The organism is Virgibacillus sp. DJP39, assembly GCF_049310925.1.
Classification (GTDB): domain Bacteria; phylum Bacillota; class Bacilli; order Bacillales; family Amphibacillaceae; genus Virgibacillus_F.
The window spans coordinates 1-49,234 of record NZ_JBMERP010000024.1; the positions used below are offsets into that span (position 1 = coordinate 1).

The following is a 49,234-nucleotide window of genomic DNA, read 5'->3' on the forward strand; positions in this document are numbered from 1 at the left end:
GCGTTCCCCATGGAAAGCGAGTGTTTTTCCGCAGCGCTGGACCAGCAATAATTTAGTAAAGTTTGGTAGAAAATTGTTAAAGCAGTAACGTCACAGTTTTAATTAACTGCGAAGATAAAAGAAAGAACTGAAGAAAAAGCCTTTTACAATTAGCTTTTTAACACATAATTCTCAAGCTTTTAACAAATACTAACTCTTTTACAATAAAATTTTGTATAACATGTATATAATTTCCTTTTTCTGATCAGAATGGTTGTTGAGGTGATGATCATATGAAAGAGGAAAAAAATGGCGGTTCAAAAAATAATTGGAGTCGCATTTTTCGCAAGAAGTGGTTTTTCCCGGCAGTTTACCTAACGATTGCTGCTTTGCTCTTAACGTTTGTGGTGTGGTATCAGAATCTGGAAAATCAAATTCCTGAAACACAAGATCAGGAATCAACTGAGGACACTGCAACGGACCCATACGGTGAGGATTCAATTGCTGTAATGGACCAACAAGAGGCTGTCAAAATGCCTGTGAGTGATCAAGATAAAGCAGAAATCGTAACTAAATTCTATGACTACAACGCAGACCAAGAGGATCAAGAAGCAGCGCTTGTTCTATACAATAGCAGATACTACCAGAGTACAGGTATAGATATTGCGTCTGCAAATGGTGAAACTTTTGATGTAACAGCGTCATTGAGTGGTACTGTTGAGGAAGTAACAGAAGATCCATTACTAGGTAATATAGTAGCAATATCTCATGAGAATGATATTTTGACATACTATACTAGTCTTGGAGAAGTAATGGTTAAGAATGGCGAACGAGTCAAACAAGGAGACGTAATTGGGACAGCTGGTGAAAACCTATTCGGAAAAGAAGATGGCATCCATGTCAACTTCGAAATTCGAAAAAATGGTGAATCAGTAAATCCAGAAACGTACTTCAACAAACCGGTTAGTTCTATTTCGGTGGATGAGGAAAAAGTTTCAGAAGATGTAGAAGAAGAAAGTGACGCTACACCGGATGAAAATGGCGAACAATCTCCTGCACCTGAAGAAGATACTGAGACAGATGACAGTGGATCACAGGATGATCCCACAAATGAAGAAGATGGGGCATCTACTGATGGCGCGCAATCTTCTGCATCGAGTGCACGAGCATAAAAATTACAGCAGAAAATAGCCCTTGATAGCTAAGGGCTGTTTTTTTATGTGAATAGTGCGAATTCTGTCGAAAGATTAGTGTATTAATTGACGAATAATGTGGTACTATGGTAATAACTTATAAAAAATTTTTAGTTAGGAGGAGATAACAATAAAATGAATACCCAGGTAGTAGGAAATCCAATGCCTTCCATTGCTAATGAAGGTAAGTTATCACTAGAGCAGGTTATTTCAACGTTATCTATACAATATGATGACCAAACGGTACTAGAGTTAATTAGAAAATTTTGCTTGCAAAGTAAGAAAAAAGAGATTATGAAATTTGGTATGGAATTTTTGTACATGAACGGCTTCTATGAAGATTTACAAACACTAGTCTACAAAAATCAAAAGATGCCTGAAGAGTCAAATAATCAATGGGCAATCGCCTATCAATTAATGTTAGATCAAAGGTTTAATCGTGTACCGCCTCAGAAAATAATACACCACTTATCGTCACTTCATACTAATGAACCAGAATTAATTTGCTTAATAGAGTTTACGAAAAACAAAGCATATAACGACATGAACGATTTTACGAAATCTGGTAACTTCTTAGAAAAACTACAGTATTTGAATGGGTCTATAGTAGATTCACAGTTAAGATTTTTTTATAATATACGAATGTATGAGGCATATTTCATCTACTTGTGGCATCGTAATGAGCTCATTCTAGCAAGGAAGTTTGCATTCAGAGTTTTAAATTTAACACAAAGCCCTAAAAAGAAAGCAGCTATACATACCTGTTTAGCACTCACCTATACATTTGATACCTACCAACAGGGAATCCATCATTTAAACGAAGCCAAAAAAATAGCGTTGGAAAATGGGTTAACGGAAATACTTAACATTATAGAAAACCACAATTTTCCATTTTTTTCTGCATACCATAAGAAGGTCAAAGGAGTAACAACAAGCGATAAAAGCGAACAGGCTCATGTAGAAATTGCCAAGGGGAATTTTAAAAAAGCAGAAAATATTTTAAGAAAGGTCTCCTCTGATTCACCATTTTATTTTTATTATTTAGGACTTGCTACAAGTGACAAAGATCTTCTGCACCATTCTTATAATGGTTTTATTGAGAAACGCAGTGATCATTTCTTTTGCAGGTTACCATTAGTAGCTTTACGAAACATGGGTTCTGATCTACATTAATCGGCGAAAGGTTAATGGACAATTAAAAAGAATAGCAGATAGTAATCAAAACGTTCAGTTAAAATCTGGGCGGTTTTTTTTTGTTGGAATTTTGTATGGGTATTAACTGATTTCTAGCATAGTATTACTAACAGGCCTTAGTACGGACTTTTTTAATTAGAGAAAGTTAATGTTAAATTCAAAAAAATAATAACGCTATCGAGTTGGTTACAGAAACAGTCTTGTTTTAAGCTCTCCAGTATGTTAATACCGACATATTTGGTTAAGTCATTTTAAAATCACTCTATAAGTAAAAGAAAAACAATGTTTATAACTTTATGGCCTATTTGAATTCAATAAAATCTCCACAACATCATTCAAATCCATGAATTAATTCATCGTATATTTCCTCCTTTGTATCACTTTTCAAAAAATACTTCTTGTCCCTTGTGGAAAAGAGGGAAATTTAATCATAAACAGTTCTTTCAAGTAATAAAATGTTACAAACCAAGCATTCAGTAATATCTGAGGTGAGAGCTTGTGTGGTATGTAGATAATTGTAGCAACGAACCTCCTATACATATACTTTGCGAAAATAAACATTCATACAAAAATGTACTGGTTTTTTTCGTAAAGTTAAGAAATTCAAAAGTGATCGATAACTTTATTCAGTACATCAGAAAATTATCGAAATATTCGCAACCACAATAATAGAATCACCTTGTCTCATTTCACACCTCGGAATTATCAACTTAGGGAGGCGAATGGTGTGCACGACTACATCAAAGATAGGACGATCAGGATAGGGAATCATATCGTGGAGACGAGGAAAACCGTCCGAGTGATAGCAAAGGAATTTGGTGTATCCAAAAGTACGGTCCACAAAGACTTGACAGAGCGCTTACCAGAAATAAATCCAAAACTCGCAAATCAAGTCAAAGATATTCTAGAATATCACAAAGCAATCAGACATTTACGCGGGGGAGAAGCAACTAGAAAAAAATACAAAATAAAGCCAGCAAGCGCAGCACAAATAAAAATCGACACCACAACCGCAACAACAGCCAAACCAGTAGGATAACAATGGAACACTGACCACAAACTCAGCTTAATTGCTGAGTTTTTTGGTTGATTCACAGGCCTGGAGCGGGAATCGACCCGTCGCGGGCTATCGAATCAACCGTTATGTAAAAATATCGCCCGTCGTGGCCAGAGAATCCCCCGTTATATGAAAATATCGTCCGTCGTGGCCATTGAATCCCCCGTTATATGAAAATATCGCCCGTCGAGGCCAGAGAATCCCCCGTTATATGAAGATATCGACCGTCGTGGCCAGAGAATCCCCCGTTATATAAAAATATCGCCCGCCGAGGCCAGAGAATCAACCGTTATCCGAAAATATCGCCCGTCGTGGCGCAGGAATCAGCCGTTATCCGAAAATATCGCCCGTCGAGGCCAGAGAATCCCCCGTTATATGAAAATATCGCCCGTCGAGGCCAGAGAATCCCCCGTTATATGAAAATATCGCCCGTCACAGTCAGTGAATCAACCATCGCAGTCAAAGCCCCTAACACCTCTTATTAAAATAAGCAGTTTAATTTAATAAAAGCCATTTTTGTTTAGGCTTGGAACAAATGAATTTTGTGGGAATGCCGCCTGATTGGGAGACAAATAAACCCGTCCCCTGTTATCACCAAAACGTTCAAGATTCATCGATGTCAATAGATTGTAGGCAATCTTGTCTGAGTCAATCATTAGAATCTCTCTGCACTTTTTGTTTGTAATTTTTTTATCATACAGTAGAAAGTAGTCTAGAATTGTCTGCTTGTGTGCATCTTTATGGGTGTTTAAACATTTTTCACATAACCATGTTCTCCGGGATCTTTTCATCGGAAAGCTTTGACAAGTGGGGCAGATGATACCTTTTATTAGTTGCTGGTCATTTAAACGGTGTTGTTTTATTAATTGTGGCAGATGAGGAGTTTGGTTATTTAACAAAAAGTCATTTGCCTTTTTTAAGGTGGCTTTTGTTAAAACTTCTTTGTTATATTGAGGAATCAATTTGTCCAAGTGGTTGGCCAGGCTTTCGGCATGAATCATTTTATCAAATACCTCTTGGTCCTGTTGCCTGCATTTAAGTATTGTTCTGGGGTTACTTATTACTACCAGGTAGTCAATAGGAATATTGAAAATTTGCATATCCTGTAATAAAGATTCCAAATTTCTCTTTTGTGCTTCTGCCTGATAAATTGGATTTTTAATACCCTTCATTTCGTTACCGACTTTTTGTGTGAGTTGCTTAAAATCAGAATCATATTCTAATTCGCCTTTGATATTTTTAATTTCTAGGATACAGAAAAAATTCCTAGTTAGAATTAATGTATCAATTTGAAAGTAATGGGGTCCACTTTTTAATCGAAGGCCTTGAAGCACGTAGGAATTCTTAAGTGGGTATTGGGAAAGTTTATAATCAACATCTCTTTCACCACGGTAGCCAGCTAATGAAGTCAAATAGCCACTGTTGATAAAATCGCTGTTCCCTAAATTAGGGTTTAAACGCCTGAATAGTGCCTCATAGGTTAATAACGAGTATGGCTTTTCCCTGTGTTTTACATTCAATAAAATTCACTCCTTTTTAAGATTAAAATATATAATTCTACATAAATTGCTAAAATCCTCTTTTTTTTAAAAAAATTAATGAAAAGCAAGCCATTATTTATCACCCGTCCCGGCCGGGGAATCAGCCGTTATGCAAAAATATCGCCCGTCTCGGCCAGGGAATCATCCGTTATCCGAAAATATCACCCATCAAGGCTCTCCATCAAAAGTCACAGCCCATTTTCCGGAAAAACATGTGTAATTTTTGTTTTTTTGCATTATTTTTAAACATATTGTGGTAAAATATAATATTAGTAGCATTGTGTTCGTTTGCAAATGTGAGAAAGTAATTGTAACAGGGAGGATCTTATTAATGTTTTCTCGTGATATTGGAATTGACCTTGGAACTGCCAATGTTTTAATTCATGTAAAAGGTAAAGGAATTGTTTTGAATGAACCATCAGTTGTGGCTATGGATCGTACTACTGGAAGGGTTTTGGAAGTAGGAGAATCAGCTCGGCGCATGGTGGGACGTACACCAGGAAACATTGAAGCGATCAGACCTTTAAAAGACGGGGTTATTGCAGACTTTGATGTAACAGAAGCAATGTTAAAACATTTTATAAATAAAATTAATGTTCGTGGTTTTTTATCAAAGCCTAGAATGTTGATTTGCTGTCCGACTAACATTACAAAAGTTGAACAAAAAGCAATCAGAGAAGCCGCTGAAAAATCAGGTGGCAAAAAGATTTACCTTGAGGAAGAACCAAAAGTTGCAGCGATCGGTGCTGGCATGGAAATTTTTCAACCGAGCGGTAATATGATAGTAGATATTGGCGGTGGAACGACAGATATAGCTGTTCTTTCAATGGGTGATATCGTAACTGCTGAGTCAATTAAAATGGCCGGTGATAAATTTGATTCAGAAATTCTAATGTATATAAAGAAAAAGTATAAATTATTAATCGGTGAACGCACTGCTGAAGATATTAAAATTAATGTAGCTACAGTGTTCGCTAATTCCCGTAAAGAAGAGATGGATATTCGTGGCCGGGACATGGTAACTGGATTACCGCGTACGATCACGGTATATTCTGATGAAATCGCTGGTGCACTTCAGGAGTCAGTTAATTTAATTACGCAAGGCGCAAGACGAGTACTTGAAAAGACACCACCTGAATTATCAGCAGATATAATTGATCGTGGGGTAATTTTGACTGGTGGTGGAGCAATGATCCACGGCATTGATCAATTACTAGCTGAAGAATTGAAGGTACCAGTATTTTTATCAGAGGAGCCTATGAACTGTGTTGCTAAAGGAACAGGGATTATGCTCGAAAATATCGATAAAATTGAACGAAAAAAGATAATTTAATTCTTTGGGCTAGTGCCTAAAAGGGGTTGAGTATATTGTTACGAGGATTTTATACCGCAGCGAGTGGTATGATTGCGCAGCAACGTTTTCAGGAAGCATTAGCTAACAACATTGCCAATGTGAATACACCAGGTTATAAGGCAGATCAGCCGACATTACGTGCGTTTCCTGAATTACTTCTCAGACAAATGGGTGGTGGTAATGAGCTCCCAACTGAACGTGGCTTTAAGATACCAGGAAATCACCCGGTTGGGTCACTGAACACAGGAGTCTATGTTCAGGAAAATGTACCGAAGTTTGTTCAGGGCGATATACGTGAAACAGGAATATCAACTGATATGGCTTTAATTAATGGCGTTCTTCCAGATGAAGATGGGGGACTGTTCTTTACTGTGCAAAACGATGCAGGTGAACAGCGCTACACACGTAACGGTAACTTTACCGTAGATGGGCAAGGGTTTTTAGTTGCAAGCCAAGGATATTATGTCCTGGACCAATCTGGAAATCGAATCCAAACAAACGGACTTGATTTTAATGTAAACCAGGACGGAATCGTTCAACTTGATGGACAAAATGTACCTCTGGGCATTGCATATACTGCAGACGCGACCCAGATGGCAAAAGAGGGAAATGGATTGTTCAATGGTGAGGCAGGAGCGGTTCCTGCTGGTGCAACGTATACAATTCAGCAAGGATTTTTGGAGTCGTCAAATGTTGACTCACTTCAAGCGATGACGCAAATGATGGAATCATACAGGATGTTTGAGACGAATCAACGCGTTTTAAAAGCATATGATGAGAGTATGGGTAAAGCAGTTAATGAGGTAGGACGACTACGCTAGGAGGGTTTTCATGTCACGAACAATGATACAAGCAGCAGTAACGATGAATCAGTTGCAGAGTAAGCTCGACTTAATTGGAAATAATTTAGCCAACAGCCAAACAACTGGTTACAAAAGTCGTAATGCAGATTTCGCATCATTATTATTTCAACAAATCAATAACATGAGTGACCCTGCAAATGCGGAAGGTCGTTTAACTCCTGATGGTATAAGAATTGGAACAGGTGCTAAACTTGGAGCAATCAGCACAAATTTAGCAGTAGGTCCGATTAAAGAAACTGGTCGGGGGCTGGACGCTGCACTCCTTGAAAAAAACCACCTATTTCAAATTCAGGTTACGGAAAATGGAGTTGAAGAAACCCGTTATACACGTGCAGGTGCCTTTTATCTCTCCCCCGTGAACAATAATCAGGATGTTATGCTAACAACAAGTGATGGAAATCCTGTCCTTGGAGAAACTGGTCCTATCGTAATTTCGGCAGGTTTTGACTCGATTTCGATAGAAGAATCGGGGCAAATCGTGGTAAGTCGTGGTGGTGATACGCAAGAGGCTGGAAGGCTTTCTATTGTAGAAGCAGTTCGCCCACGAGTACTTGAATCAACCGGAAATAATTCATTTCGTTTACCAGATCTTCAAGAATTAGGTTATAATCAGAATGAGATTATTCAAGCAGCGAATCCCAATGCACAATTAGTGAAAAGTAATGCATTAGAGCAATCCAATGTTGATATTTCAAAAGAAATGACAGACCTTATTACAACACAGCGTTCCTATCAATTTAATTCTAGAACCATTTCAATGAGTGATCAAATGATGGGACTAGTTAATCAATTGAGGTAATTATTACAAAGAACTTTTGCAAGTGAGTAAGGAGAACCAACCATGTCAAACAGCCAACCTGAATTAAAAACTGAAAAGAAACAAAAGCAAGAGACTAAACTGACAGATAAGTTAAAGTCTAAAGCGCAATGGGGGAAATTGGTCAATAAAGTGAAGAGTTTTGGACCAAAGATTAAAGTTGCTTTGAAAAAGTTAACCCCTAAAAAGAGAGAGAAAAACACATCTGATGACACGCCACCGCAAAAACGCTATAGATCCAGAAAACAGGAAGAAGCTTCAACAGAGCAAGCAAGACTCAAGCGCCAAAAAGAAAGTCAACAGGAAGAATTGTCTTCAGAAAAGTTAACCCGGAAGCAGCAAAAGAAAAAACAAAAGGCTGAAAAGAAAAAAAATAAAAAGCCTAAACGTCGTGTTTTTCCTATTTGGCTGCGTATTATTGTTGTTCTCCTTTTATGTTCTCTAGCTGTTGTTGCAGGGGCAGTAGTTGGTTATGGAATAATTGGAAGTGGTAAACCAAGTGATGCACTAGACATGGAAACCTGGCGCCATATTTTCGATATTGTCACAGAAAAGAAATAGATAAAAAGTATGGCTATTTTCCAGTCATGCTTTTTTGGCAGTTAAGAAAGTATAAATCCTTTCTTACTGCATAAGTAAACTAGGGCTTTCGCCATTAGGCTTGGCGATAAGCCGAGTTTTCTAAAGTTCCAGGGTCATTAACTCCCTTCGGCTGAGAAAGTCATCATCATTTTTGCTATACTGGAAGTACATATTTAACTTATAAATAAAAGGAGCCATTAAACCATGGATATACAAGAAATTAAAGCAACTATTCCACATCGTTACCCATTCCTTTTAGTTGACAAAGTTACCGAGGTTGAAGAAGGGAAACGCGTTACAGGAGTAAAAAATGTAACAATCAACGAGCCATTTTTTCAAGGCCATTTCCCTGATTATCCAGTAATGCCAGGTGTTTTGATTCTTGAAGCACTTGCACAGGTTGGCGCAATTGCTGTCCTTGGAATTGAAGAAAATAAAGGTAAAATCGGTTTCTTAGCTGGTATTGATAATTGTCGTTTCAAACGTCAGGTTAAACCTGGAGATCAGCTGAAGCTGGAAGTAGAAATTATTCGGATAAAAGGACCAATTGGAAAAGGAAAAGCTCTTGCCACTGTTGACGGCGAAGTAGCATGTGAAGCAGAAATCATGTTTGCAATAAGATAACTTTAGGGGAGTGGCTGATTTAGTCGCTCTTTTTTTGTACAAAAAAACTCTTAGAATTAATTAAAGGTTAAGTGGTGAAATTTAATAAACAAAATTAGTATTACATTTGGGTAAATGGTTAAGCTAATGGCGAAAGTGACATTAAAGGAGGAAATTAAAGATGAAAAAGAACTTTTTAATAAAGTTTGGTGCACCAGTTTTAGCGTTAACTCTTTTAACAGCCTGTGGTGGAGGGGATGAAGATCCCGCAAACGAAGAGGCGCCTTTAAATGAAGAAAACCAAGAGAATAACAATGGCGGTGAAATGAACACCGACAATATGCAACAGGATGTAGAGGATCAGATCCAGGAAGATATGAATCAAAATGGTAATAACGGTATGAATGGTGAAAACCAAAACGGAACCAATGGTAATAATGGAAATGGTAAAGGCAATGGAAAAAATGGTGGAACAGATACTGATGGTGGCTTAATGGAAGATGGAACGAATGAAGACACCTTGGATAATGGAAATAACAAGTAAGAAGAAATAACCTCTTTTACATGTTAATCAAAAAGACAGGACTCCTAATAGAATGTCCTGTCTTTTTGTATTGCTATTAAGCCTGAAAATCCACCAGTTTTCCAAGAGAAGGATGGGGAGCTTCTGGGCCACTTGTTTTTAGCATGTCCATTAATTGCTGACTTTGCTGTTCCATGACACCCATTGATTTGTTCATGATCGCAAGGCCAGCACTCTCACGAACTTGGTGGTTCGACATCGCTACTGATAATGCGGCAACATTCACAGCATTCACCTCCAAAACTCTTTCATTTTAGATAGTATACCACATTAACAGTCTGAACTTATCGAAAAAAAGATATTCACTCATCATCTTGCTTGTATTTTTCTTCCGATTTCTTCTCAAAGGAATTCTTTTCCGATTCCTTTCCCTGTGCTTCTTCCATTTCGTCTGAATGCATTTCAGAATGGTTATTATTTTTTTGATCATGATTAGTAGTCATCATACATTCCTCCTTTATAATCAGCTTTACCCTCTTTTACTGATAAATAAAAGAATAGATAGATAATTTACCATTACCGTAGTATAATAGGCATATATTGTAAATTATGAGGTGTGGATTAGAGATGACAAATACATCTGTTTATATTATTACACAAGCAACAAAGGCAATTTATCCAGCAGACTCTTCATACTATCGTTCAATTATTTTAGAGGGTTCTGATCAACGTAAATCCGTACAAAGGCCCGAGCAAATTATTGATAACAGTTGTTTGCTATATGGCGCGGCACTTTCCGGAAGACGAACTGCAGTTAAGGATATTTTAAAAGTAACCTCTAAACTACCAATTCCTGTAATTCCTGAAAATGGCGTATATATGTTTCCAACTTCTGCGGCAAAGAGTAAGGATTGTGTATGGCTATCTTTTCACCATATAAAATCTATTGATAAACGTGAGGGTAAAACATATGTAGCATTTAGAGATGGAAGTGGTTTGTACGTGAACGCTTCTGAAAGTACGATGAACTTTCAAAAATTAAAGACCTGTGAACTGATTGTGCATCTTAACCGCTCGATATTATTTGGACGAAGATCCAATCCGTTTAACCAGGGTTTCTAAAATTTCACAATAAAAAGGGCTATCCCTCTTATTTAGAGGAACAGCCCAAAATATAGCTATTATTTAATCCATTGGTCAACTAGGTCCTGATTCTCTTTAACCCATTTTCTAGCGCCTTCAATTGGCTTTTCTGCATTATTTACAGAGGTCATCAATGTTCCAATTGCATCATCATCCATCTTCCAGTTTTTAAACCATCCACTAACTTCTTCATAATCATCCGAAAATCCTTGTCGCGTTACATAATGGATTTTTTCAACTCCACCAAACACTTTTTTAGGATCTTCCAAATATTTTAATTCAACCTCAGAAAAAATTCGGTGAGGGCTCCATAACGGTGCAACAATTGGCTCTTCATTTTTTACAGCTTGCTTAATCTCTTCCAGCATAGCTGGTTCAGAACTTGGCAGTAATTCATAATCAAGTCCGTATTCCTTAATCATTTCCTCAGTAACTGTCATTGTGCCTGCGCCTGGGTCAAACCCTGTGATTTCACCCTCAAACAATTTTTTGTTTGCATTTAAGTCTTCAATGCTGTTGATATCTTCCATATAAGTTGGTACTACTAATCCGACTTTTGCGTTTTCATACCAAACTGATTCAGAAAAGTTAACCTTGTCTTTGTATTGTTTGTAATAATGCTGGTCTTGAACAGGCAACCAAACTTCAAGGGCAATATCAAGTTCGTCACCTGCTAAAGCTGCCATGGTTGTTCCCATGTCAAGTAGATTGAAATTAACATTGTAGCCTTTTTCTTCAAGGATTACCTTCCACATATTAGTGACAGCAATATTCTCAGCCCAGTTAATTTGTCCCATTTCAATTGTTTTGTTTTCTGTTGCTTCTTCCTTGTCCGCACTTTTTGTAGTCTCTTCCCCACATGCAGCAAGTAGGATCATTAAAACGGATCCTATAATAATTATGTTTAGTTTTGTTAAATTCATATTTTTACTCCTCTTGGTTGAAAATTATTTTTTATTTGGTGGATTTTTTGGTAGGAATTCAAAGATTTTTTCGTTCCTAATACTTCTTGTTAGGCTATCGAGCCATTGGTAATAAACCTTTGAATTTTCAAGCATATCAAAATGTGCTTTTGCTTCATCACGAATTTTTTCTGAAACAGCATCATCTTCCACGATTTGGGCTAGATTAACCTCTGCCTGTTTAATCGCTTCCATATTCATTTTCACTTCACGATCCCACATTTGACAGTAAAAAGACATAAATGAATGGAAAAAATCTTTCTCAGCTGCATAGGTATGTTTCCTTGATCCACGCTGAAAGGTTTTTTTCACCATATCTATTTCCTGGAGTTTTCTTACACTAGTACTCATACTTGGCTTACTCATCCCAAGCTCTTCACGCATTTCATCAAGATTCATTTGATCTTTGAAATACATTGTTGCATACAGGTTTCCAGCTGAAGGTGTTACACCATATAAGTCCATAGTTTCAGAAATAGCCCCGATTACCTGATCTTTAGCTATTTCCATTTTCTCACGGGCGGCTTGATCTCCAGTAGTAGCCATTTGTTCACCTCACTTCACCTTGTTAAGTTTATTAAAAATTATCTTTACAAACTTAATGTTATCAACTTTAAAAAAAATGTCAAATCCAATTAGATGTCAATTTCATTATAACCATCATGACGTTCAGCAATTAATAGAATAAAAATAGTTCTTTTTGACAAAAATAATTTGGCGTGATACATTTAATGTATTCAAAACGTTAAATTATTTCTTAATAAAATTAACATACGGAATTAACATAAAATCAGGAGGGATTTCGTTGATCATCAAAAAACAATATATCGATGGTGAGTGGGTTGATTCCATATCAAATAAGACTAGAGAAATTATAAACCCTTTTAATCAGGAAGTTATTGCTACTGTTCCAGAAAGCGATGAATCTGATACTCAAAAAGCGATTGCAGCAGCAAGAAATGCTTTTGACAATGGCACCTGGGCAACAACACCAGCAACAGAGCGAGGACAAATCGTAAGCAAAATCGCTGATTTGATTGAAAGAGATAAAGAAGAACTAGCAGAATTGGAATCACTGGATACTGGTAAAACAGTAGAGGAAAGCCGCGGAGATATGGACGACATCGCAGGCGTTTTCCGTTATTATGCACAAATAGCTGATAAGGATGGCGGAGAGATTATTGATTCTCCTATTCCAAATTCAATCAGTAAAGTGGTAAAGGAGCCAGTTGGAGTTTGTGGGCAAATCACCCCATGGAATTATCCACTGCTTCAGGCGTCATGGAAACTGGCACCTGCCTTGGTAACTGGAAACACGCTAATCATGAAGCCAAGTGAGATCACGCCATTAACATCAGTGAAAGTATTTGAATTAATGGAAGAAGCAGGCGTGCCAGCAGGGGTTGTTAACCTTGTACTAGGTGCAGGAAACACAGTTGGTGCTGAGCTTTCAACTAATTTAGATGTAGATTTAATTTCATTTACTGGTGGAATTGAAACTGGCAAAAAAATTATGCAGGCAGCAAGCGTAAACGTGAAGAAGATTGCTTTAGAGCTAGGTGGGAAGAATCCGAACGTAGTATTTGCAGATGCAGACTTTGAAATAGCAGTAGACCAGGCAATGAACGCTGTATTCTTCCATGCAGGACAAATTTGTTCAGCAGGTACAAGATTAATAGTAGAAGAAAGCATACATGATGAGTTTGTAAGTGCACTTGTAAAGCGTGTAAACAATATAAAAATGGGCAGTGGCTTTGATGAAGATACACAAATGGGCCCATTAATTTCACAAGAACACTTAACCAAAGTAGCAAACTATGTAGAAGCTGGAATCAAAGAGGGTGCAACTGTTGCAACTGGAGCAAAGCGTCCTGAAGCAGCAGAACTGCAAAAAGGTTTTTTCTACTCACCAACAGTCCTAACAAATTGCACAACAGATATGAAAGTTGTTCAAAATGAAGGATTCGGACCAGTCATTACAGTAGAAAAATTCCAAACAGAAGAAGAAGCAATGAAACTAGCTAACGATTCAATTTACGGACTAGCTGGCGGAGTTTGGAGTAAAGATATCGCAAAAGCAGAACGCTGTGTAGCAAAAATGCGCATGGGAACAGTATGGATCAATGACTTCAACTTGTATTTCCCACATGCACCATGGGGTGGATTCAAACAATCAGGAATCGGCCGTGAACTAGGGAAATTAGGCCTGGAAGAATACCAGGAAACAAAACACGTATTCCACAACCTAAAACCAGAAGCCATTAATTGGTTTTAGGAATGTAGGTTTTTCAGGTCGATTCCCGGGCCTGCGACGATCGATATTTTCGTGTAACGTTTCAACCTAACATCAAAAATAGTTTAATTAATTTAGCGGAGTCTTATTCAATAAGGCTTCTTTTTTTTGATCCTACAAAGTACAATTAAATAGTACCATTGCAACTGAATTTTGTGAGGTATACTCACGTATACAATTTCCAGACTGGAATTAGAAGAACGAGAAAATTAGTGAACGTAAAAGGATAATCCTTGTCTTATTCGAATAGGATTAAATAGGTGATTAAAAATTGGGGGGAATGTAAAATGAAAAAGAAAGTTTTAATTCTTGCTGGAGATGCTGTAGAATCCTTAGAAATATATTACCCTTATTTTCGGTGTTTAGAGGAAGGTTATGAGACCACAATAGCTGCCGCAACTGCTAAAACATTGCATACTGTCGTTCATGATTTCATTGGATGGGAAACGTATTCAGAAAAAGCGGGTTATCTAATCGAAGCGAATTGCAGCTTTGACAATGTAGATCCCGCAGATTTTGATGCACTAATTATCCCAGGAGGACGCGCACCTGAACATATTCGTTTAAACGACCATGTGCCAGGAATTGTAAGCCACTTCTTCGATGCAAATAAGCCAATAGCAGCTGTCTGCCATGCGAGTCTGGTTTTGACAACAGTTAAAGAGCATATTAGAAACCGGGAAATGACAGCATATATAGCATGTAAACCCGAAGTCGAAGCGGCTGGAGCAACTTATGTTAATGAACCGCTGCATACAGATGGCAATCTCGTTTCTGGACACGCATGGCCTGACTTGCCGGGACTTATGAAAGAATTTATCAAACAGGTCAACGAAGCAACCATAGAAGTATAGATGCATGTAACTTAATGTTGGTCATAGTTGAAGAGAGTCTAATCTGCAGACTCTCTTTTGTCGTTGTAGAGATTCTAGTCTGCATTACTCAGACAGGTACGGATTTGAACTGGAGATGGTACGATTAGATTCTAATCTTTCGAGTCAATTTGAATTTCGAGTAGGGATGACGGCTTAACTTTTTTTGGACTGGATTGGTTTTTGTCGAGCACCCATGTTCCACCAATCTTTTTACATTGAACTTGATCATTAGCACAAAGGTTTTTAATATAACCAGGGGATAAATCCCACAATGATGAGGCTTCTTCTACACCTATAATATCCTTTAATGGTTCCATCTTTCACCATTTCCTTTCACCTTTTTATAAATTCTCAAATGCTGTTCGACGTAGTATGCTAAAGGTATACCAAGAGGATTAACTGTGGAAAAACGGTATGTATTTCAGACTGACCTATTTTTACTTTGACTAATTGTATTGTTCTTCAATGAAGTCTCCTGAAGATGCTTTTTTTCAAGCCATTTAAGAAATTCCTTCTCCTGATTAGTTAGTGCCCGATTAAGCTTAGTTTCAAATTCATCACCAAGTGAATTCTCCAGATTAGTCAACCTATATCCCCCCTAAAATAGATTATAGAGATCATCGATCCTTTAGCAGTTTTCCAACTTTTTCCTGAATCTCATTTAATGCACGCATAAGGGTTTTTTCTTGTTTTTCCAAGCGGTCAATCAATGTCTTATTATAGGCCTCGTGTCGATTTTTGAATTCCTGAATTTCTTTATGTAACTCGTTATAGCTTGCGTTATGACGGGTGTACGATGATATATTATCATATATCATCGTCTTCTGACAAATCATCTCCGTTTATCCAGGACATTACTGCTGATGCCGAACGCTTTAGTGTCATTTCAGGAAACTCCTTGATTTCCAATAGCTTTTTAAGAGAAATTACATCGTTTTCATAGTACCCCCGGTGACCTAATTCATTCTTATGGTATTTGTATCCCTCATCCTCAAGCAGTAAAACATATTTTCTCAAAGTAGATTCTTTAATATTTAATAAGGCCGCAGATTCGCGGCTATTATAAACCTTGTCCGGGTTCCCTGATTCTTTGTTCATCTAGCCCCACTCCTCGTATATTATTCTTACGCTCCAACATTCTCTATATTTATAGAAATTGAAAAACACTTATTCAATCTTACTATGTGCGATAGCGCATTTCAATACACTGAGGGTTAATAATTAGGATACTAATATTATCACCTATTGTATCCATTACACGCATTTATATAATCGGCACCGCTCGAATTTTATAAAATGATAAGGACTGGTGTAACGTGAAACCTTTTCAATATATAATCGTATGGAATTTAGCTATACTAGTGTATAGATACTTAAGACCGAGAGGAGTTTTGGCATATGAGAAAGCTGCGAATCACGCTGGTGGTACTATTCTTACTACTAGTGCTTGCTGCCTGTAATAATGATGATAATGAAAATACAAATAAGGAAGAGACGGTAACACCTGTTAAAACAACTTCGGTTACGCAAGGTGATCTGGTTATAGATAGGTCTGTTTATGGACGTACATCGCCGTCCAGCATAACACCCGTTATGATTCAAACCCCTGGTGAAATCATAACATTAAAAGTTGAAAATGGTGATCAGGTGGAAGAAGATGATGTAATTGCAACCATTCAAACGCCTCAGGGAAAGCAAACTATTTATGCTGAAACGTCAGGGGAAATTGCTCAGCTTCAGGGTACGGAGGGTACAATCGCTACGAATCAGAAACCACTGGCTGTCATTACTGATTTAGATGAATTAACGTTAAACCTTACCGTAACTGCAGAAGCAACATCCTTATTTGAAGTCGGTGAAAAATACCCAATTCTTATTGATGAAATGAAAGTTGACGCAGAAATTAAATCGATCGGAACGCTTCCTAATGATGCAGGATTATATCCAATTGAAGCAGTAATCCAAAATAAAAATAATAAACTGCTGTCAGGGATGGTTGCAGAAATGACTGTTCCGGAAAATACGATTAACGACACATTGATCGTACCAACAGAAGCGGTTAATCAAGCAGGTGGAAAAACCTTTGTTTATGTTATTGAAGATAAAAAGGCTATAAGGAAAGAAGTTAATGTGATAGAAACGCATTCAGATAATACTGCACTTGAAGGCGATGTGAAAAAGGGCGATATGGTCGTAACAAGTGGTAGTCTCACACTGACAGACGGCAGCAAAGTCAATGTGGTGAAAGAGGGGTAATGCATTTTGAAGTTAGTACATACATCCGTTAAACGTCCTGTTGGGGTAATCATGATTGTGCTTGCCATCATCGCACTTGGGATTGTCTCACTGAGAAGTTTAACGATCGATCTTTTTCCGGAAATAGAATTACCAATAGCCGTTGTCGCTACAAACTATGAGGATGCAGCACCACAGGAGATAGAGAAATTAATAAGCCGGCCAATTGAATCAGCGGTGAGCTCTGTTGAGGGAATTGAAACAATCCAGTCCCAGTCACAGGCGGGGTCATCACTCGTAATTATGATGTTCAGTAATGGCGTCGATTTAGATCAGTCCCTCATTGATGTCAGGGAAAAAATAGATCAAGTCAAAAGCTTTCTGCCAGAAGGAGCTGGAGACCCAAGTGTGTTACGATTCAGTCCAGATCAGCTACCCGTTATGTGGGTTGGTCTTACTGGTGACGACCCAGCGGCTTTAACAGCTATTGCTGAAGATGAAATTGTGCCATACCTGGAACGTCAGGGTGGTGTCGCTTCTGTCACTGTCGAAGGTGGAAAAGAAAGGCAAATTCAGTTAATCCTTGATCAGGCAAAAATGCTGCAATACGGTGTATCAGCCCAAGCCCTGGTCCAGGCTCTGAATAGTACGAATCAATCGGCATCGGCTGGTGTCGTTGACAAAGGTAATCAAGACCTGCAAATACGAATAACAGGCGAACTAGAGTCTGTAGAAGATATCGGGGACACAATCGTTCAAACAGAAGCGGGTACAACCATTCATATTGATGACGTAGCAGCGGTAAAGGATACGTTTAAAGAATCCAACTCACTCACGCTTGTAAATGGAGAACCTTCGATTGTACTGTCTGTTTTAAAAAAATCGGATGCTAATACAGTAGAAGTGGCAACAAATATTAAGACAGGCATGAGTGAATTGGAAGAAAAATTGCCGTCAGACGTAAACTTAGATACCATCATTGATACATCTGAATTTATTAAACTTTCGATTAGTTCTGTTGTACAAAATATAATCATCGGAGGAATCATTTCCTTCTTCGTACTGCTCTTATTTTTAAAGAGCTTGCGGGCAACATTTGTCATCGGCTTATCCATTCCAATTGCTGTAATCGCTACGTTTACGCTGATGTATTTTACCGGTGAGACACTGAACGTACTGACGCTTGGTGGTCTAGCACTTGGAATTGGAATGATGGTCGATAGCTCAATCGTTATTTTGGAAAATATATATGCTTACAGGCAAAAAGGATACAGCATTTATGAATCAGCAACAAAAGGTGCGTCAGAGCTGGCTCCGGCAGTAATTGCTTCCACAACGACTACATTGGTCGTATTTTTGCCAATTGTCTATGTGGAAGGAATTGCATCAGACTTATTCACACCATTAGCCCTGGCTGTATCGTTCTCCTTAATTGCATCACTCGTTGTCGCTGTTACGCTTGTGCCAATGCTTTCGTCAAAATTGCTCACGAAGGCAATGGAAGACAAAGGACGTCGCTACTGGTTTGACCGATTCATGGATCGTGTCTATACAGGCTACCGCAGTGTTTTAAAATGGGTACTTAACCATCGAAAAACAACTGTTATTGGTACAGCAATTGCAATCGCAGCAAGCATAGGACTGTATCCATTAATCGGAGCGGAATTTATCCCATCATCAGACCAGGGGCAAATCGAAATTCGCGTCGAAACAGAAGCCGGGAGTTCCTTAGAGCACACGAGTGAGGTTGTAAAAGAAACAAATGAACAACTTCAAAAATACGATGATGTTATCGAAACAAGTTATGTAAGTGTTGGCGGGGGAGGATTCGACCCAACAAGCACAAGTGTCAACAGAGGAACGTACACGATTCAATTAATCCCTTCCACTGAACGGGAAAAATCAACCACTGCTATCGTCCAGGACATCGATGATGATCTACAGTCAGTTACAGGTGCTGAAATTACTGTTAGTGCTGTCGGAAGCGGACTTAGTACTGGAGATGCTATTCAGATTCAGTTAAACGGACCTGAGCACGAGGTACTTGCCGATTTATCAGAGCAAGTGGTGAGCGTCATAGCCGAGGTGGACGGTGTTTATAACCCAGAATCATCTGCGTCAAATGGCGTACCGCAAATGAACTTGATAGTTAATGAGGATAAAGCGGCGGCATATGGACTGACCGAACAACAAATTATTCAACAGGTACAGCTGCATTTTACTGGTCAGGTGGCAACACAATTCCGTGAAAATGGAAACGAAATGAATGTTGTACTCATGTATCCAGAAGATGCAAGAAGCACAATAGATGACCTAAAGGATATGAAAGTTAAGTCACCAGCAGGAGGGGCGATTCCTCTTGAAACGGTGGCACAACTAAAAGAAGTCCAGGGACCAGTAACATTGGTTCGTGAAAATCAACAAGCACAAATGAACGTATCAAGTGAGGTGGTTGACCGGGATTTAGCGAGCGTTGTAGCTGACATTAAGGAAAAACTAAATGGGCTTTCTTTACCAGAGGGTTACAACTATCAAATGGGTGGGCAAGCGGAGGATATGGCGGAATCTTTCCGTGACTTATCCATCGCGCTAATCTTTTCGATATTCTTAGTTTACGCTGTAATGGCGGTACAATTTGAGAACTTCCTATTCCCACTAATTATTATGTTCTCAATGCCAGCAACGGTAATTGGTGTTATGGTTGGCCTATTCATAACAGGCTTACCATTAAGCATTCCAGCGTTCATAGGCGTTATCATGCTCGCCGGAATCGTCGTAAATAATTCGATTGTGTTAGTCGACTATATCAATATATTGCGGCGTAAAGGTGTAGATCGATACGAAGCGATTTTAGAAGCGGGCCCAAGCCGACTCCGCCCAATCCTAATGACGACATTAACAACCATTCTAGCCATGGTGCCACTGGCATTAGCACTAGGAGAAGGAGCGGAAACACAGCAGCCGCTTGCTGTAACAATCATATTCGGACTCGGAATCTCAAGCATCTTCACTCTATTATTAATTCCAGTCGTGTATACATTGCTTGACGATCTGACGGCTAAAATAGTTAGGCGAAAAGGGTAATTAAAAAAGGTTTCTGCCTAGGCGGAAACCTTTTTTTAATGTGGTAAAGTTTGATGTGGTCGGTGCGAGGGGGAGTTGAGCGGCATTGCTTGGAAGTTGATCCGGTTGCACCGGAAGTTGAGCGGCGCAGGCCAAAAGTTGAGCGACATCGAAAGAAAGTTAATCCAAGAGCCAGCAAAGTTGAGTGACGCCCCCCGGAGTTGAGCGGAAAGACCGAAGAGTTGAGCGCCCCCAAGGGAAAGTTAATCCAAGAGCCAGCAAAGTTGAGCGACGCACCCTCGGAGTTGAGCTGAAAGACCTGAAAGTTGAGCGTCCTCCCAAGGGAAAGTTGAGCGTTCTCCCAAGGGAAAGTTGACGAAGAGCCAGCAAAGTTGAGCGACGCACCCCCGGAGTTGAGCGGAAAGACCGAAGAGTTGAGCGTCCCCCAAAGAAAGTTGATCCAAGAGCCAGCAAAGTAGAGCGACGCACCCCCGAAGTTGAGCGGGAAAAATGAAAAGTTGAGCGTCCTCACAAGAAAGTTGACCGAAGTGCCAGCAAAGTAGAGAACGCAAACGCATTAACGCCATCGTGCCCAGAAGCATTCTAACCAGGCTTTTTTTCATGTTTCAAAACGAATAGAGGTTTATTCGGCAGGTGCTCAGCATAAAGCACATCTTCATAACTCATAATGTTTTGGTTTGCCAATTGGCTCTTAATCCATTCCTCATCCATTCCTGCTTCAGCCAGGTTACCGTATAGAACTTCACCATCCAGAATCAGGGTAATTGGTAAGTCAGGCGGTTGTGAAACTACATTTAAATCAGAGTTTGTTGGTGTGTTATATTCCTGCTTCGGGAGTACGCTTACCATGCCGTTTGTCTCAATAATAGCGTATGCAACCTCCTGAATTGAAAAATAACCTTGTTGCCTAATCAAGCTTTGTAATTGGTTAATGTCAATTTTAGCTCTTTTTAAGGCCTCAAATTTAATTTCCCCTTGGTGGATAGCGATATTGGGTTCACCTTCCAGTAATTTTCTTGACCCCTTAAATTTTTGTGTTATGCGCTCAATTATAAATATTAGAATACCCCATACAGACGTTGCGAAGATTATCTCTAGTATATTAACCTCATGGTCGTAAACAGCATTTCCAAGCAATTCACCCAGTATCAGAGCCGATATAAAATCAAATGGTGTAATTTGTGAAAATTGCGTTTTACCTAGGGATTTGGCAATGATAAATAATAGGACAAGCCCGATAATTAATTCAACTGTTATGGATAAATAGTGGTTCATACGCACACCTCCTGTTCACAATCATTATAGGAGAATCATGGGAGTTCTAAACACAAAATTTTCACCGGAGAAAGGTCATGTCACTATTCATAACCTTCTAAGTTTTACACGCTGTCACTTTGGGAATATAATTAAATTAGGAATAATCAAGAACGGGGGAAAAAACGATGTCTTCAGCACGAATTATGAGGTTGGTAACAGGGGGATTTGAAGCTTTTCTGGCCATCCCATTTATCGGTGGAATGTTTATCATGGCCCAGGGGTATGCCCCATTGGTATTCATGTTCATTCTTCACATTATCACGTATATTTTGTCAAAAAATAACAATGGTCCAACAGTAGGAAGCATACTTGGAATCGTCACTTCACTTATTGCCTGGATTCCAATTGTAGGCTTTATCATGCACACTGTTTCCGCAATTACGCTATTAATTACTGGTGCAATGGCAGATAAGGAAGACAGTAAAAGTAAAACCGACTAGCTGCACAGGCCAAGTCGGTTTTTTATGATTTAATTCGTTTTATTACCTGTCTGCGGATTACCTGATTTGCAACTTCGGAAAACATTAGCCCAATCGCGATCCCGCCTGATAACAGCATGACTTTGGCCGACAATTGTACGGCTGTAAAATAATCATCCTGTACAAAATTTCGCATGGCATCATACGCCAATCCTCCTGGTACAAGAGGGATAATCCCGGATACGATAAACACAATGATCGGTGTCTTAAATATGCGGGCACAAATTTGGCTTAGCACAGCGACTAACATAGAAGCAAAAATAGTTGCTGGCACAACATCAAGACCCTCGCCAACAAGCCCGTAGTACAAGATCCATCCGAACATTCCCACCAGGCCACACTGAATCAGTGATTTCCTCGGTGCATTAAATAACACACCAAACCCTGCTGAAGCAACGAAGCTAGTTGCAAGCTGTGCAATAATCATGAGCCACACTCCTTCCTAGAAAAAATTAAATAAAAGCAATTACAACCGCAACTCCAGCCCCAATCGCAAATGCAGTTAACAAGGCTTCGACACCTTTAGATAGACCCGCAACTAAATGACCTGCCATTAAATCACGTACTGCATTCGTTATGTGTAACCCTGGCACTAGAGGCATTACCGCGCCGATTATAATCTTGTCCATCCCAACGCCCGACCCATTTTGAATAAAAAGAATTGCTAATAAACCAATAACGAAGGACGCAAAGAATTCTGCAATGAAGCGGATCTCTACAAAGCGTTCAAACCACAGCATCGCAGCATACCCAGCCCCACCTGCAACTAAAGAAGGAATGAAATCAGCCCATTCACCACCAAACATAATCGTAAAACAGCCAGCAATTAAAGCAGCAGAGACAATCTGAATCCAACCAACATAAGAAACTTTGGCCAAATTCAATTCCTCAAGCAGCAATAATGCCTCCGACAGCACTAACTCGTCTCCCGTAAGTTTTCTGGAAATACTATTCACTTCCGCAATTTTATGTAAGTCTGTTGACCGTTTGGATATCCGAACAAAATTTGTCTTCTCAACCCGATCCACAGAAAAAATAATTCCAGTTGGCGTCGCATAGCTTTGTGCATTTGACAATCCATATGACACAGCAATACGGTTCATCGTATCCTCCACGCGGTATGTCTCAGCGCCACTCTCAAGCATAATCTTCCCAGCCAACATACAGACGTTCGCGATAGACACATCAATATTCATGCAACACACCCACTTCCCCTGAGCATTTAACTATACCATATTATAAAGGCAACATTACACGAAGGAAAGCACAATGGGTGGGGGACCATCACAAGTTGATAAAATTAAATAACGGTTGACCAATCCAACAAAATAAAAAGTGCTCCTACACTTGTAGAAGCACCAATCGCCTATTGTTCATATAAAATGGTCTGGGCAATCCCAATAAAATATTCGGATTCATCAATAATATGATTTATAACAGTTTTGGCCATCGGATTATCCTTTACAACCTTGCTTTCCAACTTAATTTTGCGGCAAAATTGAATAAAGGCAACGCTTTCTTGTAAACAAAATGAAGACAATTCCCGCACTTGCTGCTCCAATTGCGCTGGGACCTGGCCATTGCTCCGAATTACCGATTCTATAAATCTTTTCACATGTTGCTTTGTGGTAATCAACACATCTTCCCAACGCTTCAGCCCGTCTACATAGTTCTCTTCCAAATTCGGCAACAGCTCCCGGATCACGACTGTGTGCTCAGATTCTTGTTCTTTCCAAAACTCCGCCTCGTCAAGCACTCGCAATGGCCACTGGTTTCCATAATAATATTGCACACTGCCCAACCCCTTATATGAAAAAATTCACATCTATCTATAAATGTATGAAGGAGAAGGATTTTTATGTTTATAAAAATCCAATTAGAAAAACCATACCTACAGCTCTCATATCAGAGTGATCTGATCGATGCCAAATAAAATCGAGCACCAACACAGCAGAATCGGGCACCAAATGAAGTTAACGAGCATCAGCACCGCAAAAACGTGCACCAAATTAAATTATCGAGCGCCACCCGTTTGGCGCTCGATATTCCACAAGTGGTGCTCGAAAAGGGGAGGTCAGTGCTCGGTTTTCGTCCTTCAGCGCTCGATTTCTGGATATCACTTCACATCGTATACAAAACCCATCACATAAACTAAAATAAAAATGAGTAATCACTCATACAAAAGGAGGATACACATGTCTGCCTTTATTGAAATCACCAATATCAAGCACAATTACAATAAGGAAGTTGTTTTAAAAGAAGTCAACCTCACTATTCCGCGTGGCCAGCTGTTTGGCTTACTGGGTCCATCAGGGTCTGGTAAAACGACCTTAGTGAAAATTATCATTGGACTGCTCAATCCGACAAATGGAACTGTTACGATCAACAACGATAAAATGCCCTCATTAAAGTTAATGAAAAACATCGGCTACATGGCTCAATCAGACGCTCTTTACACCGAATTGACTGCCAAGGAAAATCTTGAATTTTTTGCAAGCATTTATGGGATACCAAAAAAATCTCAAAAACAGCATATTGCAGAAGCGGCAAGGGTGGTTAACCTAACCGATCAATTACAAAAACCATTGGAGCAGTATTCTGGCGGTATGATGCGGCGCATGTCTCTCGCAGTAGCACTGCTTCATAAACCCTCATTACTCATCCTGGATGAACCAACTGTTGGCATCGATCCTGTTCTTCGTGCGTCAATTTGGGAGGACCTAAAGAAGCTGAAGGAGCAGGGGACTACTATCATTATCACGACACATGTAATGGATGAAGCGGCAAAATGTGACAGTCTTGCATTGCTTCGAGACGGTTATGTGATTGCACAGGGAAGCCCTGATGAACTAATGCAAAATAGTGAATCCAAAACGCTTGAGGAGGATGCATTTTTATATTATGGAAAAAATGTGGAGGTGTAAGAATGCGAATTAGAGCCATTATAAAAAGGATTATCCAACAATTTCTGCGCGACAAACGAAGTATCGCACTCATGATGATTGCACCATTATTTGTTTTAACCTTGTTATGGCTAGTCCTGGATATGGATAACTATGAGCCAACCATCGCAATAGCAGGTGTACCAGCGCAAATGCAAAGCACTTTAGAGAAACAGGATGCGACAATTAAGGAAATGACTGAGCAGCAGGCCGAAGTAGCTTTACGTGAAAAACATATCGATGCCTTTGTACATTGGAATCAAAGTAAAATAGAAGTAACGATGGAAGGCAGCAGCCCAAATGCAACTGCAGCTGTCCAGCAGGTTTTAAATCAGGCATCTAAACAAGTTAACCCAAATGCCCTAAACTTCGACATCAATTTTTTACACGGATCAAAAGACTTAAGTCTGTTTGATAACATTGGTCCAGTCCTAATAGGCTTCTTCATCTTTTTCTTTGTCTTTTTAATAGGAGGAGTCACATTTCTTCGAGAGCGAACACAAGGCACCTTAGAACGCCTCCTAGCAACACCGTTAAAAAGGTGGGAGATTGTCATTGGGTACCTGTGTGGATTCGGCATTTTTATCATCATCCAATCTGTCATCATCGTCACCTACTCAGTATACGTGTTAAACATTTATATGGAGGGCTCATTCCTTGCTGTTCTAATCATTACATTATTATTAGCCTTCACAGCCCTAAGCCTTGGAACATTACTCTCTGCATTTGCAAAAAACGAATTCCAAATGATTCAATTCATTCCAATTGTGATCATTCCACAGGTTTTCTTTTCAGGTCTGTTTCATATTGAGGAAGGAAGCTGGATGGACATTCTTGGTAACCTGATGCCACTGACCTATGGGGCCCATGCGCTACGTGAAATCATGATACGTGGACAGTCCCTAAGTAGCATGCCAGTAGATATTATAGTTATTCTAGGGTTTTCAGTTACATTTATTATCCTAAATATCGTTGCATTGAAAAAACATCGGAAGCTGTAGTGGGGGAGATAGGATAGTAATGACACTAAAGTAAGAAAAAATTATCGAAGCAGCAATTAATATAATAGCGGAAAAGGGATACCACAACACCTCTACAAGCGAAATCGCTAAAGAAGCGGGGGTCGCAGAAGGTACAATTTTCCGTCATTACAAAACAAAAAAAGATCTGCTGGTAGCTATTGTTGGTCCAGTCATCATGAATTTAGCTGCACCGGTGTTCGCCGATAAATTCGTAAACAAGGTGTTTGAGCAGGAACATGAACACCTAGAACAATTTCTATATAATTTTATAAAAAATCGATTCGAATTTGCTAAGTCTAATGTAGCCCTAATTAAAATTTTAATCCAAGAACTCGCATTTCATTCAGACATTCAAGCAATATTTCAAAAGCAATTTAATGAAAAGATAAAGCCAGCCATCAACAAATCACTGGATTATTATAAGGAAAAAGGAGAACTAATAAACATACCCGAACGAGACCATTATCCGTATGATAATCCCAACAATTATCGGATTTCTCGTAACAAGATTTATTGTTCAACCCAACAAAGAATGGGATGACGAAGCGGAGATTAAACAAACAGTCAGCTACATTATCGGCAGAAGTTGAGCGACTCGGCCAGAAAGTTGAGCGTCAACCAAGCAAAGTCAAGCGACACGGCCCGAAAGTTGAGCGTCACAGCCAATAAGTTGAGCGGATTCGCACGAAAGTTGAGCGACAACCAAGCGTCACCACCAACAAGCTAAAATCCAAGTTTAACCTTCACACCACCAATTTATTTAGCTATAATCAAAGGTAATCAATTTTATCAAGGAGAATCCTATGTTCAATTATGTCGATTTATCCATTGCATTTTTAATTGCACTTATTTCAGCTTATTTATTAACGTTTCCAATTAAAAAATTGGCAATCAAATTCAAAATAATGGATTTCCCAAATCACCGTAAAATTCATAAATCGATCACACCAAAGACAGGTGGGTTTGCGATTTTCCTGGGTGTTATTTTGGCTGGCCTTTATATTCAACCGCAGCACGAACATCTGGCAGAAATCTTTCTGGGAGCGTTGGTCATAATCGTTACTGGCGCAATAGATGATAAATATACAGTTAGGCCAATCGTTAAACTCTCAGGGCAATTAATAGCGACATCCTTTCTTATTTCATCTGGGCTTATCATCGACAAAATAACGATTCCGTTCTTTGGTCTTATTGATTTAGGCTTTGTAAGCGTGATTATAACAGTTCTATGGGTCATCGGAATTACGAACGCGATTAATTTAATTGATGGTCTTGATGGTCTGGCCTCGGGGGTATCAACGATTGCACTGATAAGCATGTTTATCATGGCAATCATTGACACTCAAGTTGTAGCAGCATCTCTATGTATAATCTTGATAGGAGCTAATATTGGTTTCCTGTTTCACAATTCATATCCGGCAAAAATCTATATGGGCGATACCGGTTCCAACTTTCTCGGCTATTCAATCGCGGTGGTTTCAATGCTGGGTTTATTTAAAAATATAACCCTGTTCAGTTTTATTATCCCTATCATTGTACTGGCTGTTCCAATTTTTGACACGCTATTTGCTATCGTCAGGCGCGCATACAATAAAGAAAATATAATGCTTGCCGATAATAAACATATACATTATCGATTGCTGGAAGCAGGGTTTAGCCATCGGAAAACAGTACTAATTATTTATGGTTTTAGTGCATTGTTCGGATGCCTTGCAATTCTCTTCTCCAATGCTAGAATTTCGATTACGTTGACGGTAGCATTTCTAATCCTTCTCATCATCCATATTTTCGCTGAATATGCAGGACTCCTACAGAACGGTAAGAAGCCGGTTGTAGACAATGTAAACAAATTAATTAACCGAAGAAAAAGAGGGTAGTATTAAACAACTTAGAAATTAAACCTTGGAGGTGCAAATTTATGGACAAACAATCCAACTGGAAAAAAATTATGATTATAGCCAATATTATTAGCGTAGTAGCAATTATTTCCATTATCCTACTAAATAATTATAGTTCACAAAAAATAACGGGTGACGATCCTAAAGAAGAAATAAAAGAAGAATTAAAGCCCAAACCAAACGAGAAAAACGAGAAAAAATCTGCTGGAAAAGTTAATATCGATAAATATAAATACCCCTCCAGAAAAAACAGTGCTAGTGAAAAAATGGAACTGAATGAATTAGAAGCAGATGAGGAAGAAACAGACGATTTGACTGAAAGCCAAGATAATCAGACCGTTACAGAATCATTTAGCAATAATACAAACACGTCAAATGACGACGAAACAACAACTAGTAAAACCACTGCACCTAAAGAACAATCAACAAGTACTACACCAAAAAGCAAGCAGGATATAGAGGAACCTACTGAATCAACAAACAATCAGGAAACTGACGAAACCGACAGTGAAGAAGTAGCAGAGCCAAAGCCAACAAAACCTAAAGCCGAACCTGAAACAGAGCCACATACTGAACCTAAACCGGAACCTGAAACAGAACCACAGCCCGAACCGGATACCGATGTAGTCCCAGAAGAGGATACGGTTGAAGAACCAACACCACCAACAAAACCGATAGAACCTGAAGAACCAATCTCGACTACAAAAGACGATGCAAAGGGATAACGGAAACAAAATAACAAATACAACCATTACCAAGGCCTCACAGCGATTTGCTCGTAAATCTAAGGAAATTCGGCGAATAAACCATCAAGAGCCAAATTGCAATTAAACATGAATTTTGTTACAAAAAGGAGGCACTATAAAGAGAAGATCCAATAAAGGAGACTCAACATGGAAGAAAGAACGCGACTCAAAAAGACATTAAAGCCACACTGGGTATGGGCAATTGCCCTCGGATCATCAATCGGTTGGGGTGCATTTGTGCAGCCAACAGTCTGGATGGAAGGTGGAGGACCACTCGGTGTAATCATCGGTTTCCTAATCGGTGCAGCGTTGATGATGTTAATCGCTGTAAGCTATGGATTTCTAATTAAAAGCTTTCCAGTATCAGGTGGAGAATTTGCCTACGCATTTGTCAGCCTTGGCAGAACGCATGCATTTATTTGCGGATGGTTCCTAACACTTGGGTACATATGTATTGTAGCTCTAAACGCCTCGGCTTTTGCGTTAATGTTTAAATTTATCTTTCCAACAGTAATTGAAAATTTGCATCTGTATCAAATAGCGGGTTGGGATGTTTACGGCCTGGAAGTACTGATCGCAACTATAGCATTAGCATTGTTTGGATATTTGAATATCCGTGGCACTGGCCTCTCTGGCAAAATGCAGTTTGTATTTTGTGTCATCATGTTAGTAGGAGTCGGCTTGATTACAGTATTAATTGGTGGGAACGCTGGAACATCTCTTGCAGATATTAAGCCATACTTTCCAAGTGATACGACTACATTTGCAGCAATTATATCAATTGTGGCTATCGCACCTTGGGCATATGTAGGGTTTGACAATGTCCCACAAGCAGCAGAAGAATTTAACTTCTCATCAAAAAAAGCATTTTCACTAATCATTTTAGCTATTTTGTTCTCGGCGTTATTATATAGTCTTATGATTCTTGCGACAGCAATGGCTAGCCCATGGCAGGCAATGGCAGAAGCAGGAAATATATGGGGGACAGCGGTAGCAATTCAAGAAGTACTTGGTACGTTTGGATTAATCGTGCTGGCAATTGCCTTAAGTATGGGGATTTTCACTGGGCTAAACGGATTTACTATTTCAGCCAGCCGCCTGCTATTCGCAATGTCACGTGCGAAAATATTACCAGGAATTTTTTCAAAACTACATCCAACATATAAAACACCATATGTGGGTATCATTTTCACAGTAGTCCTTGCAATGGTAGCCCCATGGTTTGGCCGACAAGCATTACTATGGGTAGTGGACATGTCATCAATTGGCGTATCAATCGCTTATTTCTATACATGTTTTACAGCATTCAGTATCTTTAAATGGTCGATGCGTGATGATTTCAATTCAAACAAGCACGTTATCGCACCAACAAAAAAAGGCATAGCAATTATTGGTATGCTAGCAAGTTTAACCTTCATCGGATTATTATTAATTCCAGGATCACCAGCATTTCTTGGAATAGAATCACGAATAGCCTTATTCGCTTGGTTAGTTCTGGGAGTTGTGTTCTACCTAGTTAAACGTAAGGAATTCAACAAAATTCCTAAGGAAGAGCTGAACTACTTAATTTTGGGTAACAAAAAAATCAACGTGGAAGAAAAGTAAATAAAAGCCTCCGCTCTATTTTAATAGAGCGGAGGCTTTTTTAAAATCCAACACTTTCACGCTGATCACAAATATTATCTATGTCCTTCTCTGTTAAAGGAGTTCCCTCATTTACCACGGGATCCGGATAGACTACCATCGTTGTTACTCCAATTACAGCTAACGTATAAACAAAAAGAGAAATTCCCATTATAGTGTATTTAACTTTGTTCATGTTAGATCCTCCATTATTTATTTTCTACTTAAAATTTATCATTTGAAAGGTATCAAGACAAGCAACTATCACTAAATAAAAAAAGTTCCCACCTCAGCTGTCACTGAAACAACACATTTTTTTATAGGATTGTAATCAAAGTAACAACTTTGTAAATGAAATAAGGTTGTATTTTTTTTGTATTTAATTATAATTAGATAGAATGCTTGAATTGAATTATGTTTATAATGATTAATAGAATGGAAGTTTACTAATATAGACTATAAATAATAAAAGTAACGAATGTGTAGGAGGATTTTAATGGAATATTTGGCTCTAATAGTTTGCTTTGTTGCAGCTATCGTAATAACACCTTTCGTAAAAAAACTAGCAATTACTATTGGTGCTGTAGATCAACCGAATGATAGAAAAGTTCACAAAAAGATAATGCCGAGATTAGGCGGATTAGCTATAATTGGAAGTTTTCTGTTTGGATTTATGTTATTTCTACCGACTACAATTGAGGCATGGCCAATATTAGTTGGAGGATTAATTATAACGGTTACAGGGATTATCGATGATTTAAAAGAACTTTCAGCAAAAACAAAGTTGGCTGGGCAACTTTTAGCAGCTGGTGTAACCGTAGCTGGTGGAGTTCAAATTGAATTTATTACACTACCATACGGACAAATAATAGAGTTTGGATATTTCGCAGTTCCATTAACGATACTTTGGATCGTCGGAGTTACAAATGCAATAAACTTAATTGACGGACTTGATGGATTAGCGGCAGGTGTTTCATCAATTGCCTTACTGACTATCTCCGGAATGGCAGTAGTAATGGGAAGTCCTTTAATTGCGTTACTAGGATTTATCTTACTGGGAAGCACATTAGGCTTCTTATTATATAATTTTTATCCGGCAAAAATATTTATGGGTGATACGGGTGCACTGTTTTTAGGTTATATGATCAGTGTGCTGTCGGTAATGGGCTCGTTCAAGAACGTTGCGCTATTCTCGTTAATAGTTCCAATCATTATCTTAGGAATACCATTGCTTGACACACTATTTGCGATAATTCGTAGAGTGATTCAAAAGAAACCATTGTCATCACCGGATAAATTGCACTTGCACCATTGTTTAATCAACCTGGGATTTTCACACCGCCAAACGGTTATGTTAATTTATGCGTTAAGTGGATATTTCAGTATGGCAGCAATTATATTTACCAGGGCTACCCTTTGGGGCTCGTCACTCGTAATCATTACATTATTGATTACAATCGAATTGATTGTAGAGGTTACTGGATTGATTGGAGACAATTACCGGCCAATTTTAAAATTGATTGACAATAATAAAGCTAAGAAATAATAAAAGATCAGACCGCCATACTAATGGTGTCTGATCTTTTTGATTTTCTACTTCAAAAGTAATGCCAATATTTTACAAAAAACTACATACTTATGGTAAAATTTAATTTATTAAGTTAAAGAGAAGAGGATTTAAATGAAGAAGACATTACTGTCAGTACTAATGGTCCTACTTTTATCGGTATCTGCATTCCTGTCTCCAAGTGGAGTCCACGCATCAACAGAGGTAGACAGCTGGGAAGAATCATTAGAGAGTTCAATTAAAAGAAAAAGCTGGACGAATGCTGCAATATATACTAAAAAACTAGCTGTATATTACGATGAACATAAGCAATATGAAAAAGCAGTTGTATATTACAATGATTCAGCTAAATATTGGGGCATGGCAGGGCATGCTGATTGGGGAATTGTAAATAAGATTCGAGCTAATCATATTGGTACCGAACTGGAATTATACGTAGAAAAACCAGTAACTTTGAACAAAGAACTAGGGAAATTTGAACCTAAGAGTGGTACATATTTAGGGTTGTTTTTAGCAGGCCAAAGAGAGCATGCTAATCCAGATCTTGTTGAAGGTATTTATGGAAAAAATCATGCAATATACTTAACATATACCACATGGGGGAAAAAATATGAAAATACAGATTCTTATTTCCCAATGGATTTTGCACGTGAAGCGAAGGAAAATGGATCAGGCATCCAAATTGGATTTGAACCAATGAATGGACTAGATGAGGTTGTAGATAGTGAATATATAAGGCAGTTTGCAAAAGAAGCTAAACAATCCGGAGTTCCAGTTTTCTTACGTTTTGCAGGAGAGATGAATGGTGACTGGATTCCTTGGGGTGGAGATCCTGAAAAGTATATTGAAAAATTCAGGTTAGTTCATGACATTATGGAAGAAGAGGCACCTAATGTTGCGATGGTCTGGTCTCCAAACTTTCTGCCACGTGACAATATAGATCAATTCTATCCTGGAGATGCGTATGTTGATTGGGTAGGCTTATCTTTATATACAATTCCATTTTCACATGGTAAAGAGGTATTAGGAGGAAATCCGATTGACTACCTTAAACCAATTTATGAAAAGTACAAGCACAAGCCAATAATGATTTCTGAGGGAGCTGTATCTCACTATAGTTATGAAACAGATAAAGACTATTCAGAGTGGGCAGCAGGTCAAATTGGTAATATGTATGGATTTTTACCAAAAATGTTTCCACAGGTAAAAGCAATAACGTATTTTAATCTTGACAAAAAAACAACAAGTTATGACAACCAAAATAATAATTACGATTTGGGTGCTAGTAAAATAGTTGATGAAAGATACCAGCGTATAATTACGAGCCCATACTTTTATGACAATTTAAACCTAAACCCTCTAGAAAGCCCGGTGGAAACTAATTATGTACCGGTTAAGGAGTTAACTGAAGCGGAAGATACGCACAACGCATTTGTATATGCCAAGCTTCCTTTAGGTAAACAACCTTATTATGTCGCAGTCTATCAAGGTGACAAGAAGCTTGGACAATCATATACACAGCCATGGGACATGAAAATAGATTTTAAAAATATTGATCCAGCCAAGCCACTAACAATCATTGCTTATGACAAAAACTTTGAAAGATTGGCTACAAGGAAAGCAGATGTGTCGTTTAAACATGTAGACAAGATTGGCAAGTTTACCGATGTGAAAGACACCCATTGGGCATTTTCTGAGATAGAACAAGCTGAGGAACACGGAATAGTTACAGGCTATCCTGATGGTAGTTTTCATCCTAGTCAACCTGTCACTGTAGCCGAGTTTGTTACAATTCTAGCTAGGGATTTTGGCTATGGAGATGAGTTAGAAGAGGCAGGTTATCCGAAAGGCACTTTGAGTTTTATGGAAATGAAAAATTATCCCTATCATGACAATGCAGGAAAACCAATAACAAGAATGGAAGCTGCAGAAATTGTGAGTGGAACGCAAGGAGTTAATTTCTCAGGATCCGATGCAATTAAATATTTATTGGTGAAAGGTCTATCTAATGGGAAGGATCCAGATAATATATCTGTAGAAGGATACATGGGCAGTGACACAGTAACAAGAGCAGAGGCAGTATTATTTAGTGCTAATATCAAGAGTCAGGTAGAAAAGGCACAAGAAAGACCAATCTTGCCTTCTGACCCTGCAGCAATCAGGAAAGCGTACAGTACAAAATTCGAATAAAACAAGTACACAAAGGGACAGTCCCCCATCACGCTATAGTAGTAACGTGATGGGGGACTGTCCCCTATTTTTATTTTTCTATTTCTTGCATCAACTTGCCAGCAATATAGTACCCTTCTGCTCCTGTTAATACTCTATTTTGAGTTATTCTTTCAACTATTGTTTCATCGATTAGTCCGATCTCTTTGGCATGGGCCCATGGATTAGTACCGTCATCTTTAATTCCATATAGTGTTAAAATCAACTCTGCGGCCCGATTTCTTGTTAATTCAGTTTCTTTATTGATAGCTGCCCGAAAAGCATCAAGATTATTCTCCAATTGAGTTGCTTTTGTGCTGGTTATTCGCTGGACACCATTACTGAGAATATTTGCAAAGGATAATTCTGATATCGGTTTTTCGACCGGTAATTTGTTATCATAGCCACCTAATATCAATCCATAATTTAATAATGTACTTGCAGCAGGATAAAACCACTCACCCTCATACGGGAAGGGAATATCAAAAGAGTAAAGTTTAACACCTTGTTTTTTTAATCTCGTTTGCATTTTTTCAATTGCCTTTTCCGAGTTTGTCATTTCCCTAAAGCTTATATCATTATTTATTGAAATAGCTGCAGCAATACCGGCTGCCTGTCCTGCTGTCATACCTGTTGGGATAACTCTGGTACTGGCAGCTGCAAGTGAACTGTAACCAGAAGCTTTACTAGCCACTAACAATCCATCAACTTTCAGTGGAACAAGCGAGCGGAAAGGGATCGTGTACTGGACAGGATTTGTATAAACGTAGCCATAATCATTAACTGAAGTAGCTTGCACATCCACTGGATAAGCTCCAAATCCAATAGCATCCCAGTGGTATTTGTTCTCCCAAATGTCACTTAGAGGAAACTGATACTCCGCTTTTATATGTCTGGTTTCTCTTACGTAAAGTTCCTCGGGGTGACTGGCAATTTCCGCGTCTTCAAATCCAGGAAAGTTTTCTTGTAAGAACTTTAGAACATGCTTGGTTTCCTTCTTACCTTTTTCGAGAGCCTTTTCCCTTGATTCTTCGTCTAGACCATCAACACCAAAAATCTGTAAGGCATTTATAACCACTGTTCCATCCTTTTGACGAACAATGTTTAGACCTCTTAATCTAGTAGTTTCCGCGTAATAGGGTTCGTAAGCGTAATGCAGTTTGCTAAATCCCCACGCTACATTTCCGTTTACTTTTCCTCCACCAAAAACCTCTTCTTTTGCGGCTTGCTTAATTTCTTCCCAATCAACATTGTCTAAATGAATCATCGGCGTAACGGCCATCTTTCGGTCAAGCCCTATATCCTCACCACCTACAAAAAAGGGAGCTCCAGCTTTTACAGCAAGGTCTGCATCCTGGGTAGAATCAATAAAGCGTTTCGCCTGAATAGATTGTTCTTTCCCAGCTGAATCAATTATTTTTATGCCCGTTAAACGGTCCCCTTGCATGATAACTGATTTAAGAGTAGCCTCTGTAATTAATGTTAAATTTTCTTCTTCTTTTACTAGTTCTAGAAAAGCATCTTGTGCGTCTGCTATATCGAAACCAACTTTGCCACCAACAAGTTGATGCCACTCTTTAAAGATTCCTGTATTTGCAAGATTTCCTTCTTTGTCATAACTTATATCCAGAAAGTTAAGCATCCCATACGTCATAACGCCGCCTAGACCATCTCTTTTTGCAATTAATAATGTATGATTGCCATTTCTAGCAGATGAGACCGCTGCAGCAACCCCTTCTGGCTCGCCACCAAATACGATCACTCCATAGCTTCCAACTAATTTTTTTGTTTGTCCATTACCCTCAACTGAAAGACTCAGGATTGGTAAACAGGCATAAATCGCGATAAATACCCAAACTATAATTTTTTTCATTTTTTCCTCCAATAACGAATTCATTATTACTTACACAATATTAACAAATTGTTCGACATCTTTCTACAGGAACTTTAATATGCACTTGACTTATGGATTGATTTAATGAAGAATATACGTTAGGTTAAAAAACTTTTATAATAGGAGAACAGTATAAATGAAAAGCAACTACATTACAGAATTTCTTAAAAGTCATCTGTTTATTATAACGTTAATTTTAGTTATAAAAACTATGCTCTTAAGGTTTCTTTTATTTGAAGAATTAAATATCACTAAAACATTATTTTTGGAATTGGGCTATATAGTAGCATTTGCTTCATTAATAGAGTTAATAGCGGTGAAAGGAAAGCCATTCTTCTATCTATTGCTAAATGCAGTGTTTTCAACTTTACTATTGGCTGTAATTCTCTATTATTCTTTCTTTGGAAGAATTGTAACCTACTTTGCTTTATTTCAATTAGGTCAGGTAGATACTATAAATGAAAGTGTTACGGCATTAATAGAACCTGTTTATGGATTGTTTTTCGTTGATATTGCTATATTTATAGTACTATTAGTAATAAGGAAATATCCAATTAAAAATAGGTCTTTAAATAAAAAGCTTTTCGTAATTCCATTGTTAGTAGTAGCTTTAGGAATATCCTTTGCGACCTTTATGATTCATAAGAATGAGGTAATCTCAAACAATGTAATTGCCGCACAGGAAAAAGGTATTCTTAATTACGAAGCCTTAGAGGTTTATTATGGTTCTGAAAGTCAAATTCTTGTTGATATTGATGTGTCTGTAGACAATGTACCTAAGTTAAAACAGGAAATTAGGGAAGTAAAAGGGATTGAACAGATTCCACAAGAGGAAAGAAATTATTTTAATACTGCAGAAAAAAGAAATCTAATTGTGATCCAGGTTGAATCGATGCAGAATTTTCCAATCGGGTTAAAGGTTGGTGGGGAAGAGGTAACGCCACACATTAACAAGATGCTGGATAATAGTTTTTATTTTCCAAACACAGTTCAACAAACTGGTCCTGGTAATACTTCTGATGCAGAGTTTATTTTTAATACTTCGCTTTATCCGCTTGCTTTCAATCCGACTTCCCAGACATATGGGAATAAAAAGTTTCCAAGCCTGCCCCGTTTACTGAAGGCAGAAGGGTATGCGACAATGACGTTCCATGCAGATGATATAGAGTTTTGGAACAGAGATGAACTTTATCCTGCACTTGGCTTTGAACATTATTACGATGGAAAGTTTTTTGGTAATAAGGATGTAATTGGTATAGGGCCATCTGATGAAGTTTTATTTGATAAAGCTTTACCAGTGTTAAAAGGATATCATCTTAAAGACCAACCGTTTTATGCACAGTTAATTGGCCTGACAAGTCATCATCCATTTAAATTGCCCGCGGATGAAGCCGAGTTAGAGCTGCCGGATAAATTTAAAGGTTCTTTAACTGGTGACTATTTACAATCTATTAATTATATGGATCGAAAGATAAATAACTTTATAGAAAAATTAAAACAGGCTGGAATTTATGAAGAAAGTGTTATTGTCATATATGGTGACCACTTTGGTCTGCAGCAAAGCGCAATGGATCAGGAAGACGTTGATTTAGTAAGTGATTTACTTGGAAATGAGTACAAATTAATAGATCGTTTAAATATACCTTTTATTATTCACGCTCCAGGTATAACTGATCAAGGTAAAACGTTAGAGAAGACTAGCGGTCAGTTAGATATGATGCCAACAGTTGCAAATCTATTAGGTATCTCACTGGAGGATCAGGTTGTCTTTGGACAAGATTTATTAAATTATGATAAAAACCTGTTAGGAGTTAGATATTACTTACCAATTGGTTCGTTCTTTAATAATGAAATACTATTCGTACCGAAAAAAGGTTTCGAAGATGGAACTGCCTATGACCTTCAAACAGAAGAAGTTATTGAGGACTATGAAAAATACAAAGAAGATTATAACCGTGTATTAAAGTTGGAAAAGCTATCTGACACTTATTTAAAAAGCTTACCTGAAAGAAAATAGAAAGCGGCCCATCACCGAGCGCTGAAAGCGTAAAGTGATAGGCCGTTTTCTATTTAGTAAACAGTTCAAGTGCCATTTTTGGTGTTTTCAGTGCCTCTTTCTGATGATTCTTCACTTTATTTTCAAGTGAACTTTGAACAAGAGTCTCGTTTGATAAAGTTTCAAGTACTGCGTCAAAAAGTGATTCACCGCTCCAGTTATTGTTTTCAACGTGTCCGATAACTGGCTGATTACAGATAGCAGCAAATGCGTCTATCTTAGGGTCATAGGAAAGAGCAACAAATGGTGTGTAGGTAACAGCCGAAAAGATTAGGGCATGAAGTCTCATTCCTATTAATAACTGAGATTCTCCTATAATTGAAATCCTTTCTTCGATTGAAGAATCAGCAGGTGCTGTAAAGCTTTTTTCTGTCATTATTCCTGCTGTTTCCATAGAGGTAACCTCGTCAATCTTGCCGTGCATTGGAATAAAAACAATTGAGTTGCCTTTTTGTACAAGCTTATCTAGGCAATGCGCAATTTTTTCCTTATAGGGATTATCAGTTGGCCAATCTCTGACGCTTACCGTAATTATCGGTTTATCAATAGCCTGGGATTTAATCCAGTTGTTTGAAAAACTATTTCTGTCAAGTGCAAGTACCGGATCGGGAACTACAACGGACTGTTTTTTGACACCTATTTTTTGGAGAAGGGTTTTTGAACCTTCATCCCTTACTGTAATTTTACCAACCTTATTTAAAGCGTTTCTCACAATCCACTTGCTTAGTCGTCGCTTTATCGGGCCCATTCCCTGTGCATAAACGAAAACAGGTTTTTTATACCATTTTGCTATTTTTATAATACCTGCATAGTATGGAATTGATTTGATTCCTGTCTCATCCTGTAACAGGCTTCCACCACCACTTATCAAACCATCCGCTTGCTTAAGTACGTTTCTGATCTCTTTTAATTTCCAGCGGTTCACTGCATCTACATGATAGGTTTGTTTCGTAGCTTCCGGATTATTTGATAAAACCGTAATCCTTACTTCTGGATTCTCATTTTTCAGCGATTTAATGATGGAAAATAAAATGGCCTCATCTCCGACATTATCGAAGCCATAATATCCAGACAGCACAATCCGCATTAGAACCACCCCTTATTGCGGCCCATTGCGAAGAGGTATAAACCAAGTCTATAAAGGTAAATGAATAATATACCGATTATAAAGCCAAACACGATGCTGTAGAAAGTACGTAATAAAGAAATACTCATTGGTATATGAAAATGAGTAAACGTATTTACAATCGATAAAAACCCAATAACACCGGGAACAAGTAAAATCTTCCCCCAAATCTTGTGTGAATACATGACGTACAATGCTAATACGAAGACTGGGAATCCGATTAGAAACTCTTTTGTTCGAGGACGTACATAAAGAAGTTCCTCAAGTCCATAACGAATACTCTTTTCAAGATCACTTACGGTCCCCGTATTACCAGAACGTATTACATAGTAGAATCCAGCCAAGCCAATTATTGTGATTACGAGCAAATGCCAATATTTCACTTGAGTGTTTAAAATTACAATATACTTACCCCAAAAAGAATATAAAAGGATAAATAAAATTGGAACGATATAAACTAATTTAACACCACGGAATAATTCAAAACCAGTTACAAATGCAGTGGTGTTTAGTATTCCAAGCACAATTATGATTCCTGTAAAACTAATGCCTAGAGCTTTTATATATTTTATAGCAATCTCACGAAACTTATTTGAGCCCTCTCTGGAATTAGCTAGCACTGCATAGATAGGAGTTATGACCGCTACCATCAATGCAAGACCTTGTAAAAACAGAAGTCTTTGCGTTAACGCGTACACCAATAAAACTAAAATAGTAAAAGCGCTAGCGAGTAATCCAACTCTAGGCTTAAAAATATTGCTTGCCGCTAAATAGATGAACGAAACACTGGTCAGCAATACAGCAATTTTTGCCCATAATGGAGAATCAATTGTCTCAAAAGGCAATGGCGTTCCAACTTTGAAGCTGTCAGGCATTTCAGCTTGTACATCCTTAATGAAGCTTAGTGTACTTGTAAAATCATCCATTGGAACATCTGCTTTAGTAGGCATATGAAAGAAAACGGACCGGATGTTACGTTCCTTGACTGCTCTAACTGCTCGATCAACGTTTTTTTCGTGCTCTCCAGTGATTTTCATGCTGTGCAGACGAATCACATCATCAAAGCTAGTAGTTCTGGCAAACAATTCCAAGCCACGTTGGCGCGTGAATTCGATTGTATAAAAGTTAAAATCAGCTTCATTTATCTGGGTAGCAAATTTTTTCACCTGTTCTAAATCGGGATAACCAATGACGTCTTGCCCTGAAAATAAAATATTAGAAAAATCATCGCCCTGCATTTGAATCACCTGTTCAACAGTGTTCGCATTTATCACTTCTTTTTCTTCGGTTTCTGCATTATCAACCCGTAGGATATAGTTTAAGCCGTGTTTCTTAACTGTATTAATTGCCTCTTTGTTATATCCTATATTTGCGTTGACTTCTTTCCCATCTTCGGTCGGAATGACAAATATTTTTTTATCACCGATTGTAACCTTTTGAGGGTTCAGGTTTTCCTCAATAAATGTTTGCAGGTACCGATCCTCTGGAATTGTAAAATAAAGATGATCCGTGTCTTCAGGGAAATCATATTTTGTTTCACTGAACATTAGTGTTTCTTCTAATTCATCCTGCGGAAAAATTTGAATAGCATCCTGATCCTCCAAACTGTCTAATGAAATTGGACTAACACTAACTGTGGTAAGACCGGCTTCCTCAAGCCTTGTTAGGGCGCTATCCAATGTAAGTGCATCGTCTTCTTCACTGTCTGTTAATTCGAGTATTTCTGAGTAAGGAGCAACCAATTCATATGTGTCATTTTCAGAAACTGATTGAAAGCGATCATATAATCCAGGTAAGGAAATTAATAATAAGAGAATTGTTATACCCCATAACCAAAGTCGTTTGTTCAAAATGTGACTTCCTTTCTACTTTAAAAATTTATTTATAACAGGTAAGTTACCAATCATTTGTTTATCAATAGCTTTAAATAAGAATAATTGAATAAGGTAAATAATAGAACCAGCTACTATGGCTGCCAAAACATATAAAAGTGCTTCAGTCCTTGTCCAATTAATAATTGAAAAGAAGAGGGTGGGTAATCCAACAATTGCCCCCATCACGAGTGATGCGAAAATCATCTTCCACGTATTCACTGTGAATAGTTTTGACGAAAGGTGTCTATTTATAAGCAGGCTATTAACACTAAACAGCAAAACGTAAACCAGTAAAGTTGATAACGCAGCACCAGTTAATCCAAATAGATGAATAAACAGTATATTTGTAAATATCTTGATAATAACTCCGGCAATAATAATGTAGGCAGCATATTTCGCTAAATTCATCCCTTGTAATACGCCTGTTCCTAAAACAGTCAGGGAGGTAAACACGGCGCTAAAGCCTATTATTGCTAAAACCATACTTCCTTCTAAGTTAGTAAACAATGCTAAATTAAGAGGCAATGTTAAAGCTAACAATCCTAACGCTGATGGCCAGGAAATTAAATGGGTTATATAGTGAGTTTTTTCAATTATAGTTCTGGTACCCTTCGTATCATTATTGGCAAGGTTCTTTGATATGAGTGGAATTAATGGAAGAACGATAGAAGTAGCAAATACCGTAGCAATTTGTACCAATGATAGTCCACGTCCATATATGCCATATAAATAATTGATTTCACTTGTTTCATTTCCCAATGATTTTAAGCCGTAAGACACAGTGAAGGAATCAACTACATTTAAAAGAGCCATTGTTATAGTACCAATCGCAATTGGAATTGAAGTTCTTAATACTAGCTTACTCCATTTCGTGAAAATTGGTAGCGAATATCTGACATTAGATGAAACCTTAAGACTGGACGAATTGTACTTCAGTCGCAAATATATGAGAGAAGCAAGTGCGCCAATGACAGACCCAGCCATTACACCACCAGCAACAATCTCATTAGAATAGTTATTAACCACAAGATAGTAAGCTACACCTAAGATTATCGCAACTCGAATAAATTGCTCCAGCACCTGGGAGATTGCGGTAGGCTGCATATCATCAAATCCCTGAAAAAATCCACGGTAAACCGCCATATATGGTGCAACTAACAAGGTGCCAGCCACAACGATTAACGCTAACCGTGTACTTTGCCCACCTAGAGCAGCAGCGATAGGGACGGAAAAGCTGTAAATTAATGTAAAACTCAGTACTCCAAAAATTATTGCCAGTATACTTGCGGTAAGGTAGATATCACGAATAGAATGTGATTCATTTTTAGCCTTCGCTTCAGCAATTAATTTAGAGATAGCAATAGGTATTCCGGCTACAGATAAAATTAGAGCTACCATATAGACAGGGAATACTAGACTGAAAATACCCAGGACTTCATCTCCTGCGATATTTTGCAGAGGAATGCGAAACACACTTCCGAGTATTTTAGAAAGCAAAGTTGCAACAGACAGGATTAATGTACCTTTAACGAAATTAGACTGGCTCATCGTGATCCCTTAATTTTCTGCTTGATGATTTCGCCAGCAAAAATCGGCAATGCCAACATACGACGCCACCTGCTGGGCTGACGAAGAAGACGATACAACCACTCGAGGTTCATCTTTTGCCATATGACAGGTGCTCTTTGAACAGTTCCAGCAAGAACGTCTAAGCTACCACCAACTCCTATAAAAACCCCTTGTGAAAAACGATTAATATTCTCATAGATCCATTTCTCTTGTCTCGGTACGCCTAGCGCTACAAAAGTGATATCCGGCTTTAGTTGTTCTATCTGTTCTGCAATAGTGTTTTCTTCCCAATTAAAGTAACCATCTTCAGAACCTACAATATCAATATTTGGAAATTGGGCATTGATAGTTGATTTAGCTTTATTTAACGTTTCTTTTTTTCCGCCCAGCAAAAATATTTTATATTTCTTTTTATTTGCTGACTCAAGTAGCGCCATCATAGTGTCATAACCAGTTACTCTACCTGGAAGCGGATCACCTAGTAGTTGTGCAGCTTTTACGACACCAATACCATCAGCTGTCACAAAGTTTGCCTGTTTTATGATTGTCATAAAATCACTTTCGTTTTTAGCTTTCATTACAACTTCTGGGTTTGCCGTAATGACAAACGTTCGTTGCATCTGTTCAATACGTTCTTCTAATAAACGTACAAAGCCTAATTGATCAATATGTATAAATGGTACACCCATAATATGGACGAATTTCATAATGAAAATGACTCCTTTAAAAGTAATTGTTACGCTATTAAATATAACATAAAATTATTCGACAAGTCCTGTAGACTACCAAATAATATGTAGTTTAATAAAAAAGAGGAAGAATCATAACTGATTCATCCCCATAAAATAGTATCAAGTTTTTTAGTTTCCTATAACATCAATGTAATCTCCAGACACCCAGCCTGTCTGGGCTTCGCCTGTCTCGCTAGTAGTTTCTAGTTTAATTTGATACCAGCCATCTTTTTTGATAAGATTTTTTTCTTCATCAAGTACACCATATATAAATTTGCCTTTAGGCAAGGAACCTATAATTGGATCACTTGTAGTAGTACCACTTCGCACATTCAATGTAGAAGGTGTATTTACAACCTGCAGTAAACCGTTAAAGTTCAAATAATCACCTGATACCCAACCTGTTTTACCATTTGTTGTTACTTTATACCAACCACCATTCTCTCCAATAATAGGAACATTAGTAGCTTGTGGTATTAGATAAAGCACATCATAACCTGTTATTGGTGCAGCACGTAAATTCAGATTATTAGTAGTTGTAGCGACTTGTCCACTTAGGTTTGTATCAACTGCATACTGATCGTCACCTGTAGGATAGGGTGAAGAACTTGGTTGGTTGTTATACTCTGGTACGTCAAAAACCATAACGTAACTGTCTAATATATTATAGATGTTTTGAATACGGTTGGTTTGATTAACTGCCCAGCTAACATGTGTTGCATATTGATGGTAACCAGTATTCAAAGGATTCCAACGCATTTCATATAAGGTGTTTTGCCCTTTGGCAATGTAGCCCTCAGCTATGAATTTTGCGCCCTCAATTATTGCGGTTTCTGGTGTGAACCACCCTTGTTTATAAGCATGCTCAGAACCATCCTTTAACGCTGTGTCATCGTACGCGCGGATACCAAACATATTATAAGTTTTTTTGGTTGTAACTGGTTCACCATCTACTGAAGATACTGGGTAACCAGAAGCGAGTTTCGAAAAACCATTTCCGGTTTCATGTAATGCATGAGCAATTAAGTAAACTTCATTAATATCGTACTTCTTCCCTGCAGCAATAAATGCTTCAGCAGTGCCTTCCAAAGTTCCTTTACCCTTTAATACTTTTTCATTAATTTCATCAGGGCTAAGGCCTGCATTCTGAGACAATAATAAAAATTGCAGGAATTCCTGTGAGCCTTGTTCGAAGTTATGTGAGTTAGCGTAATAAGCGACTAACTCCTTACTAGCAACAAATTGCCCTTGGCCATCAACTTTTGGAGTACGATTGGATTGAATTTCTATTACATTTGAAAAGCTATTTTCATATGGTGTTGTTCCTACCTTTTCCACTTTCTCGGTTTGCTCTGAGATGACCCCAAGCATTCGATTAAGCATGGCAGCTGTCTCACCACGTGATGTGTTTGCTTTTGGAGCGAAAAATAGTGTTCCACTTGCATCTATTTTACCGTTAATTATGTCTAAAAACAGTAATCTTTTAATAGAAGGTTGAAAAATTGAATTAATTTCATTTGTATCTTTAAAATTCAATGGCTCTTCTACTGCTTTAATGTTTATTTGTTCTAATGCTCTCCAGATCATCGCGGCCATTTCTTCTCTTGAAATTTTATTATTAGGTTTAAACGTTCCATCTGGATACCCACCAACTAGTTGTTGAGATGCGGCTGTCATTACAGCAGAGTAAAACCATTCCCCCGAATCTACATCTGGAAAACCGTTGTTCGCTGTAGACAGTTCGGCACTTGATACCGTGCTAACAGCTAACGATCTGATTAAAAGTGAAGCAAACTCTGCCCGAGTAACCTGACGGTCGGGTAAATACTCACCACCAGGATATCCACCTAAGATACCTTTTTCAATCAAAATCCTCATATCTGGTTCAAAATATTCCCCAGTGAGATCATCGTTTGCACTTGCAATAGTAGGCAAAAACAATGACAATGACAAAACCAAAGCCACAGAAACTTTATAAAAACGCTTCATTATCTACTTAACCCCTCCAATTCGTAATTCTATGTATCTATTATAATTTACCAAAATTATTGATAAAAATATAGTCGAATTTTGATAAAAAAAATAAATCAAACTATATAACTACATATATCGGCTTAAATCTAGTAAATATAATAGAAAAAAGTGATTATGTGTGATTTTACCTATTGGGAATTAACGGTTATTATGGTATATTTTGAAGAATCAGAGCTATATTCGACGTAATTAAACAAAGAATCCATTTAAATTTTCCTGAATTAATGACGATAAACTACTATAAGATGCCATATTACTAGCATGATTAAAACATAGAAAAGGAGATTTTGATAAATGAATAGGGATAAATACGGTTTTATACTTTCTTTTTTGTTGGTTGTTTTTGTTCTTTCAACAGCTGGCGAGGTTTCAGCGGAAACCCTGCCAGACATTCGCGATAAGTATACTCAAGAAATTAATTACTTAATAGATGAGGGAATTATAAATGGCTATCCTGATGGAACTTTTGGGCCAGATAACAATGTAACACGTGAAGAGGCGGTTACGATGATTGGACGTGCTTTATCTTTAAGTGAAATCAAAGGTGAATCATCATTTGGTGACGTTGATCCCAATTCATTTGGTGCAGGATTTATTGAATCAACCTACCAGCAAAAAATAATAACGGGTTATCCAAATAACGAATTTCGTCCTGCCAACTCTGTAACTCGTGGTGAGATGGCCGTAATAATTGCAAGAGGATTTGATTTGTCAGCCACAGGGAACTACCAGTTTACTGATGTAAAAGCTGAAGACTTTTTTGCTGAAGCTGTCAATAAGCTAACAACTGCCGGCATTGCCGGGGGAACAGGAGATGGGTATTATAAACCAGGCGATTCAATTACACGTGAACATTTTTCTCTATTATTAGCCCGTGCTCTTAATCCGGTATTCGTAATTGATGAGCAGAAAATAACTCCAATAAAACAAGTTGTAAGTGCTACTGTTTTAAATGTACGTTCAGAGCCGAGCAGTGCAACCAGCACAACTGTAATAGGCCAATTGCGCAAGAATGACGTGGTCACAGCTACAAAGAAATCAGGAGAATGGTATTACGTTGAACACGGAAGTATATCAGGTTATGTTCATGGTTACTACATAGAAAACCGTGCTGTTGCAATTGATGCAGGGCATGGTGGGACTGATCCAGGCGCATCCGCAAATGGATTAGTTGAAAAAGAACTAAATCTCGACGTTGCGAAACGCGTGAAAAATTATCTGACGAATACAGGAATTCGAGTCGAAATGACAAGAACGACAGATACCACACTTGGTTTAAATGAACGTGTTGATTACGCAGTTGGAAAAGATGTTGATACATTTGTGAGTATTCATGGAAATGCCAATAGTAGTCCATATCCAGACGGCTCGGAGACCTTTTTTTCAAACGCTTCATATAATGATTGTACAAGTAGTGTAGATGGAATATTCAATGCACGCACTGTTGATAGCTGTAATTTGTCTGACTTTATTCAAAAGCGTTTAGTTGTTGCACTCGGAACAGATGACCGTGGAATTAATGAAAAAGATTTTCGGGTTATTTACAGAACTCCATTGGTTTCATCACTAGTTGAACTTGCCTTTTTAACGAACGAGGAAGATGCAAGTAAATTAGCATCTGACAACTATAGACAACTGGCTGCTGAAGCAATTTACCAGGGAATTATGGATTACTATAAATGGCAGGAAAAGTAATTTGATTAGGTAAGTTAAACCTTTGTAAAAGCGGACATTCTATGTTCGCTTTTTTAGTAGTAAGGAAAGTATAAAAACTTTTCTTACTACATAAGTGCAACTAAGGCTTTCGTCGTTTGGCTTGGCGATAAGCCAAGTTTTCTAACTAATTACAGTAGAGGAGTTAAGGCATGAAAGGGAAAATAGTGATTTGTATTTCTTGTGTATGGGTAGTACTACTTGGACTAACCATAAATCTATCAGCTGAAGAAGTGGAAGAACAAAGGATCATAGTAGGTTTTGAAAAAGAAGTAGAATTGCAGGAGTTAACTGGAATTCCATATGAATTACACCATAAGATGAACTCGATTAATGCAGCATCGATAACTGTTCAAACAGAAGCTATTAAGTCAATTGAAGAATTACCATCAGTCAAATGGGTGGAAAGAGATTATATAGTCACTACCGATGCACAGGTGGTTGACTGGGGATACTCTGAAACAATTGTGTCAGGCACGATGGAACTTGGGCTAACAGGGGCTGGCGTTAAGATTGGTATTATAGATACTGGGATAAATAGTAATCATCCAGATCTACAGGTTGCAGGTGGACAAAGTTTTGTAGCCGAAGAATCGGGGTTTCAAGATTTAAATGGGCATGGAACCCATGTTGCAGGCATTATAGGCGCACAAAACAATTTGATAGGGATGGTTGGGGTAGCGCCAAATGCTCAGATTTATGCTATAAAATCATTAGATCAATCCGGACAGGGCAGGCAAACCGACATTATTGCAGGAATTGAATGGGCGATAAAACAACAACTCGACATAGTCAATTTAAGCATAACTACATCAAATTCCTCTATTGCATTACAGAAAGCAATAGAAGCAGCAGATCAAGCTGGCCTCCTTATAGTGGCCGCATCAGGAAATGACGAAACAGGCACCGGACAAATCGGAACAGATATCATGTATCCTGCGCGTTACCCTGAGGTGATTGGTGTCGGTTCTATTAACAAAGAGCTTACAAAATCAGTATTTTCATATGCTGGCTCTTCACTTTCATTTGCAGCTCCGGGAGAAGCGGTCTATAGTACCTATGAAAATAACTATACAAGATTAAGTGGTACTTCGATGGCAACACCTTATGTAAGCGGAGTAATAGCTTTATATAAAGAAGCATATCCATATATGAACACAGATCAGATTAAGTCAGTATTAGCTAAGCAAGCAACTGATTTGGGGGTCCCCGGTAGAGATACTCAATATGGCTATGGGTTAGTTCAATCACCAGATAACTACTATAGAGACTTACAGACAGACACATGGTATACGAGCTATGTTCACTATCTAATTAGACATAACTTAATTAATGGATTTCCAGACGGTACTTTTCGTCCAGGTAAAACCATTACTCGTGAAGAAGCTACTACCTTAATAGGAAGAGTATTAGATCTAAATGGAACAAAACGAAAATCAGGCTTCATAGATGTAAACTTGGATTCTTTTGGTTCTGGCTATATTGTCTCGGCAACAACTGAAGGAATTATTACTGGATATCCTGACAATACATTTAAACCAAATGAAAGTATAACCAGAGGAGAAGTTGCCGTAGTTATACAAAGGGCGTTTGATCTTCCAATGTCGGAAACTAAAGCCTTTTCAGATGTTAGTTCTAATTCATTTTTCTTTAAGGAAATAAACGCTTTATATGAAGCAGAAATAATTGAAGGTTATCCAAACTATGAATTTTTACCAAATAAAGAGATTAGTAGAGCAGAGTTTTCTATTATTTTAGCTAAAGTGTTAAATAAGGACTACAGGTAGGTAATAAATCCCCGCGAATGTAATAAATATCATGATTATTTTTACCTAGCAGAAAAAAAGACTTTAATGATATCAATAACCTGCCGATATAGTAAATGGAAAGGTATTCCAAGGATATTACAGGCTGTTACAAGTCTGTTAGAAAAGTTTTACAAAGTTGTTGAATTTTGCTAATTTTAGTGTTATAGTCTTGTAGTAAGTAATTAAACCAAGTGTAAAGCAGTAATCAAGCAACTTTGGAACTAATAATCTTAACGTTTTTTTGCTTGGTTTATGTATTATTCAAAGATTCTATTATACATAGTTTGGTAGTGTAGGAAATAGTTTCCTAGAATAATACAAGTTTATAA

48 protein-coding genes and 1 pseudogene are annotated in these 49,234 nt (G+C 38.1%); 29 read left to right on the top strand and 20 right to left on the bottom strand.

Annotated elements, in window-relative coordinates:
• Window positions 1-272 precede the first annotated feature (272 nt).
• From ACOI1D_RS09840 to spoIIID, 3 genes are all read left to right on the top strand, one after another.
• Complete coding sequence (locus tag ACOI1D_RS09840) at window positions 273-1,151, top strand: peptidoglycan DD-metalloendopeptidase family protein (protein ID WP_422501107.1); 879 nt, start codon at window positions 273-275, stop codon at window positions 1,149-1,151.
• 156 nt (window positions 1,152-1,307) lie between these two features.
• Window positions 1,308-2,345 carry an AimR family lysis-lysogeny pheromone receptor gene (locus tag ACOI1D_RS09845; RefSeq protein ID WP_422501108.1) on the top strand — a complete coding sequence of 346 codons (1,038 nt, stop codon included), beginning with the start codon at window positions 1,308-1,310 and terminating at the stop codon, window positions 2,343-2,345.
• A gap of 748 nt (window positions 2,346-3,093) precedes the next feature.
• Window positions 3,094-3,405, top strand: a complete 312-nt coding sequence (gene spoIIID, locus ACOI1D_RS09850) for a sporulation transcriptional regulator SpoIIID (RefSeq protein WP_422501109.1) — start codon at window positions 3,094-3,096, stop codon at window positions 3,403-3,405.
• 518 nt (window positions 3,406-3,923) lie between these two features.
• Here spoIIID and ACOI1D_RS09855 read toward each other — a convergent pair.
• Window positions 3,924-4,943, bottom strand: coding sequence for a nuclease-related domain-containing protein (locus ACOI1D_RS09855; RefSeq protein WP_422501110.1), 1,020 nt, complete (start codon window positions 4,941-4,943; stop codon window positions 3,924-3,926).
• A 352-nt stretch (window positions 4,944-5,295) separates the two neighbouring features.
• On the opposite strand from ACOI1D_RS09855, the gene ACOI1D_RS09860 reads away from it, so the two are divergent.
• The 6 genes from ACOI1D_RS09860 (at window position 5,296) to ACOI1D_RS09885 (ending at window position 9,727) form a co-directional block, all read left to right on the top strand.
• The gene (locus tag ACOI1D_RS09860; protein ID WP_422501111.1) at window positions 5,296-6,297 is read left to right on the top strand and encodes a rod shape-determining protein; all 1,002 of its coding nucleotides are present in this window, start codon (window positions 5,296-5,298) and stop codon (window positions 6,295-6,297) included.
• A 35-nt stretch (window positions 6,298-6,332) separates the two neighbouring features.
• Entirely contained in the window at window positions 6,333-7,139 is an 807-nt protein-coding gene (locus ACOI1D_RS09865; RefSeq protein WP_422501112.1) for a flagellar hook-basal body protein, read from the top strand.
• Window positions 7,140-7,149: 10 nt separating this feature from the next.
• Window positions 7,150-7,980: a flagellar hook-basal body protein gene (locus tag ACOI1D_RS09870; protein ID WP_422501113.1), complete on the top strand. Its 831-nt coding sequence runs from the start codon at window positions 7,150-7,152 to the stop codon at window positions 7,978-7,980.
• A gap of 42 nt (window positions 7,981-8,022) precedes the next feature.
• Window positions 8,023-8,559 (top strand): DNA-directed RNA polymerase subunit beta, encoded by a 537-nt coding sequence (locus tag ACOI1D_RS09875; RefSeq protein WP_422501114.1) that lies wholly within the window; start codon window positions 8,023-8,025, stop codon window positions 8,557-8,559.
• Window positions 8,560-8,784: 225 nt separating this feature from the next.
• Entirely contained in the window at window positions 8,785-9,204 is a 420-nt protein-coding gene (gene fabZ, locus ACOI1D_RS09880) for a 3-hydroxyacyl-ACP dehydratase FabZ (protein WP_422501115.1), read from the top strand.
• Window positions 9,205-9,364: 160 nt separating this feature from the next.
• Window positions 9,365-9,727: a hypothetical protein gene (locus tag ACOI1D_RS09885; protein WP_422501116.1), complete on the top strand. Its 363-nt coding sequence runs from the start codon at window positions 9,365-9,367 to the stop codon at window positions 9,725-9,727.
• 76 nt (window positions 9,728-9,803) lie between these two features.
• Here the strand turns inward: ACOI1D_RS09885 and ACOI1D_RS09890 are convergent, their stop codons facing one another.
• Window positions 9,804-10,001, bottom strand: coding sequence for a YjfB family protein (locus ACOI1D_RS09890; RefSeq protein WP_422501117.1), 198 nt, complete (start codon window positions 9,999-10,001; stop codon window positions 9,804-9,806).
• A gap of 67 nt (window positions 10,002-10,068) precedes the next feature.
• Window positions 10,069-10,209 (bottom strand): hypothetical protein, encoded by a 141-nt coding sequence (locus tag ACOI1D_RS09895; protein ID WP_422501118.1) that lies wholly within the window; start codon window positions 10,207-10,209, stop codon window positions 10,069-10,071.
• Window positions 10,210-10,333: 124 nt separating this feature from the next.
• On the opposite strand from ACOI1D_RS09895, the gene ACOI1D_RS09900 reads away from it, so the two are divergent.
• Window positions 10,334-10,828 carry a competence protein ComK gene (locus tag ACOI1D_RS09900; RefSeq protein ID WP_422501119.1) on the top strand — a complete coding sequence of 165 codons (495 nt, stop codon included), beginning with the start codon at window positions 10,334-10,336 and terminating at the stop codon, window positions 10,826-10,828.
• A 59-nt stretch (window positions 10,829-10,887) separates the two neighbouring features.
• On the opposite strand, the gene ACOI1D_RS09905 is transcribed toward ACOI1D_RS09900, so the two are convergent.
• Together ACOI1D_RS09905 and cudC are read right to left on the bottom strand one after the other, a co-directional pair.
• On the bottom strand, window positions 10,888-11,772 hold the full coding sequence (locus tag ACOI1D_RS09905) for a glycine betaine ABC transporter substrate-binding protein (RefSeq protein ID WP_422501120.1): 885 nt from the start codon (window positions 11,770-11,772) through the stop codon (window positions 10,888-10,890).
• Between the two features lie 24 nt (window positions 11,773-11,796).
• Window positions 11,797-12,357, bottom strand: a complete 561-nt coding sequence (gene cudC, locus ACOI1D_RS09910; protein ID WP_422501121.1) for a choline uptake/conversion transcriptional regulator CudC — start codon at window positions 12,355-12,357, stop codon at window positions 11,797-11,799.
• Between the two features lie 259 nt (window positions 12,358-12,616).
• Here cudC and betB point away from each other — a divergent pair, with 259 nt between their 5' ends.
• Window positions 12,617-14,086: a betaine-aldehyde dehydrogenase gene (gene betB, locus ACOI1D_RS09915; protein ID WP_422501122.1), complete on the top strand. Its 1,470-nt coding sequence runs from the start codon at window positions 12,617-12,619 to the stop codon at window positions 14,084-14,086.
• Between the two features lie 305 nt (window positions 14,087-14,391).
• Window positions 14,392-14,958 (top strand): DJ-1/PfpI family protein, encoded by a 567-nt coding sequence (locus ACOI1D_RS09920; protein ID WP_422501123.1) that lies wholly within the window; start codon window positions 14,392-14,394, stop codon window positions 14,956-14,958.
• A 131-nt stretch (window positions 14,959-15,089) separates the two neighbouring features.
• Here ACOI1D_RS09920 and ACOI1D_RS09925 read toward each other — a convergent pair whose 3' ends face one another.
• The 4 genes from ACOI1D_RS09925 to ACOI1D_RS09940 form a co-directional block, all read right to left on the bottom strand.
• Entirely contained in the window at window positions 15,090-15,296 is a 207-nt protein-coding gene (locus ACOI1D_RS09925; RefSeq protein WP_422501124.1) for a hypothetical protein, read from the bottom strand.
• Window positions 15,297-15,400: 104 nt separating this feature from the next.
• Window positions 15,401-15,565: a hypothetical protein gene (locus ACOI1D_RS09930; RefSeq protein ID WP_422501125.1), complete on the bottom strand. Its 165-nt coding sequence runs from the start codon at window positions 15,563-15,565 to the stop codon at window positions 15,401-15,403.
• A 31-nt stretch (window positions 15,566-15,596) separates the two neighbouring features.
• Window positions 15,597-15,797 (bottom strand): hypothetical protein, encoded by a 201-nt coding sequence (locus ACOI1D_RS09935; protein WP_422501126.1) that lies wholly within the window; start codon window positions 15,795-15,797, stop codon window positions 15,597-15,599.
• A complete protein-coding gene (locus ACOI1D_RS09940) occupies window positions 15,787-16,077 on the bottom strand; it encodes a hypothetical protein (protein ID WP_422501127.1) in 291 nt (96 codons plus the stop codon). Before ACOI1D_RS09940 ends, ACOI1D_RS09935 begins: the two co-directional genes overlap by 11 nt.
• A 300-nt stretch (window positions 16,078-16,377) precedes the next feature.
• Here ACOI1D_RS09940 and ACOI1D_RS09945 point away from each other — a divergent pair, with 300 nt between their 5' ends.
• The 3 genes from ACOI1D_RS09945 to ACOI1D_RS09955 are packed head-to-tail and all read left to right on the top strand — an operon-like array spanning window position 16,378 to window position 20,486.
• Window positions 16,378-17,235, top strand: a complete 858-nt coding sequence (locus ACOI1D_RS09945) for an efflux RND transporter periplasmic adaptor subunit (protein WP_422501128.1) — start codon at window positions 16,378-16,380, stop codon at window positions 17,233-17,235.
• 6 nt (window positions 17,236-17,241) lie between these two features.
• Window positions 17,242-20,298 (top strand): efflux RND transporter permease subunit, encoded by a 3,057-nt coding sequence (locus tag ACOI1D_RS09950; protein WP_422501129.1) that lies wholly within the window; start codon window positions 17,242-17,244, stop codon window positions 20,296-20,298.
• A gap of 53 nt (window positions 20,299-20,351) precedes the next feature.
• On the top strand, window positions 20,352-20,486 hold the full coding sequence (locus ACOI1D_RS09955; protein ID WP_422501130.1) for a hypothetical protein: 135 nt from the start codon (window positions 20,352-20,354) through the stop codon (window positions 20,484-20,486).
• A gap of 394 nt (window positions 20,487-20,880) precedes the next feature.
• Here ACOI1D_RS09955 and ACOI1D_RS09960 read toward each other — a convergent pair whose 3' ends face one another.
• Entirely contained in the window at window positions 20,881-21,573 is a 693-nt protein-coding gene (locus tag ACOI1D_RS09960; protein ID WP_422501131.1) for a YetF domain-containing protein, read from the bottom strand.
• Window positions 21,574-21,740: 167 nt separating this feature from the next.
• On the opposite strand from ACOI1D_RS09960, the gene ACOI1D_RS09965 reads away from it, so the two are divergent.
• Window positions 21,741-22,055: a hypothetical protein gene (locus ACOI1D_RS09965; protein WP_422501132.1), complete on the top strand. Its 315-nt coding sequence runs from the start codon at window positions 21,741-21,743 to the stop codon at window positions 22,053-22,055.
• Between the two features lie 22 nt (window positions 22,056-22,077).
• Here the strand turns inward: ACOI1D_RS09965 and ACOI1D_RS09970 are convergent, their stop codons facing one another.
• The 3 genes from ACOI1D_RS09970 to ACOI1D_RS09980 all read right to left on the bottom strand — a co-directional run bounded on the left by ACOI1D_RS09970 (window position 22,078) and on the right by ACOI1D_RS09980 (window position 23,886).
• Entirely contained in the window at window positions 22,078-22,521 is a 444-nt protein-coding gene (locus ACOI1D_RS09970) for a threonine/serine exporter family protein (RefSeq protein ID WP_422501154.1), read from the bottom strand.
• A 25-nt stretch (window positions 22,522-22,546) separates the two neighbouring features.
• On the bottom strand, window positions 22,547-23,290 hold the full coding sequence (locus ACOI1D_RS09975; RefSeq protein ID WP_422501133.1) for a threonine/serine exporter family protein: 744 nt from the start codon (window positions 23,288-23,290) through the stop codon (window positions 22,547-22,549).
• Window positions 23,291-23,460: 170 nt separating this feature from the next.
• Window positions 23,461-23,886 carry a DUF2935 domain-containing protein gene (locus tag ACOI1D_RS09980; RefSeq protein WP_422501134.1) on the bottom strand — a complete coding sequence of 142 codons (426 nt, stop codon included), beginning with the start codon at window positions 23,884-23,886 and terminating at the stop codon, window positions 23,461-23,463.
• Window positions 23,887-24,289: 403 nt separating this feature from the next.
• On the opposite strand from ACOI1D_RS09980, the gene ACOI1D_RS09985 reads away from it, so the two are divergent.
• From ACOI1D_RS09985 to ACOI1D_RS10020, 8 genes and pseudogenes are all read left to right on the top strand, one after another.
• Window positions 24,290-25,018: an ABC transporter ATP-binding protein gene (locus ACOI1D_RS09985; RefSeq protein WP_422501135.1), complete on the top strand. Its 729-nt coding sequence runs from the start codon at window positions 24,290-24,292 to the stop codon at window positions 25,016-25,018.
• A gap of 2 nt (window positions 25,019-25,020) precedes the next feature.
• Window positions 25,021-26,037 carry an ABC transporter permease gene (locus tag ACOI1D_RS09990; RefSeq protein WP_422501136.1) on the top strand — a complete coding sequence of 339 codons (1,017 nt, stop codon included), beginning with the start codon at window positions 25,021-25,023 and terminating at the stop codon, window positions 26,035-26,037.
• A gap of 64 nt (window positions 26,038-26,101) precedes the next feature.
• A pseudogene (locus tag ACOI1D_RS09995) lies at window positions 26,102-26,158 on the top strand (TetR family transcriptional regulator); the annotation flags it as partial.
• Window positions 26,159-26,233: 75 nt separating this feature from the next.
• Window positions 26,234-26,599, top strand: a complete 366-nt coding sequence (locus ACOI1D_RS10000) for a hypothetical protein (RefSeq protein WP_422501137.1) — start codon at window positions 26,234-26,236, stop codon at window positions 26,597-26,599.
• A complete protein-coding gene (locus ACOI1D_RS10005) occupies window positions 26,596-26,727 on the top strand; it encodes a hypothetical protein (protein WP_422501138.1) in 132 nt (43 codons plus the stop codon). Before ACOI1D_RS10000 ends, ACOI1D_RS10005 begins: the two co-directional genes overlap by 4 nt.
• 134 nt (window positions 26,728-26,861) lie before the next feature.
• Window positions 26,862-27,935: a glycosyltransferase family 4 protein gene (locus ACOI1D_RS10010; RefSeq protein WP_422501139.1), complete on the top strand. Its 1,074-nt coding sequence runs from the start codon at window positions 26,862-26,864 to the stop codon at window positions 27,933-27,935.
• Window positions 27,936-27,976: 41 nt separating this feature from the next.
• A complete protein-coding gene (locus ACOI1D_RS10015) occupies window positions 27,977-28,681 on the top strand; it encodes a hypothetical protein (protein ID WP_422501140.1) in 705 nt (234 codons plus the stop codon).
• A 168-nt stretch (window positions 28,682-28,849) separates the two neighbouring features.
• On the top strand, window positions 28,850-30,307 hold the full coding sequence (locus ACOI1D_RS10020) for an APC family permease (protein ID WP_422501141.1): 1,458 nt from the start codon (window positions 28,850-28,852) through the stop codon (window positions 30,305-30,307).
• Between the two features lie 40 nt (window positions 30,308-30,347).
• Here the strand turns inward: ACOI1D_RS10020 and ACOI1D_RS10025 are convergent, their stop codons facing one another.
• Window positions 30,348-30,521 (bottom strand): hypothetical protein, encoded by a 174-nt coding sequence (locus ACOI1D_RS10025; RefSeq protein WP_422501142.1) that lies wholly within the window; start codon window positions 30,519-30,521, stop codon window positions 30,348-30,350.
• 300 nt (window positions 30,522-30,821) lie between these two features.
• Between ACOI1D_RS10025 and ACOI1D_RS10030 the strand changes: the two genes are divergently transcribed.
• Window positions 30,822-31,871, top strand: coding sequence for a glycosyltransferase family 4 protein (locus ACOI1D_RS10030; protein ID WP_422501143.1), 1,050 nt, complete (start codon window positions 30,822-30,824; stop codon window positions 31,869-31,871).
• Window positions 31,872-32,006: 135 nt separating this feature from the next.
• The gene (locus ACOI1D_RS10035) at window positions 32,007-34,082 is read left to right on the top strand and encodes an S-layer homology domain-containing protein (protein ID WP_422501144.1); all 2,076 of its coding nucleotides are present in this window, start codon (window positions 32,007-32,009) and stop codon (window positions 34,080-34,082) included.
• Between the two features lie 70 nt (window positions 34,083-34,152).
• Here the strand turns inward: ACOI1D_RS10035 and ACOI1D_RS10040 are convergent, their stop codons facing one another.
• A complete protein-coding gene (locus ACOI1D_RS10040; RefSeq protein WP_422501145.1) occupies window positions 34,153-35,973 on the bottom strand; it encodes an FAD-dependent oxidoreductase in 1,821 nt (606 codons plus the stop codon).
• Between the two features lie 157 nt (window positions 35,974-36,130).
• On the opposite strand from ACOI1D_RS10040, the gene ACOI1D_RS10045 reads away from it, so the two are divergent.
• Complete coding sequence (locus tag ACOI1D_RS10045; protein WP_422501146.1) at window positions 36,131-38,011, top strand: LTA synthase family protein; 1,881 nt, start codon at window positions 36,131-36,133, stop codon at window positions 38,009-38,011.
• Between the two features lie 49 nt (window positions 38,012-38,060).
• Here ACOI1D_RS10045 and csaB read toward each other — a convergent pair whose 3' ends face one another.
• The 5 genes from csaB to ACOI1D_RS10070 all read right to left on the bottom strand — a co-directional run bounded on the left by csaB (window position 38,061) and on the right by ACOI1D_RS10070 (window position 45,339).
• Window positions 38,061-39,137, bottom strand: coding sequence for a polysaccharide pyruvyl transferase CsaB (gene csaB, locus ACOI1D_RS10050; RefSeq protein ID WP_422501147.1), 1,077 nt, complete (start codon window positions 39,135-39,137; stop codon window positions 38,061-38,063).
• Window positions 39,137-41,026 carry a DUF5693 family protein gene (locus ACOI1D_RS10055; RefSeq protein ID WP_422501148.1) on the bottom strand — a complete coding sequence of 630 codons (1,890 nt, stop codon included), beginning with the start codon at window positions 41,024-41,026 and terminating at the stop codon, window positions 39,137-39,139. The genes csaB and ACOI1D_RS10055 overlap by 1 nt, the downstream gene beginning before the upstream one ends.
• Window positions 41,027-41,041: 15 nt before the next feature.
• Window positions 41,042-42,598, bottom strand: coding sequence for a putative polysaccharide biosynthesis protein (locus tag ACOI1D_RS10060; RefSeq protein ID WP_422501149.1), 1,557 nt, complete (start codon window positions 42,596-42,598; stop codon window positions 41,042-41,044).
• Window positions 42,595-43,326: a WecB/TagA/CpsF family glycosyltransferase gene (locus ACOI1D_RS10065; RefSeq protein WP_422501150.1), complete on the bottom strand. Its 732-nt coding sequence runs from the start codon at window positions 43,324-43,326 to the stop codon at window positions 42,595-42,597. The genes ACOI1D_RS10060 and ACOI1D_RS10065 overlap by 4 nt, the downstream gene beginning before the upstream one ends.
• Window positions 43,327-43,479: 153 nt before the next feature.
• Complete coding sequence (locus ACOI1D_RS10070; RefSeq protein ID WP_422501151.1) at window positions 43,480-45,339, bottom strand: S-layer homology domain-containing protein; 1,860 nt, start codon at window positions 45,337-45,339, stop codon at window positions 43,480-43,482.
• A 339-nt stretch (window positions 45,340-45,678) separates the two neighbouring features.
• Between ACOI1D_RS10070 and ACOI1D_RS10075 the strand changes: the two genes are divergently transcribed.
• Window positions 45,679-47,079, top strand: coding sequence for an N-acetylmuramoyl-L-alanine amidase (locus tag ACOI1D_RS10075; protein WP_422501152.1), 1,401 nt, complete (start codon window positions 45,679-45,681; stop codon window positions 47,077-47,079).
• Between the two features lie 170 nt (window positions 47,080-47,249).
• Entirely contained in the window at window positions 47,250-48,884 is a 1,635-nt protein-coding gene (locus tag ACOI1D_RS10080) for a S8 family serine peptidase (protein WP_422501153.1), read from the top strand.
• Window positions 48,885-49,234 lie beyond the last annotated feature (350 nt).

Coding starts and splice junctions, on each gene's coding strand:
- ACOI1D_RS09975 (WP_422501133.1), bottom strand. CDS start 23,290: ATGAATATTGATGTGTCTATCGCGAACGTCTGTATGTTGGCTGGGAAG.
- ACOI1D_RS09860 (WP_422501111.1), top strand. CDS start 5,296: ATGTTTTCTCGTGATATTGGAATTGACCTTGGAACTGCCAATGTTTTA.
- ACOI1D_RS09945 (WP_422501128.1), top strand. CDS start 16,378: ATGAGAAAGCTGCGAATCACGCTGGTGGTACTATTCTTACTACTAGTG.
- ACOI1D_RS10070 (WP_422501151.1), bottom strand. CDS start 45,339: ATGAAGCGTTTTTATAAAGTTTCTGTGGCTTTGGTTTTGTCATTGTCA.
- ACOI1D_RS10015 (WP_422501140.1), top strand. CDS start 27,977: ATGGACAAACAATCCAACTGGAAAAAAATTATGATTATAGCCAATATT.
- ACOI1D_RS09840 (WP_422501107.1), top strand. CDS start 273: ATGAAAGAGGAAAAAAATGGCGGTTCAAAAAATAATTGGAGTCGCATT.
- ACOI1D_RS10060 (WP_422501149.1), bottom strand. CDS start 42,598: ATGAGCCAGTCTAATTTCGTTAAAGGTACATTAATCCTGTCTGTTGCA.
- ACOI1D_RS10020 (WP_422501141.1), top strand. CDS start 28,850: ATGGAAGAAAGAACGCGACTCAAAAAGACATTAAAGCCACACTGGGTA.
- ACOI1D_RS09985 (WP_422501135.1), top strand. CDS start 24,290: ATGTCTGCCTTTATTGAAATCACCAATATCAAGCACAATTACAATAAG.
- ACOI1D_RS10000 (WP_422501137.1), top strand. CDS start 26,234: ATGAATTTAGCTGCACCGGTGTTCGCCGATAAATTCGTAAACAAGGTG.
- ACOI1D_RS09920 (WP_422501123.1), top strand. CDS start 14,392: ATGAAAAAGAAAGTTTTAATTCTTGCTGGAGATGCTGTAGAATCCTTA.
- cudC (WP_422501121.1), bottom strand. CDS start 12,357: ATGGCTACTACTGGAGATCAAGCCGCCCGTGAGAAAATGGAAATAGCT.
- ACOI1D_RS10005 (WP_422501138.1), top strand. CDS start 26,596: ATGACGAAGCGGAGATTAAACAAACAGTCAGCTACATTATCGGCAGAA.
- ACOI1D_RS09875 (WP_422501114.1), top strand. CDS start 8,023: ATGTCAAACAGCCAACCTGAATTAAAAACTGAAAAGAAACAAAAGCAA.
- ACOI1D_RS10065 (WP_422501150.1), bottom strand. CDS start 43,326: ATGAAATTCGTCCATATTATGGGTGTACCATTTATACATATTGATCAA.
- ACOI1D_RS09935 (WP_422501126.1), bottom strand. CDS start 15,797: ATGATATATGATAATATATCATCGTACACCCGTCATAACGCAAGCTAT.
- ACOI1D_RS09895 (WP_422501118.1), bottom strand. CDS start 10,209: ATGACTACTAATCATGATCAAAAAAATAATAACCATTCTGAAATGCAT.
- ACOI1D_RS10010 (WP_422501139.1), top strand. CDS start 26,862: ATGTTCAATTATGTCGATTTATCCATTGCATTTTTAATTGCACTTATT.
- ACOI1D_RS09870 (WP_422501113.1), top strand. CDS start 7,150: ATGTCACGAACAATGATACAAGCAGCAGTAACGATGAATCAGTTGCAG.
- ACOI1D_RS09900 (WP_422501119.1), top strand. CDS start 10,334: ATGACAAATACATCTGTTTATATTATTACACAAGCAACAAAGGCAATT.
- ACOI1D_RS09955 (WP_422501130.1), top strand. CDS start 20,352: ATGTGGTCGGTGCGAGGGGGAGTTGAGCGGCATTGCTTGGAAGTTGAT.
- ACOI1D_RS09885 (WP_422501116.1), top strand. CDS start 9,365: ATGAAAAAGAACTTTTTAATAAAGTTTGGTGCACCAGTTTTAGCGTTA.
- ACOI1D_RS10030 (WP_422501143.1), top strand. CDS start 30,822: ATGGAATATTTGGCTCTAATAGTTTGCTTTGTTGCAGCTATCGTAATA.
- ACOI1D_RS10045 (WP_422501146.1), top strand. CDS start 36,131: ATGAAAAGCAACTACATTACAGAATTTCTTAAAAGTCATCTGTTTATT.
- ACOI1D_RS09845 (WP_422501108.1), top strand. CDS start 1,308: ATGAATACCCAGGTAGTAGGAAATCCAATGCCTTCCATTGCTAATGAA.
- ACOI1D_RS09970 (WP_422501154.1), bottom strand. CDS start 22,521: ATGATTATTGCACAGCTTGCAACTAGCTTCGTTGCTTCAGCAGGGTTT.
- ACOI1D_RS10035 (WP_422501144.1), top strand. CDS start 32,007: ATGAAGAAGACATTACTGTCAGTACTAATGGTCCTACTTTTATCGGTA.
- ACOI1D_RS09960 (WP_422501131.1), bottom strand. CDS start 21,573: ATGAACCACTATTTATCCATAACAGTTGAATTAATTATCGGGCTTGTC.
- ACOI1D_RS09965 (WP_422501132.1), top strand. CDS start 21,741: ATGTCTTCAGCACGAATTATGAGGTTGGTAACAGGGGGATTTGAAGCT.
- ACOI1D_RS10025 (WP_422501142.1), bottom strand. CDS start 30,521: ATGAACAAAGTTAAATACACTATAATGGGAATTTCTCTTTTTGTTTAT.
- fabZ (WP_422501115.1), top strand. CDS start 8,785: ATGGATATACAAGAAATTAAAGCAACTATTCCACATCGTTACCCATTC.
- ACOI1D_RS10075 (WP_422501152.1), top strand. CDS start 45,679: ATGAATAGGGATAAATACGGTTTTATACTTTCTTTTTTGTTGGTTGTT.
- ACOI1D_RS09940 (WP_422501127.1), bottom strand. CDS start 16,077: ATGAACAAAGAATCAGGGAACCCGGACAAGGTTTATAATAGCCGCGAA.
- csaB (WP_422501147.1), bottom strand. CDS start 39,137: ATGCGGATTGTGCTGTCTGGATATTATGGCTTCGATAATGTCGGAGAT.
- ACOI1D_RS09905 (WP_422501120.1), bottom strand. CDS start 11,772: ATGAATTTAACAAAACTAAACATAATTATTATAGGATCCGTTTTAATG.
- ACOI1D_RS09990 (WP_422501136.1), top strand. CDS start 25,021: ATGCGAATTAGAGCCATTATAAAAAGGATTATCCAACAATTTCTGCGC.
- ACOI1D_RS10040 (WP_422501145.1), bottom strand. CDS start 35,973: ATGAAAAAAATTATAGTTTGGGTATTTATCGCGATTTATGCCTGTTTA.
- ACOI1D_RS09925 (WP_422501124.1), bottom strand. CDS start 15,296: ATGGAACCATTAAAGGATATTATAGGTGTAGAAGAAGCCTCATCATTG.
- ACOI1D_RS10080 (WP_422501153.1), top strand. CDS start 47,250: ATGAAAGGGAAAATAGTGATTTGTATTTCTTGTGTATGGGTAGTACTA.